Annotated in this window: 48 protein-coding genes (2 of these 48 only partly in view); 35 read left to right on the top strand and 13 right to left on the bottom strand. The window is 70.5% G+C overall.

What is annotated here, in order from left to right; all coding sequences use genetic code 11:
* Positions 1 to 562, top strand: the 3' portion of a protein-coding gene (locus tag ACIA8E_RS13165; RefSeq protein WP_399297449.1) for a hypothetical protein. It extends 98 nt beyond the left edge of the window; the window shows 562 of its 660 coding nt (coding positions 99-660); its start codon lies beyond the left edge, outside the window; it ends in the stop codon at positions 560 to 562.
* 393 nt (positions 563 to 955) lie between these two features.
* Here the strand turns inward: ACIA8E_RS13165 and ACIA8E_RS13170 are convergent, their stop codons facing one another.
* The gene (locus ACIA8E_RS13170) at positions 956 to 1,462 is read right to left on the bottom strand and encodes a Dps family protein (RefSeq protein ID WP_399297451.1); all 507 of its coding nucleotides are present in this window, start codon (positions 1,460 to 1,462) and stop codon (positions 956 to 958) included.
* A 641-nt stretch (positions 1,463 to 2,103) separates the two neighbouring features.
* Here ACIA8E_RS13170 and ACIA8E_RS13175 point away from each other — a divergent pair.
* Entirely contained in the window at positions 2,104 to 2,844 is a 741-nt protein-coding gene (locus ACIA8E_RS13175) for an alpha/beta fold hydrolase (protein ID WP_399297453.1), read from the top strand.
* Between the two features lie 21 nt (positions 2,845 to 2,865).
* Positions 2,866 to 3,192, top strand: coding sequence for a hypothetical protein (locus ACIA8E_RS13180; protein WP_399297455.1), 327 nt, complete (start codon positions 2,866 to 2,868; stop codon positions 3,190 to 3,192).
* Between the two features lie 216 nt (positions 3,193 to 3,408).
* Here ACIA8E_RS13180 and ACIA8E_RS13185 read toward each other — a convergent pair whose 3' ends face one another.
* Positions 3,409 to 3,831, bottom strand: a complete 423-nt coding sequence (locus ACIA8E_RS13185) for a MarR family winged helix-turn-helix transcriptional regulator (RefSeq protein WP_399297457.1) — start codon at positions 3,829 to 3,831, stop codon at positions 3,409 to 3,411.
* A 163-nt stretch (positions 3,832 to 3,994) separates the two neighbouring features.
* Here ACIA8E_RS13185 and eno point away from each other — a divergent pair, with 163 nt between their 5' ends.
* Positions 3,995 to 5,296 carry a phosphopyruvate hydratase gene (gene eno, locus ACIA8E_RS13190; protein ID WP_399297459.1) on the top strand — a complete coding sequence of 434 codons (1,302 nt, stop codon included), beginning with the start codon at positions 3,995 to 3,997 and terminating at the stop codon, positions 5,294 to 5,296.
* Positions 5,297 to 5,371: 75 nt separating this feature from the next.
* On the opposite strand, the gene ACIA8E_RS13195 is transcribed toward eno, so the two are convergent.
* Both ACIA8E_RS13195 and katG read right to left on the bottom strand, forming a co-directional pair.
* Complete coding sequence (locus ACIA8E_RS13195; protein WP_399297461.1) at positions 5,372 to 6,784, bottom strand: MFS transporter; 1,413 nt, start codon at positions 6,782 to 6,784, stop codon at positions 5,372 to 5,374.
* A 224-nt stretch (positions 6,785 to 7,008) separates the two neighbouring features.
* Positions 7,009 to 9,231 (bottom strand): catalase/peroxidase HPI, encoded by a 2,223-nt coding sequence (gene katG / locus ACIA8E_RS13200; RefSeq protein WP_399297463.1) that lies wholly within the window; start codon positions 9,229 to 9,231, stop codon positions 7,009 to 7,011.
* A gap of 582 nt (positions 9,232 to 9,813) precedes the next feature.
* Between katG and ACIA8E_RS13205 the strand changes: the two genes are divergently transcribed.
* The 4 genes from ACIA8E_RS13205 (at position 9,814) to ACIA8E_RS13220 (ending at position 13,840) form a co-directional block, all read left to right on the top strand.
* Positions 9,814 to 10,248: a Fur family transcriptional regulator gene (locus tag ACIA8E_RS13205; RefSeq protein ID WP_399297465.1), complete on the top strand. Its 435-nt coding sequence runs from the start codon at positions 9,814 to 9,816 to the stop codon at positions 10,246 to 10,248.
* 119 nt (positions 10,249 to 10,367) lie between these two features.
* On the top strand, positions 10,368 to 11,012 hold the full coding sequence (locus tag ACIA8E_RS13210) for an HAD family hydrolase (RefSeq protein WP_399297467.1): 645 nt from the start codon (positions 10,368 to 10,370) through the stop codon (positions 11,010 to 11,012).
* Positions 11,013 to 11,360: 348 nt separating this feature from the next.
* Positions 11,361 to 12,719: a polyprenol phosphomannose-dependent alpha 1,6 mannosyltransferase MptB gene (gene mptB, locus ACIA8E_RS13215; protein ID WP_399297469.1), complete on the top strand. Its 1,359-nt coding sequence runs from the start codon at positions 11,361 to 11,363 to the stop codon at positions 12,717 to 12,719.
* On the top strand, positions 12,716 to 13,840 hold the full coding sequence (locus ACIA8E_RS13220; RefSeq protein WP_399297471.1) for a glycosyltransferase 87 family protein: 1,125 nt from the start codon (positions 12,716 to 12,718) through the stop codon (positions 13,838 to 13,840). The genes mptB and ACIA8E_RS13220 overlap by 4 nt, the downstream gene beginning before the upstream one ends.
* A 116-nt stretch (positions 13,841 to 13,956) precedes the next feature.
* On the opposite strand, the gene ACIA8E_RS13225 is transcribed toward ACIA8E_RS13220, so the two are convergent.
* Positions 13,957 to 14,898: a YbhN family protein gene (locus ACIA8E_RS13225; protein ID WP_399297473.1), complete on the bottom strand. Its 942-nt coding sequence runs from the start codon at positions 14,896 to 14,898 to the stop codon at positions 13,957 to 13,959.
* Between the two features lie 372 nt (positions 14,899 to 15,270).
* Positions 15,271 to 15,831, bottom strand: coding sequence for a LamG-like jellyroll fold domain-containing protein (locus tag ACIA8E_RS13230; RefSeq protein WP_399297475.1), 561 nt, complete (start codon positions 15,829 to 15,831; stop codon positions 15,271 to 15,273).
* Positions 15,832 to 16,354: 523 nt separating this feature from the next.
* Here ACIA8E_RS13230 and ACIA8E_RS13235 point away from each other — a divergent pair.
* Together ACIA8E_RS13235 and ACIA8E_RS13240 are read left to right on the top strand one after the other, a co-directional pair.
* Positions 16,355 to 16,783: a PPOX class F420-dependent oxidoreductase gene (locus ACIA8E_RS13235; protein WP_399297477.1), complete on the top strand. Its 429-nt coding sequence runs from the start codon at positions 16,355 to 16,357 to the stop codon at positions 16,781 to 16,783.
* Positions 16,784 to 17,191: 408 nt separating this feature from the next.
* Positions 17,192 to 17,959, top strand: a complete 768-nt coding sequence (locus ACIA8E_RS13240; protein WP_399297479.1) for an NPP1 family protein — start codon at positions 17,192 to 17,194, stop codon at positions 17,957 to 17,959.
* A 118-nt stretch (positions 17,960 to 18,077) separates the two neighbouring features.
* Here ACIA8E_RS13240 and ACIA8E_RS13245 read toward each other — a convergent pair whose 3' ends face one another.
* Entirely contained in the window at positions 18,078 to 22,157 is a 4,080-nt protein-coding gene (locus tag ACIA8E_RS13245) for a discoidin domain-containing protein (protein WP_399297481.1), read from the bottom strand.
* 474 nt (positions 22,158 to 22,631) lie between these two features.
* Between ACIA8E_RS13245 and ACIA8E_RS13250 the strand changes: the two genes are divergently transcribed.
* From ACIA8E_RS13250 to ACIA8E_RS13325, 16 genes are all read left to right on the top strand, one after another.
* On the top strand, positions 22,632 to 24,743 hold the full coding sequence (locus ACIA8E_RS13250) for a glycoside hydrolase family 27 protein (RefSeq protein ID WP_399297483.1): 2,112 nt from the start codon (positions 22,632 to 22,634) through the stop codon (positions 24,741 to 24,743).
* Between the two features lie 220 nt (positions 24,744 to 24,963).
* Positions 24,964 to 26,256, top strand: a complete 1,293-nt coding sequence (locus ACIA8E_RS13255) for an ABC transporter substrate-binding protein (RefSeq protein ID WP_399297485.1) — start codon at positions 24,964 to 24,966, stop codon at positions 26,254 to 26,256.
* 2 nt (positions 26,257 to 26,258) lie between these two features.
* On the top strand, positions 26,259 to 27,155 hold the full coding sequence (locus ACIA8E_RS13260; RefSeq protein WP_399297487.1) for a carbohydrate ABC transporter permease: 897 nt from the start codon (positions 26,259 to 26,261) through the stop codon (positions 27,153 to 27,155).
* Positions 27,155 to 28,066, top strand: a complete 912-nt coding sequence (locus tag ACIA8E_RS13265; RefSeq protein WP_399297489.1) for a carbohydrate ABC transporter permease — start codon at positions 27,155 to 27,157, stop codon at positions 28,064 to 28,066. Before ACIA8E_RS13260 ends, ACIA8E_RS13265 begins: the two co-directional genes overlap by 1 nt.
* Positions 28,063 to 30,174, top strand: coding sequence for an alpha-galactosidase (locus tag ACIA8E_RS13270; protein ID WP_399297491.1), 2,112 nt, complete (start codon positions 28,063 to 28,065; stop codon positions 30,172 to 30,174). The genes ACIA8E_RS13265 and ACIA8E_RS13270 overlap by 4 nt, the downstream gene beginning before the upstream one ends.
* 58 nt (positions 30,175 to 30,232) lie before the next feature.
* Positions 30,233 to 30,991, top strand: a complete 759-nt coding sequence (locus ACIA8E_RS13275; RefSeq protein WP_399297493.1) for an SDR family NAD(P)-dependent oxidoreductase — start codon at positions 30,233 to 30,235, stop codon at positions 30,989 to 30,991.
* 55 nt (positions 30,992 to 31,046) lie between these two features.
* Positions 31,047 to 31,808, top strand: coding sequence for a FadR/GntR family transcriptional regulator (locus tag ACIA8E_RS13280; protein ID WP_399297495.1), 762 nt, complete (start codon positions 31,047 to 31,049; stop codon positions 31,806 to 31,808).
* A complete protein-coding gene (gene dgoD / locus ACIA8E_RS13285; RefSeq protein ID WP_355762090.1) occupies positions 31,805 to 32,950 on the top strand; it encodes a galactonate dehydratase in 1,146 nt (381 codons plus the stop codon). The genes ACIA8E_RS13280 and dgoD overlap by 4 nt, the downstream gene beginning before the upstream one ends.
* Positions 32,944 to 33,741, top strand: a complete 798-nt coding sequence (locus ACIA8E_RS13290; protein ID WP_399297497.1) for a hypothetical protein — start codon at positions 32,944 to 32,946, stop codon at positions 33,739 to 33,741. Before dgoD ends, ACIA8E_RS13290 begins: the two co-directional genes overlap by 7 nt.
* 25 nt (positions 33,742 to 33,766) lie before the next feature.
* Complete coding sequence (locus ACIA8E_RS13295) at positions 33,767 to 34,402, top strand: bifunctional 4-hydroxy-2-oxoglutarate aldolase/2-dehydro-3-deoxy-phosphogluconate aldolase (RefSeq protein WP_399297499.1); 636 nt, start codon at positions 33,767 to 33,769, stop codon at positions 34,400 to 34,402.
* Positions 34,399 to 35,298 (top strand): SMP-30/gluconolactonase/LRE family protein, encoded by a 900-nt coding sequence (locus ACIA8E_RS13300; protein ID WP_399297501.1) that lies wholly within the window; start codon positions 34,399 to 34,401, stop codon positions 35,296 to 35,298. Before ACIA8E_RS13295 ends, ACIA8E_RS13300 begins: the two co-directional genes overlap by 4 nt.
* A gap of 10 nt (positions 35,299 to 35,308) precedes the next feature.
* Positions 35,309 to 36,298, top strand: coding sequence for a sugar kinase (locus tag ACIA8E_RS13305; RefSeq protein WP_399297503.1), 990 nt, complete (start codon positions 35,309 to 35,311; stop codon positions 36,296 to 36,298).
* Positions 36,299 to 36,595: 297 nt separating this feature from the next.
* Positions 36,596 to 37,165: a 2Fe-2S iron-sulfur cluster-binding protein gene (locus ACIA8E_RS13310; protein WP_399297505.1), complete on the top strand. Its 570-nt coding sequence runs from the start codon at positions 36,596 to 36,598 to the stop codon at positions 37,163 to 37,165.
* The gene (locus ACIA8E_RS13315) at positions 37,162 to 38,145 is read left to right on the top strand and encodes an FAD binding domain-containing protein (RefSeq protein ID WP_399297507.1); all 984 of its coding nucleotides are present in this window, start codon (positions 37,162 to 37,164) and stop codon (positions 38,143 to 38,145) included. Before ACIA8E_RS13310 ends, ACIA8E_RS13315 begins: the two co-directional genes overlap by 4 nt.
* Positions 38,146 to 38,154: 9 nt before the next feature.
* Positions 38,155 to 40,383, top strand: coding sequence for a molybdopterin cofactor-binding domain-containing protein (locus tag ACIA8E_RS13320; RefSeq protein WP_399297509.1), 2,229 nt, complete (start codon positions 38,155 to 38,157; stop codon positions 40,381 to 40,383).
* A gap of 143 nt (positions 40,384 to 40,526) precedes the next feature.
* On the top strand, positions 40,527 to 40,754 hold the full coding sequence (locus ACIA8E_RS13325) for a DUF6480 family protein (protein WP_399297511.1): 228 nt from the start codon (positions 40,527 to 40,529) through the stop codon (positions 40,752 to 40,754).
* 267 nt (positions 40,755 to 41,021) lie between these two features.
* On the opposite strand, the gene ACIA8E_RS13330 is transcribed toward ACIA8E_RS13325, so the two are convergent.
* Complete coding sequence (locus ACIA8E_RS13330; protein WP_399297513.1) at positions 41,022 to 41,999, bottom strand: aldo/keto reductase; 978 nt, start codon at positions 41,997 to 41,999, stop codon at positions 41,022 to 41,024.
* Positions 42,000 to 42,286: 287 nt separating this feature from the next.
* On the opposite strand from ACIA8E_RS13330, the gene ACIA8E_RS13335 reads away from it, so the two are divergent.
* The gene (locus tag ACIA8E_RS13335) at positions 42,287 to 42,652 is read left to right on the top strand and encodes a MerR family transcriptional regulator (RefSeq protein WP_399297515.1); all 366 of its coding nucleotides are present in this window, start codon (positions 42,287 to 42,289) and stop codon (positions 42,650 to 42,652) included.
* Positions 42,653 to 42,819: 167 nt separating this feature from the next.
* Here ACIA8E_RS13335 and ACIA8E_RS13340 read toward each other — a convergent pair whose 3' ends face one another.
* The 3 genes from ACIA8E_RS13340 to ACIA8E_RS13350 all read right to left on the bottom strand — a co-directional run bounded on the left by ACIA8E_RS13340 (position 42,820) and on the right by ACIA8E_RS13350 (position 47,148).
* Entirely contained in the window at positions 42,820 to 45,201 is a 2,382-nt protein-coding gene (locus ACIA8E_RS13340) for a phosphoketolase (RefSeq protein WP_399297517.1), read from the bottom strand.
* Between the two features lie 360 nt (positions 45,202 to 45,561).
* A complete protein-coding gene (locus ACIA8E_RS13345; protein ID WP_399297519.1) occupies positions 45,562 to 45,756 on the bottom strand; it encodes a hypothetical protein in 195 nt (64 codons plus the stop codon).
* 144 nt (positions 45,757 to 45,900) lie between these two features.
* On the bottom strand, positions 45,901 to 47,148 hold the full coding sequence (locus ACIA8E_RS13350; RefSeq protein ID WP_399297521.1) for a glycosyltransferase family 4 protein: 1,248 nt from the start codon (positions 47,146 to 47,148) through the stop codon (positions 45,901 to 45,903).
* Between the two features lie 611 nt (positions 47,149 to 47,759).
* Between ACIA8E_RS13350 and ACIA8E_RS13355 the strand changes: the two genes are divergently transcribed.
* From ACIA8E_RS13355 to ACIA8E_RS13370, 4 genes are all read left to right on the top strand, one after another.
* The gene (locus tag ACIA8E_RS13355; RefSeq protein WP_399297523.1) at positions 47,760 to 49,118 is read left to right on the top strand and encodes a glycosyltransferase; all 1,359 of its coding nucleotides are present in this window, start codon (positions 47,760 to 47,762) and stop codon (positions 49,116 to 49,118) included.
* Entirely contained in the window at positions 49,115 to 49,873 is a 759-nt protein-coding gene (locus ACIA8E_RS13360; RefSeq protein ID WP_399297525.1) for a polysaccharide deacetylase family protein, read from the top strand. Before ACIA8E_RS13355 ends, ACIA8E_RS13360 begins: the two co-directional genes overlap by 4 nt.
* A gap of 94 nt (positions 49,874 to 49,967) precedes the next feature.
* Positions 49,968 to 50,351 carry a BlaI/MecI/CopY family transcriptional regulator gene (locus ACIA8E_RS13365; RefSeq protein WP_399297527.1) on the top strand — a complete coding sequence of 128 codons (384 nt, stop codon included), beginning with the start codon at positions 49,968 to 49,970 and terminating at the stop codon, positions 50,349 to 50,351.
* Positions 50,352 to 50,354: 3 nt separating this feature from the next.
* Positions 50,355 to 51,272: a M56 family metallopeptidase gene (locus ACIA8E_RS13370; protein WP_399297529.1), complete on the top strand. Its 918-nt coding sequence runs from the start codon at positions 50,355 to 50,357 to the stop codon at positions 51,270 to 51,272.
* Positions 51,273 to 51,309: 37 nt separating this feature from the next.
* On the opposite strand, the gene ACIA8E_RS13375 is transcribed toward ACIA8E_RS13370, so the two are convergent.
* On the bottom strand, positions 51,310 to 51,750 hold the full coding sequence (locus ACIA8E_RS13375) for a helix-turn-helix transcriptional regulator (RefSeq protein WP_399297531.1): 441 nt from the start codon (positions 51,748 to 51,750) through the stop codon (positions 51,310 to 51,312).
* A 412-nt stretch (positions 51,751 to 52,162) separates the two neighbouring features.
* Between ACIA8E_RS13375 and ACIA8E_RS13380 the strand changes: the two genes are divergently transcribed.
* From ACIA8E_RS13380 to ACIA8E_RS13395, 4 genes are all read left to right on the top strand, one after another.
* Positions 52,163 to 53,152 carry a D-cysteine desulfhydrase family protein gene (locus ACIA8E_RS13380; protein WP_399297533.1) on the top strand — a complete coding sequence of 330 codons (990 nt, stop codon included), beginning with the start codon at positions 52,163 to 52,165 and terminating at the stop codon, positions 53,150 to 53,152.
* A 181-nt stretch (positions 53,153 to 53,333) separates the two neighbouring features.
* Entirely contained in the window at positions 53,334 to 53,957 is a 624-nt protein-coding gene (locus ACIA8E_RS13385) for an RNA polymerase sigma factor (protein ID WP_399297535.1), read from the top strand.
* Between the two features lie 2 nt (positions 53,958 to 53,959).
* On the top strand, positions 53,960 to 55,051 hold the full coding sequence (locus ACIA8E_RS13390) for a CU044_5270 family protein (protein ID WP_399297537.1): 1,092 nt from the start codon (positions 53,960 to 53,962) through the stop codon (positions 55,049 to 55,051).
* Positions 55,052 to 55,288: 237 nt separating this feature from the next.
* A complete protein-coding gene (locus ACIA8E_RS13395; protein ID WP_399297539.1) occupies positions 55,289 to 57,070 on the top strand; it encodes an FUSC family protein in 1,782 nt (593 codons plus the stop codon).
* 35 nt (positions 57,071 to 57,105) lie between these two features.
* Here ACIA8E_RS13395 and ACIA8E_RS13400 read toward each other — a convergent pair whose 3' ends face one another.
* A protein-coding gene (locus ACIA8E_RS13400; RefSeq protein WP_399297541.1) for an FdhF/YdeP family oxidoreductase crosses the window boundary here: on the bottom strand, positions 57,106 to 57,671 show its 3' portion. It continues 1,768 nt past the right edge of the window; the window shows 566 of its 2,334 coding nt (coding positions 1,769-2,334); the start codon falls outside the window, past its right edge; the stop codon is at positions 57,106 to 57,108.

Genomic DNA, 57,671 nt, shown 5'->3' on the forward strand with positions numbered 1-57,671 from the left:
TGGAACGGGCAGCCTTGGAATCGAGGTGGCGGACGAGTCCGTGGCGGGCTCTGATCACCGAGAGAAGGCCGAATTCGGCAACGAGGTCGACTTCTACGGCGATTCGGTGCTGGGCCTGAAGAATGTCGGGTTCCGCGTCTTCCAGACCAGCGAGAACGTCCTCGTCGGCGGCGCGGACAACTTGCCGAACATCAGGTTCGAGATCGATCCGAACCTGACGTCGCTCCCCGCCAACAACTACTCTGCGTTGGTGTGGGTGCCGGCTGCATTCCCGACGACGTACGAGAACCAATGGAGCCCGTACGTCGATGCCACCACGAACGGGCACTGGTTCCTCACGGGCGCCGCGGGCGGCGCGACCGGCTGTGCCACGAGCTGCACCTGGGCGCAGATCAAGACCGCGCTCGACGACAGCGGAAGCGCCGGTAGGCCGACCATCCACTCCGCCGCGGTAAGCAAGGGCCGCGACGACGCGTGGGCCGGCGCCGTCGACGGTCTCCGGATCAATCAGAACATCTATGACTTCGAGGCGGACGGGGTCAACGCTCGTCGAGTCAACTGACGCGGGGTCCAGGCCCTGGACCGGTCAACAGCCGGTCCAGGGCCTGGACATGAAGTCGCGGATGCGCGGCCGTTCTACCCCTCGCACCACGCACGGTGACGCTGCTGTCGCGTCGGTCAGGTGGAGGGTCAGGCCCCTCGGGCGGCGCCATCGACATCCTCACAGTCAGCCGGTCAGGCCGACTCCCGGACCAGGGGGTCGGCTCCGCGCGCTGAGTCACATCTGCCGGCTCGGACAGCTGCGTGGCCTCGTCCATCTGCGGTGCGGGGCGTCGCACACATCCACCTCGCCGCGGGCTCCTGATCAGGGCACTCGAAACCGCGCCCCGACCTGCAACATCACAGCCTTCCGCAACACGCATCGGGCCTTCTCAGGGCCGCTCCAGGGCCGGTGTCAGGCGGATCGATTTTCCGCGCTGACCATCCAGGCGTGCTTCTCCAGCGAGTCGATGATCGCGTGCAGCAGGTCGGCCGTGGAGGGGTCCTCGCTGTCGACCTGGTCATGGAGGGTGCGCAGCGTATCGACGGTGGCGCGCAGGCGTGCAGTGACGAGGTCGACAACGGCGCTCACACTCTGCTCGCCCTCCGGGAACGCGGGGAGAGTGGTGGTCGCTGCCACGGTGTCGGTACGGCCGTCCGGGCAGGCCGCGAGAGCCCGCATGCGTTCGGCGATGGTGTCGGCGGCCTCCCGCGCGTCGTCGACGATCTCATCCAGTTGCAGGTGGAGGTCCCGGAAGTTGTGGCCGACCACGTTCCAGTGGGCCTGCTTCCCCTGGAGGTGCAGTTCCACCAGGTCCACCACGATCTGCTGCAAGGCCTGGGTAAGCTGCGGCGACGCCGTGAAGCCGGCGGAATCGGTCTCTGAACGCCGGGAGCCCCCAGGGGCAGAGGATGCGGTCATGGCGTCGCTCCTTCGCAAGCACAAGGGAACGGGCCCCCGAACGCGAGGCCCGTCGACTGACACCGACAAGCCTACGAAGGTCCCTCTGCGCCGCCACCGGGGTTCGGCCGCCCGGACCGTTCAGTTGCGTCGCTGTTACCCCGCCAGGCAGCGCCGCACCTGGCGTGCTTCCGAACCCAAGCCGCCGCATCATCCGGCACCACCCGCGCGCCGACGCCCCTGAGCGGTCGGTGCGTACCGGCCCGAGCTCCCTGGACCGCGGCCAGGTCGCCCGATCGGACGCACCCTTCCGGACCGTGGCCCGGTGCTGCCCGAGGCCGTGGCTGACCCGTCCCGACGACCCGGACCTTGACGCGAAGGCGGCTGAAGTCTGCGTGCTCCTTCTGGGCTGCCCTCCGCAGTCGGTAGCGCTGAGCGTGGACGGGGAGACCACCATGCCGGCTCGTGCACGCCGACACCCGAACCGGCGTCCACGTCCCGCGACACCGAGCACCGCGAGTTCTAAGAGATCCACGCGGTGCTGCACGGGCCTTTCCGGCGGATCTTGCTGCCCGCGCGCCAGAAACGGCTGGAATCTCCCCCAGGGGGAGGTCCTACCGTCCTGACCGACCGCACAGGCGATGCTTCGAAAGAGGTCTGTCATGACGACGTTTCTGCTGGTCCCGGGGCTTTTCATGGGTGGCTGGGCCTGGGAGGCGGTGGCCGCCGAGCTGACCGCGCAAGGGCACCGGGCGCTTCCGGTCACCTTGCCCGGCATGGCCGAGCGGGCGGGGGAGGACCCCGCCGACGTCGGGCTGGGCGAGCACACCGACGCTGTGGCGGCGCTGCTCGACGCGGAGGGCCCGGGAATTGTGCTGGTGGCGCACAGCTACGGCATCTTCCCCGCCCTCGCGGCGGCCGACCGGCGCCCCGGACAGGTCGCCCGGGTGGTGTTCGTGGACACCGGCTCCCCGGAGCCGGGTGAGTCGGTGGTGGCACAGATGCCGCAGCTCGGCCTGCTGGACCGCGCCCTCGGCGGCGTCATCCCGGTGCCCGAGGAGATCCCGGCGGTGCACGCCGTCCCGCCGGCGGAGCTGGAGCGCTACCACCGCCTGGCCACCCCGCACCCGGTCCGGACCGTCACCGAGCCGATCGAGCTGACCGGCGCCTGGCTCAAGCTCCCGACCACCGGGGTGTTCTGCCTCGCGAACGGCCTCAGCCTGGAGTTCGCCCGCACGCTGCACGGCACCGGCCTGCCGCGGTTCGCCAAGCTCGCCGAGCCCGGAGTCACCTTCTTCGAACTGGCCACCGGCCACTACCCGATGCTCTCCACCCCGGTGGAGCTGGCCGACGTCCTGGTGCGCGCGGCGGCCGGCGAGGGCCTCGGCCTGTACGAGGGCTGATCGTCCGTCGGCCAGGGGCTGATGAGCGTCATGGTCACCCACTTCAGCCGGGGGCCGGTGCTCGACGTGATAACCCGGTTGAGGCGCCGGCTCGGCGCCACGGTCGTGCTTCAGGAGGGTGTCGCCTTGACCCTCGGGGGCGGACGGTTGGGCGACCTGCCGGAGGATCTTCGAATGGCTGCGGAGGTCATCGACTTCTCCGGTGCCGCGATCCAGGCGGCGATCGACGTCATCGCTCGGGCCGCCACGTCAGCCGACTGGCTGAGGACTGCACTCACCGCGGATGCGGAGCCGTTCGGCAGCCACTATCGCTCCTGGCTCGCCGAGGTTCCCCAGGGCGTGTTTTGAACGTCCCGTCCGCCAGGCGACGCCATGCACGCACTCTCGCCGCACCGGCCGAAAGCCCAAGTGGATCCACTACGAGGGCTTCCGGCCGGCACGCCGAGAGCGCCCGGCATCCGAAGGATGAACCAAAGAGCCGAGGCGGAGCCGCGAAGCGGCGCAGTGCAGCTGACGCCGCGTGGCCCGCCCTTCGGGCGGACGACGCTACTTGCGAAACACGTTTCAGCGCGCGGCGAGCCGCTCCATCAGGGCGGCGCTGCGCGCCAGCACCTCCCGCTCCTCGCCGGTGAGCTCGATCTCGACGGCCTGGGCGAGCCAGCCGGCCCTGCGCCCGCGCTCCGCATCGAGAGCGGCCTGTCCCGCAGGGGAGAGCTCGACCAGGGCCTTGCGGCCGTCCGTGGGATGCGCCCGGCGGACGACCAGTCCCTGTTCCATGAGCAGCCCGACCGCACGGGCCATGGACTGGGGCCGTACGCGCTGATCCGCGGCGAGATCGCTGGTGGTCATGGCCCCGTCGCGATCAAGGGTGCCGAGCACGGAGATCTGGCCGTGCGGGATCCGATCCTCGTGCCTCACGCGCCGCGTGAGCTTACCCATCGCGGTACGCAGTTCGGTGGCTAGGGCGGCGGGTTCCGGGGTGGGCATAAGGAACTTTAACCGGTGATCACCAGCGAGACTGCGCCCCCTGTCTGTGCAGCTGAACTGAACAGCTTAACTGAACAGCATTGCTGTAGAGTCGGTGTTGTCGCGGCACGCGCCAGCGTTGTCGCAGCAGGGCCGCGGCGTGCGTCAACGCGAAGGACCTCCCATGGTTTCCAAGGCAGTTGAGTCCACCGTCATTCAGTCCGTCACCGCCCGCAGGGTCCTCGACAGCCGGGGCAACCCCACTGTCGAGGCCGATGTCCTACTCGTCGACGGGTCCCTCGGTCGCGCCGCAGTCCCGTCCGGCGCCTCGACCGGCGCACGGGAAGCCGTGGAGTTGCGTGACGGGGACCCCGGGCGCTGGCACGGCAAGGGCGTCGACCGTGCGGTCGCCCACGTCAACGGCGACATCGCGTCAGCGGTCATGGGGTGCGACGCCGACGATCAAGCGGGCCTCGATGCCGCACTCATCGCACTCGATGGTACGGCGGACAAGTCCCGCCTCGGCGCCAACGCACTTCTCGGCGTCTCCCTCGCCGCCGCCAAGGCCGCCGCGGCGGCCCACCGCCAGCCTCTCTACCGCTACCTCGGCGGTGTCGACGCCCGCCTTCTCCCGCTGCCGATGATGAACATCGTCAACGGCGGCGCCCACGCCGACAACCCGCTGGACTTCCAGGAGTTCATGATCGCTCCGGTGGGTGCGGAGACCTTCGCGGAAGCCGTCCGCATGGGTTCTGAGGTCTTCCACACGCTCCGTCGCGACCTGCTGTCCGCCGGGCACGCCACGGGCGTCGGCGACGAGGGCGGTTTCGCGCCCGCGCTGCGCACCGCGGAGGAGGCGCTCGACTTCGTCATGACAGCCATCGACCGCACCGGATACCGGCCCGGCACGGACATCGGACTGGTCATGGATCCCGCCTCGTCGGAGTTCTTCCAGGACGGTATGTACGTGTACGCGGGCGAGGGCGTGCGCCGCACGCCCTCCGAGCACGCCGAATACCTGACCAAGCTGATCGACGCGTACCCGATCGTCTCCATCGAGGACCCGATGGCCGAGGACGACCTGGACGGCTGGCGGGAGCTGACCGCCCGCGTCGGCGACCGCTGCCAGCTCACCGGCGACGACGTCTTCTGCACCAACGAGGATCTGCTGCGCGAGGGCATCCGCACCGGCGTCGGCAACTCCGTCCTGGTCAAGGTCAACCAGATCGGCACCCTGACCGAAGCCCTCGCCACGGTCGCCACCGCGCAGCGTGCGGGGTGGACCGTCGTCATGTCGCACCGCTCCGGCGAGACGGAGGACACCACGATCGCGGACCTGGCGGTCGCGACGGGCTGCGGCCAGATCAAGACCGGATCGCTGTCCCGGTCCGACCGTACGGCGAAGTACAACCAACTCATCAGGATCGAGGAGGAGTTGGGTGCATCGGCGCGGTACGCGGGCGGAGCGGTACTGCACCGTTCCTGACGAACTGCAATGCCTTTTGCAGGTCGCTCCGGCTTCCGTGGATTCCTGGAGCGTCGGCGACGGGTTGGCAGGCCGTCAGTCAGCGACGTGGCGGGGTGCCTTCTGCGGGATGCAGAAGAGCGCGAGGACGGCGGCCGCCAGGTAAGCGGCCGCGCCGATGGCCATGCTGGTCCTCAGTCCGGTGGTGAAGTCGGCAGCGGCGGCCAGTAGCGAGCCTCCCAGCGCGACGCCTGCAGCGCTGCCCACCTGGCGGGCGGTGTTGAACACGGCGGAGGCGGTGCCGGCGTACCTGTCGGGCGCGGCTGACATCGCGGTGGCGGTTGATCCGGTGAGGGCGAAGGACGTGCCGAAGCCCGCCGCCATCATCGGCGCCACGAGTAGCAGGTAGTCCGGGTTCGGTCCGGCGGCGGCCCAGCCTGCCAGGCCCGCCGACCCCAGGAGCATGCCCGTGACCACGAGCGGTCGGTGTCCGGTGGTGCCTGCCAGTCGTCCGGACAGGACGGAGGCAAACATTGTCATGGCCACCGCCGGAAAGAGGGCGATCCCGGTGCGCAGCGCGGTCAGGCCGCGGTGGTGCTGGAAGTACAGACTGGCGGTGAAGACCATGCCGTAGAAGGCGAAGTTGAACAGCAGGCCGATGGCCGCGCCCCCGCTCATCGCGCGGGAGCGCAGCAGCCACAGGGGCACCACGGGGGTGCGGGCCAGACGCTCGCGCAGGACGAACGCGGCGGCTGCCAGCACGCACAGGCCGGCCCCGGTGAGGATCAGTGGGTCCGCCCAGCCACGCCGTCCGGCCTCGTTCAGGACGGCGGTGAGCAGGGCCACCATCGCGATGAGCGCGCACTGGGCCGGCCAGTCCACGGGACGGTCCGGGCGCCGGGCCGAAGCGGGCACACGGCGCAGCGTCAGCAACAGGCAGGCGCATCCGACGGGCAGGTTGATGAAGAACACCCAGCGCCAGCCCAAGGTGGTGACCAGAAGGCCGCCCAGGAGCGGGCCCGCGCAGGCGGCGATGCCCGCCATCGAGCCCCAGATGCCGAAGGCCCGGGAGCGCTCGGCGGGTGAGGGATACGCCTGTAGGAGGAGGGCGAGGGAGCCGGGCACGATCAGTGCCGCACCGAATCCTTCCAACAGCCGGGCGGCGACCAGGGCCCCGGCACTCCGGGCCAGTCCGCAGCCGGCCGAGGCGGCGGTGAACACCACCACCCCGGTACAGAAGATCCGGCGGTTTCCCAGCCGGTCGCCCAGCGCCCCGCCGATGAGCAACAGGCCGGCGAAGACCAAGGTGTAGCCGTCCGTGATCCACTGGATCCCGGTGAGCGAGGCCGACAGTTCCCGTCCCACCACCGGAACGGCGACGTTGATGACCGTCACATCCAGGATGACCATGAAGTAGCCCGCGCACACCGCGAGAAGCGGGGCCAGGGACCGGCCCGAAGCCGCAGGCCCCTCCGGTCGATCGGCTCGGGGACTGCCGGCGCGCACCATGGCGACAGGGTATTCCTGGGACAAAAGCCTCCCGCGGCTTGAGCGGCCCAGCGGCGCGCCGAGCTCTCGGGCTGCAGTGCGTCTCAACGGCGCGCTTCAGGACCCCGAATGAGCTCCTTGAGACGGTCGAAGATCGTGACGTTCCCGGCATCGTCCCCGGTCGCGATGTCACCCGTGTGGAGCGCGTCCAGGTCGGCCGGTGGGGGCCGACCTGGACGTCATGATCAGACGAGGTCGAACCGGTCGAGGTTCATCACCTTGTCCCACGCCGCGACGAAGTCCTTCACGAACTTCTCCTTCGCGTCATCGCTCGCGTAGACCTCCGCGAGCGCGCGCAGCTCGGAGTTCGACCCGAAGACGAGGTCGGCGCGCGTGCCGGTCCACTTGATCTCGCCGGTGGCGTCGTCGCGGCCCTCGAAGGTGGTCGCGTCCTCGGACGTCGCCTTCCACGTCGTGCCCAGGTCGAGCAGGTTGGCGAAGAAGTCGTTGGTCAGCTTCCCGGGGGTCCCGGTGAGGACACCGTGCGAGGACTGCTGGTGGTTCGCGCCCAGGACGCGCAGACCGCCGACGAGGACCGTCAGCTCCGGAGCGCTCAGGGTCAGCAGGTTCGCCCGGTCGAGCAGCAGGTACTCGGCCGGCAGCCGGTTGCCCTTCCCGAGGTAATTGCGGAAGCCGTCCGCGTTCGGCTCCAGCGCGGCGAAGGACTCCGCGTCGGTGTGCTCGTCCGTCGCGTCGACGCGGCCCGGGGTGAAGGGAACCTGGACGTCGTGACCGGCGTCCTTGGCGGCCTTCTCGACGGCGGCGACCCCGCCGAGCACGATCAGGTCGGCCAGGGAGACGTTCTTGTCACCCGAGTTGAAGGCACGCTGGATGCCCTCCAGCGTGCGCAGGACCTCCGCCAGCTGGTCGGGGTCGTTGGCCTCCCAGCCGCGCTGCGACTCCAGTCGGATGCGCGCGCCGTTGGCGCCGCCGCGCTTGTCGCTGCCGCGGAACGTCGAGGCCGACGCCCACGCGGTGGAGACCAGCTGCGAGACGGTCAGGTCCGAGCCGAGGATCTTCGCCTTGAGGGCGGTGATGTCCTCGGCGCCGATGACCTCGCCCTCCGCCTCCGGCAGCGGGTCCTGCCACAGGAGGGTCTCTTCCGGGACCTCGGGGCCGAGGTAGAGCGACTTCGGGCCCATGTCACGGTGGGTCAGCTTGTACCAGGCCCGCGCGAAGGCGTCCGCGAACTCCGCGGGGTTCTCGTGGAAGCGGCGGGAGATCGGCTCGTAGATCGGGTCGAGGCGCAGCGACAGGTCCGTCGTGAGCATCGAGGGTGCGATCTTCTTCGAGGGGTCGTGGGCGGCGGGGACGGTGCCCTCGCCCGCGCCGTCCTTCGGCTTCCACTGGTTGGCGCCCGCGGGGCTCTGGGTCAGCTCCCACTCGTAACCGAAGAGGTTGTCGAAGAAGCCGTTGCTCCACCGGGTGGGCGTGGTGGTCCAGGTGACCTCCAGGCCGGAGGTGATGGCGTCGGCGCCCTTGCCCGTGCCGTACGTGCTCTTCCAGCCCAGGCCCTGCGCCTCGATCGGGGCGGCCTCGGGGTCGGCGCCGACGCTCTCCGCCGGGCCCGCGCCGTGGGTCTTGCCGAAGGTGTGACCGCCCGCGATCAGGGCGACCGTCTCCTCGTCGTTCATCGCCATCCGGCGGAAGGTCTCACGGATGTCGCGGGCCGCGGCGATCGGGTCCGGGTTGCCGTTCGGGCCTTCCGGGTTGACGTAGATGAGGCCCATCTGCACGGCGCCGAGCGGGTTCTCCAGCTCACGGTCGCCGGTGTAGCGCTCATCGTCGAGCCAGGTGGTCTCGGGCCCCCAGTACACGTCCTCCTCGGACTCCCAGACGTCCTCGCGGCCACCGGCGAAGCCGAACGTGTCGAAGCCCATCTGCTCCAGCGCGACATTGCCGGTGAGGATCATGAGGTCGGCCCAGGAGAGGCTCTGGCCGTACTTCTTCTTCACGGGCCACAGCAGGCGGCGGGCCTTGTCGAGGTTGCCGTTGTCCGGCCAGCTGTTGAGGGGGGCGAAGCGCTGCTGCCCGGCACCGGCGCCGCCGCGGCCGTCGCTGATGCGGTAGGTGCCCGCACTGTGCCATGCCATGCGGATCATGAAGGGGCCGTAGTTGCCGAAGTCTGCGGGCCACCAGTCCTGCGAGGTGGTGAGCACCTCGGCGATGTCCTGCTTCACGGCCGCGAGGTCGAGGGACTCGAAGGCTTCGGCGTAGTCGAAGTCCTCGCCGAGGGGGTTGGCCACGGCGGGGTTCTTGGCGAGGATCTTCAGGTTGAGCCGCTCCGGCCACCACTGGCGGTTTCCGCCGCCCTGGGTCGGGTGCGGGGCGCGCCCGTGCGCGACCGGGCAGCCACCTCCGGCCTCCGATTTTGCGTCGGTGACGATCGCATCATGGTTCTCAGACATGGGAATCCTTCCGGGCGGGGCGGATCTCGGTGCTCAGAGACTGCGGGTGGTGGAACAGTTGGGCACGGGCGTAGTCGACGTCGGCCTTGTCGATCGAGAAGATTTGGCCATCGCATGTGACAGGAGCAGGGGGCCTCGCCGACCGCGCAGTCGGCCTCGACGACGAGACGGTGCGCCCCTCGAACCGGGCCGGGTTTCCGGCCGGTTCGACGCGGCGTACGAGTCGCGCCGAAGTGAGCGCGTGGAGGGTCTTACGGACGTGAAGGGAGATACGGCCCACGCGATCGCGCACCCCGGCGGTGATCGTCTCGACGCCGAGGTGGTCACCGTCCTGGACGGCCTCAGGCAGCGCGACGCGGGCGGTTGTGACCCACAGGCTGGCACTGCGCAGCTCCTCGGGGGTGATCCGTCACGGCTCTTTCTCCTGCGGTACTGGAGTCTTCCTGTCCCTTGGCTATCAACGAAACCGATCCTACAATGGACAGAATCCAAGTCAAGAAGCGCGCCAAACCCATATCCAGCAGGAACCCGGACATGCGCCGGCAACTTCGGGTATCCACGAACCTGAACAGGTGAACCGATATGAGTGACCTGCTGGAGCGACTGCGACTGCGAGGGCGTGACTGGCGGATGACCTCCCAGCGGCGTGTCGTTGCGGAGGTCCTCGATGGTGAACACGTGCATCTCACGGCCGACGAGGTGCACGCCCGTGCGGTACAGCGGCTGCCCGAGATATCCCGGGCGACCGTCTACAACGCCCTGGGCGAACTGGTCGCTCTCGGCGAGGTCGTGGAGTTCTCCACTGACGGCCGCGCAAAGCGTTACGACCCCAATGCGCAGCACCCGCACCAGCACCTGGTGTGCTCCAGCTGCGGCATCATCCGCGATGTCCACCCGACCGGCGATCCGCTGACCGACCTTCCGGCGGAGGAGCGGTTCGGCTTCACGGTGTCCAAGGTCGAGGTCACCTACCGCGGGTTGTGTCCGTCGTGCGCCCCGGCCGTGTCTGATCATTGATCTTGTGGCGGGTCGTGGTACGTCGACGGACGGACGTGGCATGGAGCCGGACTGCGCCGTTGTTGCCGGTGGCTTGGCCGGGGGACGGCTGTGGACCATGCACTACGCGTAAGGTCGGCATGGTGATTGAGACCATCGTCTTCGACGTCGGCGAAACCCTCATCAGAGACGACCGGTACTGGCAGTCCTGGGCGGAGTGGCTCGACGTCCCACGGCACACCGTCAGCGCTCTCGTCGGGGCCGTCGTCACCCAAGGCCGCGACAACACCGACGCGTTGCGGATCCTCCGCCCCGACATCGACGTAGGCGCCGAGTACCGTGCGCGCGAAGCTGCCGGCCGGGGTGAGCACCTCGACGAGACGGACCTCTACCCGGATGTTCGGCCGGCCCTCGCGGGACTTCGCAAGCTCCGCGTCCGCGTCCTCGTCGCCGGGAACCAGAGCGAGAGGGCCGGCATCTTGCTGCGTGCCCTGGACCTGCCCGCGGACCTCGTCGTCACCTCGGCGGAATGGGGGGTCGCGAAGCCTGATCCGGCATTCTTCCAGCGGGTTCTGCAGGAGTCCGGTGCTGCTGCTCACAAGACGGTGTACGTCGGTGACCACCCTGTGAACGACGTCTTCCCCGCCAAGGCGGCCGGGCTGCGGGTTGCCCACATTCGCCGCGGCCCGTGGGGCAACTGGTGGGGTGACGACCCGGACGTCATTGCGGCTGCGGACTGGTGCATCAACTCGCTCACGGACCTGACCGCCATCGTCAGCGAGTGACGCAACCGGACGCCCCCACCTGAGAACTTGCGTTCAGATGGGGGCGTCCGTGTATCCGCGGCGCAGCCGCACAGCAGGTGCGGTAGGCAAACGCATCGCCCACCGGCGCAGCGTCGGCCGCCCCCGTACGGCTCGACAGCGTCTGCCCGGGGCGGCCGGTACGCGGGCGCCGATCCTGCGCGAGCCGCCTCGTGCGCCCGGCGCGGCTGAACCTCCGGACGTGGTGGAGGCGCCCGGTGGTGCCGATGCAGGTCGAGGGCCTTGGAGACCGGGGTTTTCACCGGCCGTCCGGATTTTGTCTCCCTGGCGGTCGGCTGCCGGTGGCCCGGTCAGGGCTACCGTGCGCGCATGCTGGTACCGGACGTGATCACCGACCCGCGCCGCTGCCGGTGGCTCGGGTTCGTGGGCTCGGTCGCGGTCGCGGTGGGCGGGCTGACTGCAGGGGCGTTGCCGGTGCGGGACGCGGTAGGGCCGTACGGCGGGCGACTGGGGCTCGCCGGTGCGTACTTCGGGCTGGTGCTGCTGGTCGCCGCGTGGTGGTGGCTGGGGCGAGCGGTGCGCGGGCCCGAACCACCGGGGGAGCGGTTCCTGTTGGTGACGCTGGGGATCTGGGCGGTGCCGCTGGTGCTGGGGCCGCCGCTGTTCAGCAGGGACGTCTACAGCTATCTGGTGCAGGGCACGATGGCCGCTGCGCACATGGACGTGTACGCACACGGCGCCGACCGGCTCGGCGGGCCGCTGGCCGCCGAGGTACCGCCGATCTGGCAGCACACGCCGACGCCGTACGGCCCGGTATTCCTGCTCGTGGCCAGGGCGGCGGTACCGCTCGGGATAGTCGGCATGCGGCTGGTGGCGCTGTCAGGCGTCGCCCTGATGATCGCCTTCCTGCTGGTGCTCGCTGGGCGCTGTGGCACCGACCGGTCGGCCGCGCTCTGGTTGGGCGCGCTCAACCCGCTGCTCCTGCTGCACCTCGTCGCGGGCGCGCACAACGACGCAGTGATGGTGGGGCTGCTCTGCGCAGGGCTGGCGGCGGCGTCCGGGCGGTGGCCGGTGACGGCCGCGGTGCTGGTCACACTTGCAGCGCTGGTGAAGGTGCCTGCGGCGCTGGGGCTGTTCGCGGTCGCGTCGATCTGGTCGTACCGGTTGCAGGGGCGCGCCAGGCTGGTCAGGACCGGACTTGCCACCCTTGCCGTCGCGGTGGCGACCACGGTGGCCGCCACCGCTGCCACCGGCACCGGCTACGGCTGGATCGGCGCCCTCGGCACCCCCGTCTCCGCCCACAACTGGTCCCTCACCGGTACTCTCGGGCGCCTCACCGGTGACGTGCTCGCCTGGCGCTTCCTCGGTGTCGCCGCGATCGCTGTCGTACTGCTCCTGGTCTGGCGCCACCGCCACGTGCTCGGCCCGGTGTACGCCCTCGGACTCGGCCTGGCCGCTGTCGCCCTGCTCGGCCCCGCGATCCGCCCCTGGTACGTGCTCTGGGCGCTGTTCCCTATCGCGGCCGCCGCACCGCGCGGCCGGGTGCGCCGCTGGGCCGCCGTCGGCAGTTGTGTGCTCGCCCTCGTCGTCCTCCCGGACGGTTTCGCCCCGGACGTAAGGCAGTTGGTGCTCGCGGTGAGTGGCGGCGGACTGGCGGTGCTGGCCCTGTTGACCTGGCGGGCAGCGGCCCGGCCGCAGGCCGCCGACGCCCCGGGAACGTTGCTGTGACCCGGTCGCAGCAACTCCTCCGCACGGTGGTCCCGGTCGTCGGCGCCGCGCTCTTCATGGTGACGGTGCCGTACTACCGGGGCTGGTTCGACCTGAACGTCTACTACGGGACCGTCGACGACTGGATCCGGCACGACGGCCGGATCTACGACTACCTGCTGCCCGGAACCGGATACGGCTTCACCTACCCGCCCTTCGCCGCCGTCTGCATGCTGCCCATGCTCCTGGTCGGGCACACCGGCGCGGTGGTGGGCGGCGTGCTGCTCAGCGCGGCCGCGTCCGTGCTGCTGTTGCATGGTCCGCTGCGCGAACTTCCCTTGGGGCGAGGCGGGTTGGTGGCGACCGCGTGCCTCTTCGTGATGCTGGAACCGGTGCGGGACACCTTCAGTCTGGGCCAGGTCAATCTGCTGCTGATGGCGCTGGTGTACGCGGACGGCGGGCGCGGCCGTTTCGCAGGCGTCGGCATCGGCCTGGCGACGGCGTTCAAGCTCACGCCTGGGATCTTCATCGGGTACTTGCTCCTCACCGGCCGCCGCCGGGCCGCTGCCGTCGCCATGGGTACGGCGGCGGCAGCGACCGTGATCGGTGTGCTGGCGGCGCCACGCGCGTCGTGGGTGTTCTGGACCCGGGCGCTGTGGGACACACACCGGGTCGGCGCCTTGGACTACGTGTCCAACCAGTCGCTCCAGGGCGCGCTGGCCCGGCTGGGCGCGGGCCGCCCGGTGTGGGTGCTGGCCGTGCTCGCGGTGCTCGTCCTGTGGGCGTCCCGAGTGCGCCGGGCGACCGCGGCCGGTGACGACGAGGCCGGGATGGCGCTCACCGGCCTGGCGGCATGCCTGGTCAGCCCGGTGACCTGGGTGCACCACCTGGTGTGGGCGGTGCCCGCCCTTGCGCTGCTCGTCAGATACGGCCATCGCGCTGTTGCCGCAGCCCTGTACGTGGTGCTGTGCAGCAGTGTTGTGTGGCTGTGGCGTGATGACGCGTCCGGCGTGGACGGTTTCCTCGGCGGGAGCGCGTACGTATGGATCTGCCTGGGTCTGCTGGCGCTGTGGCCGCAAGCGACGTCCCGGCTTCCGTCGTGCAGCCGAGCGGATGAACCGGGCCTGGAAGCAGCGCCCTGAGCCGGCCGGCTCGCCCTCGGGGCCACGTGCTCCTCGGTGGCCCCGGTCCGGCTGACGGGGACTTCGCGGCCGCTCCGCCTGCCGTGGGCCGGAACTCACGGTCGCACGACCCGCTTTCAGACCACCTTCGAGCGCACCAGGGCGCCGAGCACCAGCGCCCCGGGGATCAGCGGTAGCCATACCGTGATGATGCGGTAGCCCAGGACCACGGAGCCGGCGGCGGTGACCGAAGCCCCGGCGGCGACGAGAGCGACGACCAGCGCCGTGTCGACGGAGCCGATGCCACCGGGCGTCGGCACGGCGGCGGCCGCGATGCTGGCGGCGAGATATGCGATCGCGACATGGATCATGGGTACCGGTACGTCGACGGCCAGCGCGACCGCGACCAGTCCGGCGGCCTGCAGGACGGGGAAGGCCAATGAGCCGCCCCACAGGGCGAGCGCCCGGGCGGGCCTGGCATGCAGCGCACGCGCGTCGGTCAGAGCGGTGCCGAGAAAGGCGCCGATGACCCTGCGGAGCGGGCGTATGACGACCAGCGCGAGCACTGCCGTGCAGACCAGCCCGCCCGCCGCCCACACGAGCGGGAGGGCAGCCGCTTTCGGGACGAGGTCGTCCAGCCGGAGCGCGTCGGGGAAGGCGGTCAGAAGGGTGAGCAGGAGCACGACCCGGACCGCCGCCTCCGCCAGCAGGTACAACGCCAGTGCGGCCGAGGACCGGGGCTGCGGGATCCCGCAGCCCCTGAGGAAACGCAGATTGACCGCGCCCGCGCCCAATCCGGCCGGCAGGAGGTGGTTGGCGGCACCCGAGGCGAACTGGGTGGCGAACAGCCGTCCGGCGGGGAGCGGTTCGAGCACCGCGCCCTGACGCGCGAAGGACACCGCGACCCAGCCCAGCGCGGTGACTGCCAGCGCGGCCAGCAGCCAGTAGAGGTTGGCGCTGAGAAGGCCGCGGCCGCCGGAGGTGATGAGCGGCCAGTTCAGTGCCACCAGGACGCCGATGACAGTGATCGGGATCAGACAGGCGATCCGGCGCAGGAACGGCATGCGGGGTAGGGCCATCGGTCTCGGTCGTCCCTGCTCGTCGTGCACCCGTCGGGAGCGGGCTCGCCGATAGTGTCCACGGCGTGCACGACGTTCCGGCGTCGTGCGGCCGACGCCCGGTGGACGGGGCGGTGGCCGGGAGGGAGGCCGGAACCGCGTAGGCGGCGGTGGCTCCGGTCGTCGCCGGCCTGCCCCGGTGCCCGCCGGAATGCGGGTGGGGCCGCGACCACGTGCCCTGTCGGCGGTCGGATACCCCGGCCGACGGTTCCCTCGCACCACCCCACGGCCCACCGGCCGGAGGACGCACAACACGGCCCGGGAGCGACAACCGCGTGGCTCCCGGGCCGGGCACCGGACTCAGGCGGCCGTCCGGCCGCCCCCTGCGGTCGGTTACGCGAACGGGGCCATGAAGTCCTTCGGCGTCAGCGCCCGGTCCACGATGCGGGTGTCGCCGATCCAGCCGTAGAAGCTCTGGCCGAACTGCTCGGCGAACTGGGTGCCGCCGATGACGAACGGCTTCCCGAGCGTCGCGATGCCGGTGGCGGGCTGGGACGGGTTCCGGGCGATCTTCGACCCGTCGACGTACATCACCGTGCGGTGACCGTTGTTGACGACCGCGATGTGGGCCCAGCGGCCCACGGGCAGCGCATGGCTCCATGAAGTCGGGTCGGCGTCCTGGACGTGCGGGTAGAGCACGAACTGCAGGAAGCGCTCAGGCGTGACATTGAGGCTGCAGGTGGGCTCTTCCGTCGACCAGCCGGTGGTTTTTCCGGCGTCGCCGTTACGGCCCTCCCAGCTGGTGCCGGCACTGCCGGTTCCGCGGTGGCCGCGGGCACCGCGGCGTGCGGACTGCGTGCCCAGCACCGTGCCGGCCGCTCCGACCGCCGGTACGGCCAGCGCCGCCTGCAGCAGGCTGCGGCGACCCGGTCCGGGATGACTGGTTCTGCTCATGCGATCTCCCTGAACTACCCCCGTATGACAGCAGGGATGATGCTGATCGCTGATAGCCGGACGGTGAAGGTGGTCTAAACCAAAAGGGCCGGATGGCGGACGCCTTCGGGCGGGGAATGGCGGGCGGACAGCCACCGTGGGTGGGCGAACGGTGCGTACCGGGCATCCGAACGGTGCGTACCCGGCATCCGGCGGACGGCCGGGTGCCATCAGCCCTGCCGGGCGCAGGTGCCGGCCGGCCTACGGCGGAACGGCAGAGTGCGGGCAGGCCGCTGAGTCGGGCCGTCATGACTGCGAAGCCGAGAAGCTCCACCAGCCGACGTCGGCAAAGGGCCCGAGCACGGGGCCCTGACGAAGACGGCGGCCATACGCGCGGTGCCGGTGACCCTGCGCGTCGTCGCGGTGTTCGGTGATCTCCGGAGCGTGTATCGAAAGTGGATCAGTAGCTGGGCCGCATGGAGGGAAAGGGCCGGGCCGCGCGTCAGTTCCCGTCAGCCGGCCTTCCATCAGGCAGCATGCGGCCATGGCACAGAAGATGAGCGACGCCGAGTGGCGCGCATTCGTCATGTCCGGCACCCGAACCGGCAAGCTCTCCACCGTCCGTGCGGACGGCAGCCCGCACATCGCCCCCGTCTGGTTCCTGCTCGACAGCGACGAGCTGGTGTTCAACACCGGTCAGAACACGGTCAAGGGCCGCAACCTCGCCCGGGACGGCCGGGTCGCGCTGTGCGTGGACGATGAGCGGCCGCCGTTCGGGTACGCGGTGCTGCAAGGTCATGCGGAGTTCAGCGACGCCCTCCCGCAGGTCCGGGAGTGGGCGACCCGGATCGCGGCCCGATATGTGGGCGCCGACCGGGCAGAGGAATACGGCGCCCGCAACGGCGTCCCCGGCCAACTCCTCGTCCGGGTACGGATCGACAAGGTGCTCGCGATGTCGGGCATCATCGACTGAAGGACCGCTCTCGGGGTGGGCATCGCGGCGGCGTGTCGTGGTCAGTGGACGCCGTCGCCGGTGAGGATGCCCTTGTCCGGGACCGCGTCGGATTCCACGACGTTGTCCGGCCGGCCTTCTCGCCGATGGTCACCTCCCACACCACCTTCAGCCCCTCGTAGGTGGTTGCCCAGCGCCCACGTACCGATCTCCGACACGGGCCCGGTGGTCGATGTGGCCGCCCCGCCTGCCCGGGCACCGTGCCCGCCAGGCACCTCTTGGCCGGCTCACTCCCCGTGTATTGGCCGACCCTTCATCGCTTCGTCACCTGACGGCGTTCGGCCCGGTCGCCTCGCGATTCAACCTGATTGTGATGGGCATGCCAATCACAGTCGCGTGCCCCCGCCACGCGTCGACCAGGAGGACGCAGTGAAATACAGAGCACGGGCCCGCAAGATCTCGCTCGTCGTCGGCAGCGCCATCGCGCTGGTGATCGCTGTTCCCGGTAGCGCTCTCGCTGCCCCGCCCACCGCTCTGCCCGCGAACGCGGACGGACTGGAGCAGACGTTCCAACCAGCCTTCGACTACGACACGGACGGCTGCTACCCCACTCCCGCCATCGGCCCCGACGGGACCATAGCCCCCGGCCTCAACACCACCGGGGCCGTCAACGGTCAGTGTCGTGACTCCTGGGACCTCGACAACACCAACGGATACGCCCGCTACAAGTGCAACAACGGCTGGTGCGCCATCATGTACGGACTCTATTTCGAGAAGGACCAGGCCGTGGCCGGCAGCGGGCTCGGCGGGCACAGGCACGACTGGGAGCACGTCGTGGTGTGGGTGCAGGACAACGAGGTCCGCTACGTATCCACCTCCGCCCACGGCAACTTCAACGTCTACGGCCGTGACCAGATCCAGTGGGACGGAACGCATCCCAAGGTCGTCTACCACAAGGACGGCGTGAGCACGCACTGCTTCCGGCCCGCGAATTCGGGTGACGAGCCGCCGGAGAATCACTACCACGCGTGGCAGTTCCCCAGCCTGGTCGGCTGGAACGGCTTCCCCGCGGGCCTGCGGGACAAGCTGAGTCAGGCCGACTTCGGTAGCGCCGTCTTCGGCCTCAAGGACGGCAATTTCAACTACCACCTCGAAAAGGCCAAGCCGGCCAACATCTCATTCGACCCCAACGCCTGACGGGCGGGCGGGGGCAGATCCTGACCGACGCGCTCCAGAACCCCAACGGTGAGTAGGGACGGGCGGGCGTCGGCGGCGGTGGGGCCGGCCGCGGAAGTGGCGGGCCCCACCGCAGACGCTACGCGTGTGTCACGGTTCGCGCGCTGTTGTATCCCTCGGTCAGCAGCGCGGGCCGCCCCGACCGCAGCGCCTCCGCGGGCCAGGAGAGCGTCACCGTGCGCGACTCCCCGGGCAGCAACCACACGTAGTTGTCGCTGTAGAGCGTCGGCAGCACGCGCCCGCCGTCGTCGGCGTCCAGCAAGGACAGCCGCACCATCGATGCGACCGCCGAGCCCCGGTTGCGTATGGTCGCGGTCATCGTGCGGCGCGTCCCCGACCGGGAGACGTGGCCGAGGTCGGCGGTGACCTTGACGGTCCTGGCCTTGTTGAGCGCCTTCATGTCGGCTGTCTCGCGGTAGCGCCAGTACGTGTTCTCCGACAGGGTTCTGCCACGGCTGTCCTCCAGGGTCAGCCGCAGTAGGTGCAGGCCGGGCAGATCCTTCCCGAAGGCGGCCGTGAACGCCGGTGCCGTGCCCGAGGAGGCGACATCCACCTTCGTACGGTGGGTGGACCCGAGCTGCCGCCCGTTCAGGTCGAAGAGCCGGGCCGTGACGGTCACAGCCTTCAGGCCGCGCGCCGTGTGGTTGACCGCGACGACCTCCCACTTCTGCGGGTCGGCCTGCACATGGACGGCCTCGCAGGCCTTGCGCGCCCCGTAGTAGGTGCCGTTGACATCGAAGTCGTAGTCGTAGGTCTGCCATACGGTGCTGTGCCAGGCCGGGTGGGACATCCAGAGCATCAGGCCGCTGGCGTCCTTCCACAGATTGGCGTTCCAGGCCTCGAACATCGCCCGGGTGTTCTCGTAGTTGACGAACTGTGCCTTACGCGCGAAGTCGTCCAGGCCGTCGGCCGTGTCGAGTCGGGCCTCGATTGCGGCACGGTAGTTCTGCGGAGCCTGGTTCCCCCTGGTGCTCCAGTCGTGGTAGTACCACGCGTCACCGATCGGCCACTCGGGCTCGTCGCCGACGAGGCTGCGCATGCTCTCCGCAGTGGACACCACGGGCATGCCGATCTCGGTGTGGAAGCCGAAGTGGCCGCCTCCGTAGGTGGACCGGGAGAAGTAGCGTTCCGGCTCCACCCAGCCGTAGGGGCCGCCGCCGGAGATGATGCCGCCGGCCGAGTTGTTCTGGTAGAAGACACCGGGGGCGTCCGACCGGACTGCCTCGCGCATGCCGGTGTCGATCGCCGCGGGCGGGTTGCCCTCGTTGGCACCGCACCAGACGACGACGCAGGGGTGGATACGGTAGCGCCGTACGGTGTCCCGTGCCAGGCTGTTGAAGGCGTCGTGGTCCGGTGGGTCCATGGCCCACGCGTTCGGGAAGTCGTTCCACACGAGCATTCCGTACGCGTCACAACTGGCGAAGAACTCCTCCCTGTTGCTGCTGCCGAGCCAGTTGCGGATCATGGTGAAGTTCATGTCCCGGTGCATCCGCACCGCCGTGTCCATCCGCTCGGCGGGCATCCGGCGCAGCAACTCGTCCCAGCCCCAGTTGCCGCCCCGGCAGAAGATCCGCACGCCATTCACGCTGATCTTCAGCGGTTCCGGGGTGTTGTCGACGGACTTCACGTCCGTCCAGGTGTCCCCGTCGTCGGAGATCTGGACGGCGTACGTCTTGGGGTAGGCCGACTCCCACACGACGACGACGCGGTCGAAGGAGACGGACGCGCCGAGGTCCACCTGGATCCACTGGTTGTCCTCGTACGCTGAGGACCAGCGAGTGTCGGGCTTGCCGTCGGTGGCGTTCTGCGCCGTGTTGGAGCCGTCTTCCGTCGAGGCGGTGGCGGTCCTGTGCAGGGCCAGGTCGGTGCCGGGCGTCCCGCTGTCGACCACCGACAGGCTCCACAGCGACGTCCCCCAACTTGTCGCCCGCTCACCGCCGTTGAGCCGCACATACCGTGCCGTGCGGTGGCCGAGATCCACGCTCTGCAGGCTCGCGTTGGCGTTCTGGAACGGCAGCGGCACCGCTGAGTTGTCGACGGACTCCGCATCTGTCCAGGTGTCGCCGTCGGCGGAGATCTGCACCACGTACGTCTTGGCGTACGCCTGCTCCCAGGCGAGCTCCACCCGGTCGAAGGAGACCGACTCGCCGAGGTCCACCTGGATCCACTGGTCGTCCTCGAACGCCGACGACCATCGCGTCTTCGCGTCCCCGTCCGTGACATTGGCGGCTTCGTGGCCCGGCTCGTCCACGGTCGAGGCGGTGGCGGTCCTGTGCAGGGCCAGGTCGGTACCGGGCGCGGCGCTGTCGATCACCGAGAGGCCCCACAGCGACGAACCCCAGTCCGTGGTGCGGGTCAGGCACCTGATCCGCACGTACCGCGCCTTTCTGGGACCCAGTTCCACCGACTGCGTGTAGGAGTTGGTCCCGCCGTCGAAGGGCAGCGGCACCGCGTACTCGTAACCGAACTGGCGGATGCCGAAGCGTGTGGTGCGCCGGTCACTCTCCTCGCCGTCGACCGATGCGACGAGCGTGAGGTCGTGCAGGGCCGGCTCGCCGTAGCCGTTGGGCCACCACAGCTCGGGGTTGCGCAGCCGCAGCTGCGCGTGGTCGGAGGGCGCGAAGATCACGTCGGTGCTCTCACCACCCGGCACGGTGACGGTCCGCGAGACCCGCACGTCGTCGAACGACGCGGTGACCGTCACGCGCCGCTCGGCGGAATCGGCGTTGCGCACCGGCACCACGATCGTCACCTCGGCAGTGCCGGTGTCGGGCAGGTGGGGGAGCGTGGTGTCGACCCGCGGGTCGCCGATGACCGCGTGCCCCGTCGAGCGCAGCCGCACATGGTTCCAGATGCCGGAGACGCGGTCGCGTACGGCCGGCATCCAGTCCCAGCCGGAGGCGGCCAGGTACGTGGGCGAGTTGCGGTTCATCATGGTGGCACCGGCGTCCACGAAGGCCAGGCCCGCCTCGCTCTTGTCCCCGGGGCTGCCGGGGAAGGGCATCGGTGTGATCCGTACGGCCAGCGCCTGCTCGCCGCCGGACGCCAGCAGGCGCGTCACATCGTGGGCGGAGCGGGCGAAGGGGTACGTCAGGCCGCCCACCTGCTTCCCGTTGAGCCAGATGTCGGCCTTGTGGTTGACGCCGTCGAACTCCAGCCAGACATGGCGCCCCGAGCCGGTGCGCAGGCCGCGCGGCAGACGGAAGCCGCGCCGGTACCACCACGCGTGGCGCGACAGGGCCTCCGGGATGTGGAGGTTGTTCATCCCCGAGACCGGGTCGGGCAGGTGGCCCTGGTCCACGAGGGAGCCGAGCACCGTACCCGGCACGGTCGCGGGCAGCCAGCGGCTGGTGTCCACCGAGGGCAGGGACAGTTCGGCGCCCTCGGCGCCGGCCCAGTCGTCCATCGTCAGGGTCCAGCCCGACTCCAGCGCGACCGTACCGTCGCCGGCGACCTTCAGCGCGGGTGCCTCGTGGTTGTGCGTGCCCCAGTCGGTCCACCCGGTGGCGGCGGGCCGGTGGCCCTTGGCCGTGCCGTACACCTCGAAGCCGTTGAGACCCAGCGGGTTGGAGTTCGACCTCTTCGTCACGGTCATCCGCACCCAGCGTGCTGTGGAGGGACTTTCCAGCTCGATCTCCACCACCCCGCCGACGCCGGAGGCGGTCCGGTACACCGTGGTCCACACACGGCGGTCCCGCGACGTCTCGATGGTGAACGCCACCGCGCAGCTGGACAGGATCTCCCGGCCGGTCGTGCTGTCACGCGGATTGCCGCTGGTGGACGGCGTGAAGACGGGGTCGTCCTTGGTGGCTTCGAACGTCAGCCGCAGCGAGTCGACCTCGCACTCGGACTGGAGGTCGACGGAGATCCACTGCGGGTCGCCGCCGGCGGCGCGCCACCCGCTGCCCTTCACGCCGGTGGAGTTGAGCCTGTCCACCACGAACTCACCCGGTGTGGGGGCGTAGTCGACCGACGACACCTCGACCGGGCGGTACACGGCGAGTTCGCCCCGGGAACGGGTTGCGCCGCCGGTGGAGATCGCGGACCCGGCCGCGTGGCTCGTACCGGGGAGCGCGACCCCGAGCCCGAGGCTTGCGAGCAGTGTGGAGCCGGTCGCGACAACCGTTCTGCGGGAAGGGAGAGATGACTGGTCAGGCATGAGTGACGTAATCCGTTTCAGGTGAATCCCTCAAGAGCAGGCGGCCTGCACGGCCCGCCTGACAACGTTGCCATAGGCTGTAATCCGGTGAGGATTCTGTCAAGAGTCGGCAGGATGTCCGGTTCATGGAATCTGGGAGACCGGCCCGATCTGCTCGGCGGTGCGGGCGGTGCGGGCGGTGCGGGATATGGGATTTGCCAGAACCTCGGCCGCGGTGGCGACGTCCCGGGCGGTCGGCAAAGAGGTGCGTCCGGTTGCCGTGCGGGTCGTCAGGTCGGCCCATGGGGCGTGGCCGGTGGGCAAAACGCTCCCCGGGAGTCCGTTTTTAAGTTAATTAGCAATTAATGTTGACAGGTTTCGGGGGCCCGACCACAGTTTCCGCCGTGGCACCCGACGCCCTGCGCGATCGCCGGGCGGGGTTGCCTCATGGACCCCAACTCTCGGGAGATTTCAGTGACTTCGCATCGTGCAGGGATGGCGCGAGTGCGGCGTACCGTGGTCGTGCTCGGCGCCGTGGTGCTGATCGGGACAGCAGTTCCCGCGGCGCAGGCCGCGGACGACCAGGGTGCGCCGCAGTACTACGACAGCGGCCTCGCCCCCACGCCGTACATGGGATGGAACACGTACTACGGGCTCGGCGCCCCGACGGAGGACCAGGTCAGAAAGGTCGCCGACCACCTGGTCGGCAGCGGGCTGCGCGACAGCGGCTACAACATCGTCTGGCTGGACGGCGGCTGGCAGGCGGACGCCCCGCGCGACGCGGCGACCGGCCGGCTCGTGGCCAACCCCACGCGTTTCCCCTCGGGGATTCCGGCGCTGGTGGCCTACCTTCACCAGCGGGGCCTGAAGGCCGGGATCTACACCGACGCAGGCACCTACGACGGCGGCAAGAGCTGTGGGCTGGGCAGCCGCGGTCACTACGAGCAGGACGCCCGTCAGTTCGCCGGGTGGAAGGTCGACGCGATCAAGGTGGACTTCCTGTGCGGGATCGGCGAAAGGCTCGATCCCGGACCGGCTTTCAAGGAGTTCAGCGACGCCGTGGCCAAGTCCGGGCGGCGGATGCTGCTCAACCTGTGCAACCCGCTCACCGACGACTGGGGTCTGCCGCACACCCCCGAGCAGGACGCGCACAACGCCTTCGTCTACGGGCCGACGACCGCCGATTCCTGGCGCACCGGCACCGACATCGCCTGGGGCGCCCCGACGGCGGGGGAGTGGCCCAACATTCTGCGCAACATGGACGCCAACGCCTGGCACCCCGAGGCTCAGGGGCCGGGCCACTACAACGACCCCGATTACCTCATCCCCATGCGCAAGCTCGCCGAGGGGGGCTATGAGCTGTCGGAGGAGGAGTCCACCACGCAGTTCGTGATGTGGGCCGAGATGGCCTCACCGCTGGTGCTGGGCAGCGACCCGCGCGCCCTGCCGCAGTCCATGATCGACACCCTGCGCAACCCCGAGATCATCGCCGTGGACCAGGATCCGCTCGGCATCCAAGGCGTGCGCGTGGCGACCGACTCCGTCGGCGACGTGTACAGCAAGGTGCTGAAGGGCGCCGGGAAGCGCGCGGTCGTCCTGCTCAACCGCTCCGACCAGGCGCAGGAGCGTACCGTGCGGTTCTCCGACGCCGGTCTGAACGGCCCGGTCGCGGTGCGCGACCTGCGGGCCCGTGCGGCCCGGGGTACGCACACCGGCTCGTACACGGTGTCGGTGCCCGCGCACGGCACCGCCTTCCTCAAGCTGACGGGTACGGACGACGCCCCCGGCACACAACTGCCCGGGCGGTCGTCGGCGAGCCCGGCGCTGGTGCGCGACGGCGACCGGCTGATGGTCTTCACCCGCGGCACGGACGGCGCCCTGCGCGCGCAGACCGCGCGCGGCGGCGACCGGTCGAGGGCCGCGACCACCGATCTGGGCGGGCCGACGCACGGCCGCATCCTCGGCCAGCCTGCCGCCTACGCCTCGTCCGGTGGCCGGATCGACGTCTTCGTCCGCGGCACGGACGACACCGCCTACCGGCGGGTGTACGCCGACGGACGCTGGGGGCGCTGGCAGAGCCTGGGCGGGACGCTGACGGACGCGCCGACCGCGGCCTTCGCCGCCCCGGACGACTGGACGCTGTTCGCGCGCGGCGCGGACGGCAGCATGCGGTCGCGCGGCCCCGCTTCCGGCTGGACATCGCTGGGGGCGCCGCAGGACCGTCCGTTCTCCGGGCGGCCGTCGGCCGTCATCGATGACGCCGGGCGGCTCCACGTGGCCGTACGTACCGCTGACGACGCGGTGTGGTGGCGGACCCGCGACACTTCGGGGACCTGGTCGTCGTGGACCGTGCTGGGCGGCACGACCAGCGGCAGTCCGACACTGGTCGCCTCCGGCGGCACGGTGCACCTGTACGCGCGGGCCGGTGACTACACGCTGTGGCAGCGCAGTTGGACCGCGGCGGACGGCTGGGCCGGCTGGACCCCGCAGAACGACTTCGTGAGCGGTGTCTTCGACGGCGCGCTCGGTGCCGCCGCCGGGCCGGACGGCGGCGTACTGGCCGCATTCCGCGGGGTGGACGGCCGCGTCCACCAGAGCGAGCTCTGAGCTCCGCCTCACCTGCTCCGTCCCGTTCCATCAGCTCCACCCTGCTCCACCTGGTGTGCCTCCGGGCCGTACATGGTCCGGAGGCACACCCTCCGAAGAATAAATTAGTAATTAATCTTGACGGCGCTCTGACCTCTGCGACAGGCTGTGTCTGCCGCACCCAGAGCCGGGCCGTCAGGGGGCCTCAACTCCGTTCCGTGGGCACATAGGGAGTGCACAGATGACCGCCTTCAACGCCACCCGCCGCAAATTCATCGTAGGGGCAGGCGCCGTCGGCGCCGGCACGCTCCTCAGCGGCTGCGTCACCCAGAGTCCGTCCGCCACCGGAGGAAAGTCCGGCGGCCCGGTGACTCTGCAGTCCAACCTCTCCTCCCCGCAGGCCAAGACGGCCATGAAGGCGATCACCGCCGCATTCGACAAGCGCGGGGACGCCAAGGCGCAGCTCAACACCGTCGCCTCGGAGACCTTCCGCACCCAGCTGCCGACCTACCTCACCTCGGCCACCCCGCCGGACGTCTACACCTGGTACCCCGGGTCGGTCGCCGAGTCGTATGCCAAGAAGGATCTGCTCCTCGACATCAGCGACATCTGGGAGAAGCCGGAGCTCGCCGGCTACTCCGACGCGCTGAAGAAGCTGTCCACCTCCGCCTCCAGCGGCAAGAAGGTCTTCGTACCCACCAGCTACTACTGGTGGGGCATGTTCTACCGGAAGTCCAACTTCGCCAAGTGGGGCGTGCAGGAGCCGAAGACCTGGGACGAGTTCCTCGACCTGTGCGACAAGCTCAAGAGCAAGGGCGTCGCCCCGATCGGCCTCGGCGCCGGCGGCGACACCCCGTGGGTGGCCTCCGCCTGGTTCGACTACCTCAACATCCGCGTCAACGGCGCGACGTACCACCGCGAACTTCTCGCGGGCAAGCACCGCTTCGACGACCCCGAGGTCCGTAAGGTCTTCGACCGCTGGGACGAGGCCCGCCCCTTCTTCGACCCCAACGGCACGGCGATCCCCTTCCAGGACGCCACCACCGCGCTGCTCCAGGGCCGTACGGGCATGATGCTGATCGGCACCTTCTTCGCCGACGCCGCACCCAAGGACGCCCTCGGCGACCTGGACTTCTTCCAGTTCCCCATCATCGACCCGAAGATCCCGGTGGCCGAGGAGGCTCCCACCGACGGCTACTTCGCCAGTGCCCGCACCAAGCGCACCGACGGCGTCAAGGAACTCCTGCGCTACCTGGCCACCGCCGAGTCCCAGGAGATGTACCTCAAGAGTTCCTCGGGCACCACGCTGCCGACCCACCCCGACGCCAAGGACAGCGGCACGCCCCTGGTGCTCAAGGGCCGCAAGCTCATCGAGGGCGCCGCCGACCTCACCCAGTTCTTCAACCGCGACTCCAGCGACGCCCTCCAGCCGACCGCCGACACGGCGCTGGTCCACTACCTGGCCAAGCCCAAGCAGATCGGCTCGATCCTCACCACCTGGCAGCGCGGCGCCCAGAAGATCTGGAGCCAGTGACCATGGCGCTGATCGGCTCCGCACGACGGTCCAGGGCCACGCGGGTGCCCCCGGTGGTCCTGGCCTTCGTCCTCCTGCCGCTGCTCGCCGAGGCCTTCTGGGTCTTCTGGCCCGCCATGCAGGGTTTCTACCTCTCGCTGACCTCGTGGGACGGCTTGTCGGCGCCGACCTTCGTCGGACTCGGCAACTTCAGTGAGATGGTGCACGATTCGGTCTTCCGCACGGCCGCCTGGAACACGGTGCTGTGGTTGGTTCTCTTCGGCGGGCTGTCCGCCGCCCTCGGACTCGGTGCCGCGCTGCTGCTCCAGCAGGAGCGGCGCGGCGTCGGGTTCTACCGGGCGGCGCTGTTCCTGCCGGTGGTCTTCTCACTGGTCGCCACCGCGTTGGTGTGGCAGGCCATGTACCAGCCGGACGGCCTGATCAACAATGTGCTGTCGGCCGTCGGCCTCGGGAACTGGCGGCACGCCTGGCTCGCCGACCAGGACACCGCCTTCTACGCGGTGATCGTGCCCGCGCTGTGGCGCCAGGTCGGTTACGTCATGGTGCTCTACCTCGCCGGCCTCAAGGGCATCGACCCCGCACTGTACGAGGCGGCCAAGGTCGACGGCGCGAACCGCCTCCAGCAGTTCCGGCACATCACGCTGCCGCAGCTCAAGAGCGTCAACGCGGTCGTCCTGTCGGCCATCGTCATCGACTCGCTGCGCTCGTTCGACGTCGTGTGGGCGCTCACCCGTGGCGGCCCGTACCACTCCTCCGAACTGCTGAGCACCTACATGTACTCCACCGCGTTCCAGTCCCTGCGGCTGGGCTACGGCTCCGCGCTCGCCGTCGTCATCTTCGTGCTGGCCTTCGGTGTCATCGCCAGCTACCTCGTGCGCGCCTTCCGGGAGGCCGACTGATGACCGCGACCCACGTCTCCGAAACCGTCAAGGACCGATCGGAGCCGTCCCCCGTGCCGACGCCGGCGACCCGCCGGCCCGTCGTCCGCGGCCGCGCCTGGCGCACCACCGGTTTCCACGTGTCCGCGGGCCTGCTGTCCGCTCTGTGGCTGCTGCCGATCGTCCTCGTCCTGGTCACCAGCACCCGCACCTTCGACGACATCGCCGCGCACGGGGTGGGCAGTTGGCCGCACTCCTTCACCTTCGACGGCTTCCGTCAGGCGTGGGTGGACGGAGGTCAGCAGCAGGCCCTCATCAACAGCATGCTGGTCTCCATCCCCACCGTGCTGCTCTCCCTGGGTCTCGCCTCCACGGCGGCGTTCGCACTCAGCCGCTACGACCTGCCGCTGCGCCGCGTCCTGCTGCTCCTGATGCTCGGCGGCAACCTGCTGCCCCCGCAGATCCTGCTGATCCCCGTCTCCAAACTCAGCGAGGTGCTCGGCATCTACGACCAGCTGTACGCGCTGATCGGGGTGCAGGTCGGCTTCGGCGTCGGCTTCTACGTCTTCGTCCTGCACGGCTTCATGCGGTCGATCCCGGGAGAGATCCAGCAGGCCGCGGTGATCGACGGCGCGAGCCCCTGGCAGATCTACTGGCGGATCATCCTGCCGCTGGCCCGCCCGGCGCTCGCCGCGCTGAGCGCCCTGTCGTTCACCTGGATCTTCAACGACCTGCTGTGGGCCATCACCGTGCTCCGTACGGACACCCAGATGCCCATCACCGCGTCCCTCATCGGGCTGCAGGGCCAGTACGTGTCCATGTGGAACGTCATCGCCGCCGGATCGGTGATCGCCGCCGCCCCGACCGTGGCCGTCTTCCTCCGCTTCCAGCGCCACTTCGTGGCCGGACTCAACCTGGGGGCCGTCAAGTGACCGGGCACGAGCAGTGGTTGCTGCGCACCGACACGACCACCTATGCCGTCACTCTCGGCGGGGACGGCCGCTGGGCCGAACTCGCCGCCTGGGGGCCGCACGGCGCGGAACAGGGTCCGTCGCCGATGGACCGGTCGCAGCGGACCCACTTCATCACCCCCGCCGACGCGGCACCCGCCGAGTACATCCCGTACGGGCTGCGGCCGTTCACCGGAGCGGACCTGATCGCCGGGCAATCGGGCGGCGACCGCGGCAGCTGGTGGCAGTTCACCGGCGCCACTGCGGACGGCGACCGCGCGCTGCGTCTGGGCTTCACCGACGAGGTCCTCGGTCTGCACACGACGCTGTGCTACGAGACCGTCCCGGGCACCGACGTCATCCTGCGCTGGACGGAGCTGACCTGCACCGGCGAGCGGGAGCTGCGGCTCGAGCGCTTCGACTCCGCCGCCGTCAACGTGCCCGCCGAAGGCGGTGCCAGGCTGACCTACCTGGCCGGTCAGTGGTCGCAGGAGTTCCAGCTGAAGCAGCTGGAACTGGAGCGCGGCCGCTTCGAGATGGAGAGCACCCAGGGCTCCGCCGGCCACGCGTACGCCCCCTGGCTCGCGGTCCAGGACGCGGCCGCCCCGGCCGAGGGCACCACCCCCACCTACGGCATCGCCCTGGAGTGGTCCGGGAACTGGCGGATCAGCGCCGACGCCGAACCCGGCGGTTCGGTACGGGTCCGCGCCGGCCGGGTGCCGCACGAGGGCGCCGTCCGCCTCGCTCCTGGCGCCACACTCACCGCGCCCCGGCTGGCCTGCGCCTTCAGCGCGGACGGCCTCGACGGGCTGGCCCGTGTGTGGCACCGCTACGAGCGGCGGCTCACCGGCGACCGCATGAGCCGGCCCCGCAAGGTGCTCTACAACTCCTGGGAGGCGACCGGCTTCGACGTCGACGCCGCAGCGCAGCTGGAACTCGCCAAGGCTGCCGCGGGCCTCGGCGCCGAGCTGTTCGTCGTCGACGACGGCTGGTTCACCGGACGCCACGACGACACGGGTGGCCTCGGCGACTGGGAGCCGGACCCGGCCGGGTTCCCCGGCGGCTTCGACCGGTTCGTCGACGAGGTCCGCGCGCTCGGCATGGACTTCGGGCTGTGGGTCGAACCCGAGGGCATCAGCCCCCGATCCAAGCTGTACGCCGAGCACCCCGAGTGGGTCTACCGTCTCGACGGCCGCCCCGTCACGCTCGTACGCAACCAGCTGCTGCTCGATCTCGGTCGCGCGGACGTCCAGGACTTCGTCATCGGCACCTTCGACCGGCTGCTGGGTGCCCACGCCATCAGTTACCTGAAGTGGGACATGAACAGGCCGCCCACCGAGCGCGGCCGCCCCGGCGGTCCGGCGGGCACCGAGCCGGAGCACCTGGATCTGGATGCCGCCCATGTCGCCGGCTACCTGCGAGTCCTGGATCACCTGCGCACCGCGCACCCCCACGTCACCGTGGAAGGCTGCGCGGGCGGCGGCGCCCGAGTCGAGCATGCCACCATCGCCCGCACCGACGTCGTGTGGCCCAGCGACAACACCGCGCCGCTGGACCGGCTCCGTATCCAGTACGGCTACCTCCACGCCCACGCCCCGCACACCATGAGCTCCTGGGTCACCGACGCCCGCGGCGTCTTCGACCCCCGGCCCCGCACGCTCGCCTTCCGGTTCGTCAACTCCATGGCCGGCGTGCTGGGTATCGGTGCCGACATCCGCGAGTGGACTCCGGAGCAGTGTGCCGAGGCGGCCGAGTGGATCGCCCGCTACAAGGACGTCCGCGATGTCGTCCACCACGGCGAGGTCCACCTGCTGGGCAGCCCGGCCGACCCCACCTGCGGCATCCAGTACGAGGAACCCGGCGGCGGACGCCTGGTGGTGACGGCCTGGAGCACCGGGGTCCTGGACGGCGCGCCCCTGGTGCCCGGCAGGGCCGCCCGGCTGCGGCTGCGCGGCCTTTCGCCGGACGCGCTCTACACGGACCAGGACTCCGGCACCCGCTACAGCGGTGCCCATCTGCTCCACTCGGGACTGCCGTTCGCCTGGACCGCCGGGCACGACGCGGAGCTGGTCGTCCTGGCCCGGCAGTGACGACAGCGACAGAATCTGCACTCCCACCACCACCCTCGGACAGGAGACGAACCGCCCCATGAACCCAGCGGCCCGCTTCACCAACCGTGTTGCCGTAGTCACCGGCGCCGCCTCGGGCATCGGGGCGGCCACCGCGGCACGCCTCGCCGCCGAGGGCGCGGCCGTCGTCCTCGCCGACATCGACGCCGAACGCGGAGAGGACACGACGGCGCGGCTCCGCAAGGACGGCGCGCAGGCCGTCTTCGTCGCCACCGATGTCGCGCGGGAGGCCGACTGGCAGCGGGTGATGGACGCCGCCCACACCTTCGGCCCCGTCAACGTCCTGGTCAGCAACGCCTATACGGTGCAGGTGCTGCCCGCGCACGAGACCACACTCGCCTCCTGGGAACGGCAGTTGTCGGTCAACCTCACCGGGGCCTTCCTCGGCTTCAAGGCGGCGCTGCCCGATCTGCTCGACCACCGGGGGGCTGTGGTGCTCACCTCCTCCGTGCACGCCCACCGCGGCATCCCCGGCCACCCGGCGTACGCGGCGAGCAAGGGCGCACTGCTCTCGCTGTGCGGACAGCTCGCGGTCGAGTACGGCCCGCAGGTACGGGTCAACGCCGTGCTGCCGGGGCCCATCCTCACCGCCGCGTGGGACAGGGTGCCGCAGCACGAGCGTGAGCTGAGCGTCGAGGAGACCGCGGCCCGCCGCTTCGGCACCCCCGAGGAGGTCGCCGCAGCCGTGGCTTTCCTCGTCGCCGACGAAGCCTCGTACATCACCGGATCGAGCCTGCTCGTGGACGGGGGCTGGAGCGTCGTCAAAGCGTCCGCCTGACGGGCCCGGCCGCCCGCCACCCCAGCCCCGACCGACCAGCAAGAAAGGCAAACACATGACGCCATACGCGCGCCGCGGAGTGCACGGCCAGACCGTGGAGACCCTCGCCCGCCGGGTGCTCAGCGGCGAGATCCCCGAGGGAGCGACGCTCGACATGGCGGCCCTGCAGAGCGAACTGGACGTCAGCCTGACCGCCCTGCGCGAGTCGCTGAAGGTCCTCGCGGCCAAGGGCATGGTCGACGCCCGCCAGAAGCGCGGCACCTTCGTGCGGCCGCGCGCCAACTGGAACCTGCTCGACGCCGATGTCCTGCGGTGGCAGTTCTCCGAGAGCAACGGCACCGGCGCCGACCTCGCGCTGCTGCGCAACCTCGGAGAGGTTCGCGGCATCATCGAACCGGCCGCCGTCCGGCTGGCCGCGACCCGCCGTACCGACGCCGACCTCGAAGCGCTGGAGGCGGCGCTGACCGCCATGGGCGAGGAGGGCAGCGCGAGCCACGCCGTCGAGTCCGACCTCGCCTTCCACCGGGCGCTGCTGGCGGCCACCCACAACGAACTGCTGGAACGCATGGAGATGGTCATCGAGTCGGGCCTGGCCCAGCGCGACCAGATCGTGCACAGCGCCCCGCACAGCGAGGACCCCGTGCCCAGTCACCGGGCCGTCCTCGACGCCGTACGGGACCGGGATCCGGACGCCGCCGAGCACGCCATGCGCGCCCTGCTCGACCAGGCGATGCGGGACCTGGACAAGGTCAGCGGCCCGCACGGGGCCGAGAGCGCGGACGGCTCCGCCGAAGCGAAGGACGGCCAGGCAAAGTGAAGATAGTGCGTGTCGAGACCTTCCTCATCCCGCCCCGCTGGCTGTTCTGCCGGATCGAGACCGACGAGGGTGTGGTCGGCTGGGGCGAACCGGTGGTCGAGGGCCGGGCCGAGGTGGTGCGAGCCGCTGTCGAGGTCCTGGCCGAACACCTCGTCGGCCAGGATCCGCTGCGCATCCAGGACCACTGGCAGGTGCTGAGCAAGGGCGGTTTCTACCGGGGCGGGCCCGTGCTCTCCAGCGCCGTGGCCGGCCTCGACCAGGCCCTGTGGGACATCGCCGGCCGCACCCTGGGCGTGCCGGTGCACACCCTGCTCGGCGGGCCCGTCCGCGACACGGTCCGGGTGTACGCCTGGGTGGGCGGCGACGAACCCGCTCGGCTCAAGGAGGAGATCACCGCCCAGGTCGAGGCAGGCTTCACCGCTGTCAAGATGAACGCCGCCGGGCGTACCCCGCCACTCACCAGCCCCGCCGAGACGGCCGCCGTCGTCGAGCGGGTGGCGGCGGCCCGCGAGGCACTCGGCCCGCACCGGGACGTCGCCGTCGACTTCCACGGCCGGTTCAGCGCCGCCAACGCGCGCCGTGTCCTGCACGAGATCGAGCCGCTGCACCCGCTGTTCGTCGAGGAACCCGTGCTGCCCGACCAGGCACACCTGCTCGCAGGGCTGGTCGCCGCGTCGTCCGTCCCGCTCGCCACCGGTGAAAGACTCTACGGACGCGCCGAATTCCTCCCGGCACTGACCGCGGGCATCGCCGTGGCCCAGCCGGACCTGTCGCACGCCGGCGGGATATCCGAGGTCACCCGGATCGCCTCGCTCGCCGAGACCTTCGGGGCCCACCTGGCACCGCACTGCCCGCTCGGGCCCATCGCGCTGGCCGCCAGCCTCCAGGTCGCCTTCGCCACGCCCAACTTCCTGATCCAGGAGCAGAGCCGCGGCATCCACTACAACAAGGACGCGGACCTGCTGTCGTACGTGGTCGACACCGAGCCCTTCCGCTTCGTCGACGGCCAGGCGCACCGCACGGAACTGCCCGGCCTCGGCATCACCGTCGACGAGGACGCCGTCCGCGCGGCCGACCGCGCGGGCCATGCCTGGCGCAACCCCGTGTGGCGACACGCCGACGGCTCCTTCGCCGAATGGTGAACAGCACCCGGCTCCCGGTGTCCGTCGCCACCGACCCCGGGCACGGCGGACGCTGGACCTCGCTGACGGCCGGCGGCCGCGAATGGCTCTGGCACCGCGACGAGCCGCGCCGCTCCCGGGTCGTGCCCGGTGATGTGTTCGCCGACGCCGGAGGGCTGGAGGAGTGCGTGCCCACGGTGCGCGGGCTCCCCGACCACGGGGACGCCTGGTCGCGGCCGTGGCGGCGGGACGGGCACCGCGACGTCGTCGAGTGCCCGGAGTTCCGACTGACCCGCCGCCTCGGTACGGACGCGGGGGCGGCCGTCGCCGACTACACGCTCACCGCCGAACCGGGCTACCGCTTCGTCTGGGCCGCGCACGCCCTGCTGGACCTGTCCCGGGCCGCCCGGATCGGCGTCGAGGGCCCCGCGGTGACCCGGTTGTATCCGGACAAGGGCGCGCGCTGGGTCACCGGCACCTGGCCACGCGTCAGCGGCATCCCGCTGGACCGGCTCGGACCGGACGACGGGACCGCCGTCGGCGCCGTCGTCCTTGCCCCGCACGTATCCGTACACGACGGCCAGGACACACTCCACCTGTCCGTCGAGGCCCCCGGTCAGCCGGTCTCCATCGCCCTGTGGCGCAACCTCGGTGGCTTCCCCCAAGGTGCGCCGTACCGCTCGGTCGGCGTCGAGCCGCTGCTCGGCCGCGTCTTCGACCGCACGGCGGCGCACGACGGCGACACGGCCGTCGTGCCCGCTTCCGGCGAGGTCACCTGGCGGCTCACGATCACCGCGAACCGCCGCTCCTGAACCCCAGCACAGAAAGGAACGTCCGATGGACCTGCTCACCGCGCTGCGCGCGCACCGGCTGCTCGCCATCGTCCGCGGCAGCGACCCGGACGCCGCACTCAAGACCGTCCTCACTCTCGTGGAGGAGGGCGTCACGCTCGTCGAGGTGTCCCTCAGCGGGCGCGACGCCCTCGACGTCATCGCCCGGGCCCGCGCCGCGCTCGGCCCGGACGCCACCCTCGGCGCGGGCACCGTCCTCACCGCCGACGACGCGCGGGCCGCCCACCGGGCCGGAGCCGCGTTCCTCGTCACCCCGGCGGTCAGCGACGGCATCGCCACCGGCAAGGAGCTCGGACTGCCCGTCCTCGCGGGTGTGATGACACCGACCGACATCCTCCAGGCGCTGCGCCTCGGTGCCGACGCACTCAAGCTCTTCCCTGCCGGAAGCGCCGGAGGCCCCGGATATCTGCGGGACCTGCGCGGCCCCTTCCCCGACCTGCCCTTCGTGCCCGTCGGAGGCGTGGACGCCCCGGCCGCCGCCGACTATCTGCGCAGCGGAGCCACGGCCGTCGGCGTCGGCTCGCCCCTGATCGCGGACGCGGCCGACGGAGGCAGCCTCGCCGGCCTTCGCGAGCGCGCACGGGAGTTCCTGGACGTCGTCAGCCCGGAGTCCCGCCCGTGACCACGCCCACGGTCCACGGGATCGACCGCCTCGAACTCGGTGAGGGCATCCGGTGGACGGACGGCCGCGCGGTCCTGACCGACATCCTCTCCGGGCGGTTGCTGTCCGCCTCCGACGACCCCGCCGCACCGCTTGGACTGATCGCCCGACTGCCCTGTCCGCTGGGCGCGGTGGCCCCGGTCGAAGGACGCCCCGGCCGGTGGATCGCGGCGGCGGGTACCGGCATCTGCCGTATCGACGACGCCGGACGCGTCGACTGGATCGCACGCCCCGAGGAAGATGCCCCGGTGCCGATGCGGATGAACGACGGCGTAGCCGACCCGCACGGCCGCTTCTGGGCCGGCAGCATGGCCTACGGGGCGACCGAGGACGCGGGCTCGCTCTACCGCGTGGACCGCGACGGCCGCGTCACCCGCGTGCTGCGGGACATCACGGTCCCGAACGGCCCGGCGTTCACCGCCGACGGCACCGTCATGTATCTCGCCGACAGCGCCCGCGGCATCATCCGGCGCTACCCCGTCGACCCCGACACCGGCGACCTGGGCCAGCCCGGCCTCTTCGTCACTCTCGGTTCGGGCAGCCCCGACGGTATGACGGCCGACGCCGAGGGCGGGCTGTGGACCGCCGTCTGGGGCACCGGACAGGTCCATCGCTACCACCCCGACGGCACCCTCGACCGGATCGTGGAACTGGCCGCCGTCCAGCCCGCCGGACTCTGCCTCGGCGGCCCCGACGGCCGCACCCTCTTCGTCACCAGCGCCCGCATCGGCCTGCCCGATCCGGGTCCACTCGACGGCGCCGTCTTCGCTTCGCGTGTGGACATACCCGGGGCGCCTGCCTCGCCGTACCGCCCGGTGGGCACCGCGGACACCGCGATCTTCGCCGACACACGCTAGGAGACCTACCATGAGCACCCCCTGGCCGCTGCGTGCCGGCCCCGTGGTCTGCGTCGGCGAGACCATGGCCGCCCTTGCTCCCGAACCCCTCGGCCCGCTCGATGCCGCGGACCTTCTCCGGGTCGACATCGCGGGCGCCGAGTCGAACGTCGCTCTGTACCTCGCCGACCACGGCATCCCCGTCCGATGGGTGTCCGCGCTCGGCGACGACCCCTTCGGCAGGCGTGTCCGCGAGCGGGTCGCCGCGGGCGGCGTCGACATCAGCGGCGTCCGCACCGACCCGGACCGGCCCACCGGACTGCTCCTGAAGGACCCCGGCAGGAACAGCACGCGCGTCCACTACCACCGCCGCGGATCCGCCGCCTCGGCCCTCACCCCCGAACTCCTCGACGACCCCACCATGGCGGACACCGCGCTCCTCCACCTCAGCGGAATCACCCCCGCCCTGTCCTCCGGCTGCCACGCCCTCGTCGAGCGGGCACTGCGCCCCGACCGCTCCTACAGCGTCAGCTTCGACGTCAACCACCGGCCCGCCCTCTGGACCGGCCGGTCCGCCGCCGACATCCTGCGGCCCCTCGCGGACCGGGCCGACATCGTGCTCGTCGGCCTCGACGAGGCCCAGGACCTGTGGGGAGAAGCGCTCACCGACCCCCGCGCGGTCCGTGACCTCCTTCCCGGCCCCCGCGTCCTCGTCGTCAAGGACGGGGCCCGCGCGGCCACGGCCTTCGTCGGCCCGGACTCCCACAGCGTGTCCGCCCTGACCGTCCGCGTGGTCGAGCCGGTCGGCGCCGGCGACGCATTCGCCGCCGGATTCCTCAGCGGCCTGCTGCGACAGCTGCCCGTGGAGCGCTCCCTGCGCCTGGGCCATCTGACCGCGGCCTCCGCCCTCCGGGTCTCCGCCGATCACGGCCCCCTGCCGGACCCCGCCGTCATCGCCACGCTGCTCGACGCCGACGAGGAGACGTGGCGCGCCGCCACCATCGACCCTCCGCTCCACTGAGAAGCAGATCCCGGATCCGGAAGCCCCATCTCATCGAGCGTGGTCGGTCTCCACGGCGCGTTGCCACCCGGCTGGTTCGAGAGCATCTTCGCCACCCGGCGCCGGCCCGCCGGGTTCCTGCGCTGGATGTGCGCCGGGCCGCCGGGTAAAAGCGCCCGGCCGAGTGAGGCGGGCGCGGCTGTCCGTCTCCTGACGAGCGGTGTGACGGTTTTTGCGAGACCTTGAGGGGGAGCGCGCCCCACAGAGGCGACGCATATCCAGGGTGACACCCGCACCCAGCGAGGAAGGCGAGCTGTGGTGAGCGATTCGGATACGGGCGCCGCGGGGCGGAGCCAGGGCGAAGTGGCGCAACTCTCGGCGATCGAGTTGAACGTCAACGATCAGCCGCGGCGGCTCGAGGTGGATCCACGGACCTCGCTGCTCGACGCGCTGCGCGAGCATCTGCGGCTGAGCGGGACCAAGAAGGGGTGCGATCACGGGCAGTGCGGCGCGTGCACGGTGCTGATCAACGGTCGGCGCGTCAACTCCTGTTTGACGCTCGCAGTGATGCATGAGGACGACCAGATCGTGACGATCGAAGGTCTGGGCGATCCCGATGGCCTGCACCCCATGCAACGCGCCTTCGTCGAGCGTGACGGCTTCCAATGTGGCTACTGCACCCCCGGCCAGATCTGTTCGGCTGTGGGCATGCTCGCCGAGGTGGAGGCGGGCTGGCCCAGCCACGCCACCGCTGACGTGGCCTCGCCGCGGATCGCGTTGAGCGATGAGGAGATCCGCGAGCGGATGAGCGGCAACATCTGTCGGTGCGCCGCCTATCCGAACATCGTCGCAGCCATCCGCGACATCGCGGGGGGAGGCCCGGAATGAGGTCGTTCACGTACGAGCGGGCGACGGACGCACAGGCCGCCGTCGCTGCGGTGTCCAGAACCGGCGCGAAGTTCATCAGCGGCGGCACCAATCTGCTCGACCTGATGAAGCTCGACATCGAGAAGCCCAGCCATCTGGTGGACATCAGCCGGCTTCCGTTGCGGGACATCGAGGAGCTCCCGGACGGCGGACTGCGCATCGGGGCCCAGGCGGCGAATTCCGATGTGGCCGCCGATGCCCGAGTGCGTACCCGCTACCCGGTGCTGTCGGAGGCACTGGTGGCCGGCGCCTCCGGCCAGCTGCGCAACAAGGCGTCCACCGGGGGAAATCTGTTGCAGCGCACTCGCTGCCCCTACTTCTACGACACGGCTGCGGGCTGCAACAAGCGGGATCCCGGTTCCGGATGCTCGGCGATCGGCGGGTTCAACCGGATTCACGCGATCCTCGGCGTCAGCGACTCCTGCATCGCCACCCACCCCTCGGACATGGCCGTCGCGATGACCGCGCTGGAGGCGGAGATCGAGCTGCTCGACGCCGACAGGTCGGTACGCCGCGTCGCCCTCGCAGACTTCTACCGGCTGCCGGGCGACACGCCGCACATCGAAACCGTGCTGCGTCCTCGCGAGATGATCACGGGCGTGCTCCTTCCCCCGCCCCCGTCGGGCCGGCAGGTCTACCGCAAGGTGCGAGACCGGGCGTCGTACGAGTTCGCGCTGATCTCCGTGGCGGCTGTCGTCTCGACCGATCGGGGAACGATCAGTGAGGCACGGGTGGCTTTCGGCGGTGTGGCGCACAAGCCCTGGCGGTCCATCGAGGCGGAGGCGGCCTTGACCGGCCGTCCCGCCACGATGGCCACCTATCGCGCCGCTGCCGAGGCCGCGATGCGCGACGCCGTGGGGCAGGGGCACAACGACTTCAAGATCGAGCTGGCCAAGCGCACGCTGTGCCGCACGCTGGCGCAAGCGGCTCAGGCGAGCTGAGGAGACGAGATGATCGGGCAAGCTCTGAACCGCGTCGACGGCCCGTTGAAGGTCACCGGCCGGGCCACCTACGCCTACGAGCAGTGGGGGGCCGGCCAACCTCTCTACGGGTTCATCGTCGGCGCGACGATCGGCAAAGGCCGCATCACCCGGATCGACACCGAGAGTGCCGAACGCGCACCCGGCGTAAAGATGGTGATGACCCATCACAATGCCCCCGCGCAGGGTGTCCGTGACGAGTCCATTCCGTTCGAATACTGGCGCGCCCAGCCGGTGCTGACGGGCCCCGACATCCACTATTACGGCGAGCCGGTGGCACTCGTCGTCGCCACGACCCTCGAGCAGGCCCGAGCGGCGGCCGATCTGCTCGAAGTCGAGTACACCGGCGGGCGGGGACGTTTCAACTTCGCCGAGCAGGAAGACGAGGTGTACATCCCGAAGGTGGTCAACGCCGGTCTCCCCACCGACACTGCGGTCGGCGATTTCGATGCCGGGTTCGACAGCGCGGCGGTCAAGGTCGACCAGCAGTACACGACGCCGTACGAGCTCTCGATGCCGATGGAACCGCACGCGTGTCTCGTGGAACCGCGCGACGAGGACCTGACCGTCTACGTCAGTTGCCAGATCGTCGACGCGGCGCGGGCCTCGGTCGCCGCCACGCTTCGGATCGACCCGGAGCGGGTCCACGTCGTCACCCCCTTCGTCGGCGGGGGATTCGGCTCCAAGCTGGGCATCCATTCCGAGACGATCCTGGCCGCGCTCGCCGCTCGCGAGTTGCGCCAACCGGTCAAGGTCGCGATGACCAGGCAGCAGATCTTCCAGCTCGTCGGCAACCGCCCCACATCCAGACAGCGGGTTCGACTGGGCGCGGAGCAGGACGGACAGCTGACCGCGATCGCCCATGACGTCACCATGCACACCAACCCCGACGTGGAGTACGCCGAGCAGACCGCCGCCACGACCCGCAGCCTCTACGCCGCGCCCCACCGGTTGACCAGCCACCGGCTGGCGCCGCTCGATCTGCCGCCCGGGACGGACGTCCGCGCGCCGGGCGAAGCGCCGGGCATGCTGGCGGTCGAGTCGGCGATGGACGAGCTGGCCCACGCGCTCGGGATGGACCCCGTCGAGCTACGGATCCGCAACGAGCCCAGCGTCGATCCCGAGCGAGACGTGCCGTACAGCGACCGGCACCTGGTCGACTGCCTGCGTGAAGGCGCGCGCCGGTTCGGCTGGGAACACCGCCCCGCAACCCCGGCGAGTGTGCGCGACGGGCGGTGGTTGGTCGGCTACGGCATGTCGGCCGCCATCCGCGGGCACTTCCAAGGGCCGACAGCGGTGCGGGTGCGGTTGGAGGCTGACGGCACCGCCGTCGTCCAGACGGACATGACCGACCTCGGCACGGGCACGTACACCGTCCTGACCCAGGTCGCGGCCGAGGGGCTCGGACTGCCACCCGATCGGGTGCGGATCGAGCTCGGGCGTTCCGATTTTCCCACCAGCTGGGGGTCCGGCGGCTCGTGGGGCGCCGCCAGCTCGAGCAATGCGGTGCATGGCGCGTGTATGGACCTGCGCAAGCAGCTCCTGGCCGCGCTGCGCGGCGACACGCGTTCCCCGCTGCACGGCCTGGACCCGGCAGACGCCGTGTTCTCCGATGGCAACGTGGCTATCGGCGGCGCGTCCGAGGCGCTGAGCGAGATCGTCGCACGCAACCGTCCGGAAGGTGTCGAGGCGGAGGGCGGTACCCGCTTCATGGGCGATGATCCGCACTACACGGACTACTCGATCAACACCTACGGGGCCCATTTCGCTGAAGTGGGGGTCGACGCGGACACCGCCGAGATCCGTCTGCGGCGGATGCTCGGCGTGTTCTCGGTGGGCCGCGTGCTCAATGCGAAGACGGCTCGTTCGCAGCTGATCGGCGGCATGATCTGGGGAGCCGGCGCGGCCCTCGAAGAAGAGGCCGTGGTCGACCTGCGATCCGGCGCCTTCGTCAACCGGGACTTCGCGCAATACCTGGTGCCGGTCCACGCCGACGTCCCCGGCGTCGACGCGGTCATCCTTGACGGGTACGACGACAAGGCCAACGTCCTGGGCGCGAAGGGCGTCGGTGAGCTGGGCATCTGCGGGGCCGGTGCGTCGCTCGCGAACGCGGTGTTCAACGCCACCGGCCTGCGCGTGCGCGACTTCCCCATCACCATCGAGAAGGTGCTGCCGGGTCTACCACTGATGGATGCCTGAATCCGTGACGACGGTGCCGGTTCGCCGGCCAGTGGGCGTGAGCCGGCGAAACCGGGACGGTCGCCGGCCCGACCGGATCAAGGCTCGTCCACGATCGGGTGTCCCGGCGCGCCGGCCTGTCCGGCAGGGGGCACTCTGAAGGAATGAGTGATCCGAATCCTGATCCGCACGACGGCCGCCGCGCCCAGCACGAGCGGACGGTTCCGCCGGGGGAGACTCCACCTGCCGAGAGCAGTACAGGGCCGGAAACGGGACCACGAGGTGACGTGACCCGGGGCTGGACCAAAGGACCCCTGTTTGCCATCGGGATCGTTGTCGTGCTGTGCGCCGCGTTCTTCTTGGTGTACGCCATCATCATCTTGGCGCGCTGACCGTACTGCACGAGCGGATACCGGCGGGACACCAGGCCGGCGCCAACTCGTCCGAGCCGTTGGGTTACTTGGGTCCCGTCCATCGGCTGCGTCCCGAGCCGTACTCGCGGGCGCGGTGAGCCCGGTGCCGTGTCGGGGCTCGACGTCGCCCGGGCCACATCCCGATGTGGTCCTGTCCCAGCTCCGGCATCGCTCCGGTGCTCGATGCCCGGTGCGGTTGTCCGGTCGACTCGGCCATACATGCCCCGGCCGCGCACCCCGCGCCTGTCAGTGGTTCGTGAGCGCGAGCCCCTCGACGGTGTCCCGCGCGCCGGTGACGGCCCCGGTCGGCACAGCGCCGTCCAGGGCGCTCAGCTCCGCTGTGGTCAGGGTGATGTCGGCCGCTCCGACGTTCTCCTCCAGATAGGCCCGCCGCTTGGTCCCGGGGATGGAGACGGCGCCCTGCGCCGCAACCCAGGCCAGGGCGATCTGTCCCGGAGTCGCCCCCTGCGCCGCGGCGATGGCACCGACCCGGTCCACGAGCGCGAGATTGGCGGCGATGCTCTCGGGTGAGAAGCGGGGCAGGCCCCGGCGCGCGTCGTCGGGGTCGAGGTCGTCGATGCTGCGGATGGCTCCGGACAGGAAGCCGCGGCCGAGGGGAGAGAAGGCGACCAGGCCGATTCCCAGCTCGTCCAGCACCGTCTTGATCCCGTTCTCCAGGAGATCCCGGCTGAAGAGGGACAGCTCCGACTGCACGGCGGTGATCGGGTGGACGGCGTGCGCGCGCCGGATCGTTGCGGCGGCGGCCTCGGAGAGCCCGAGGTGACGCACCTTGCCGGCCGTGACCAGCTCGGCCATGGCGCCAACGGTCTCCTCGATCGGGACGGCGGGATCGACACGGTGGAGATAGTAGAGATCGATGGTGTCCGTCTCCAGATGGCGAAGCGACCGTTCCACCGCTCGGCGGACGTGCTCGGCCCGCCCGTCCAGCGGTGTGCCGTCGGCGTCGAAGTCCATGGCGAACTTTGTCGCGATGGTGACCTCGGAGCGGCGGTGGCCAAGGGCTCGGGCGATGAGCTTCTCGTTCTCGAACGGCCCGTACGCCTCGGCCGTGTCGATGTGCGTCACTCCCAGATCCACCGCCCGGTTGAGAGTGGCCACCGCCTCGGTCTCGTCCCGTGCTCCGTAGAACGCACTCATGCCCATGGCGCCGAAGCCCTGCATCGGTACCCGCAGGCCGTTACTGCCCAGATCAATCGTCTTCACGGTTCGTCTCACTTCTCGTGCTTGCAACGGTTTCCGGTGGCACGCACCGTTACGGGACCTGGGATCCCGGTTCTCGCCCGGAGCAGGTGGTGCGGCGCGGCCACGTGCCAACCGTGCCTCCTGGAGTGCGCTCCAGGTCAAACGGAAGACGTGCCGCCCTGTGATGCTGCGCGGTCGGCGCCACCGGTTACGACGTCGCTTGACCTGGAGTGCACTCCAGGTTGCATAGTGGTGGGGTGGACGAGGTGATATTGCCCGATATATCTGTCAAGGTGCCGCCCCAGGGGTTGCCCATCGGGGAGGCGGCAGCTCTCTGCGGTCTGAGCATCGACACCTTGCGCTACTACGAGCGCGAAGGCCTGACGCTCCACCCCGCGCCGCGCTCGGCGTCCGGGCGCCGCCGGTACGGTGTCAACGACCTGGCGTGGCTGGCCGGGCTCGTCATGCTGCGGGAGACGGGCATGCCGATCGCGGACATCCGGCGGTACGCTGCGCTGGCCCGTCGGCAGGGAACCGACGCCGAACGGCTGCAGGTCCTCGAACAGCACCGCCGCGAGGTGATCGCGCGCATGGAGCAGACGCGGAAACACCTGGCCGCGATCGACCGGAAGATCGCTGCGTACCGGAACGTCATCGGAGTACAGGAACCGTGACACCCGGCCGCCTCCCTTGCGGCCGACGCAGCTCTCGGCTCTGATACCCGACGGCGCGCGTCAGGTGAGGCGATCACCGAGGGTGCGAGCGAGGAACTCGAGTCCTTCCCGGATTTCGATGCCGGGTTCGGCCGTGAATACGGTCAGAATCTGCGACGGTCGGAGTGTCACGACGACCAGGTCCAGTGCGCGACCTCGGGCAGGTCGTCGCCGTGTTCGCGGATCCAGTCGTGGTGGCGATTGCGGGCGTCCGCCATGGCCTCCCGGGTGGCGGCGGCCCGGGCACCGAGGTGAGGAACCCGGTCGATGACGTCCATGACCAGCCGGTAGCGGTCCAGGTCGTTGCGCACCACCATGTCGAACGGCGTCGTGGTGGTGCCGGACTCCTTGTAGCCCCGCACATGCAGGTGCGGGTGGGCGGCCCGGCGGTAGGCGAGCCGGTGGATCAGCCACGGGTAGCCGTGGTACGCGAAGATCACCGGCCGGGACGTGGTGAAGACCGCGTTGAACTCGACGTCGGGCATACCGTGCGGGTGTTCCGTCGCGGGCATCAGCCGGGTCAGATCCACGACGTTGACCACCCGGAACATCAGGTCCGGCAGGTGACGCCGGAGGAGGTCGGCCGCGGCCAGTACCTCCTGGGTGGGGACATCACCGGCACAGGCCAGGACGACGTCGGGTTCACGGTCGCCGTTCTCGGTTCCGGCCCACTCCCAGATGCCGACGCCGCGTGCACAGTGGGCACGCGCCTGATCCATGTTGAGCCAGTCGAAGCACGGTTGCTTGCCGGCGACCACGACGTTGACATAGTCCCGGCTGCGCAGCACGTGGTCGGCGATGGACAGCAGGGTGTTCGCGTCCGGGGGCAGATAGACGCGCACCACTTCGGGGCTCTTGTTGAGGATGTGGTCGACGAAGCCGGGGTCCTGGTGTGAGAAGCCGTTGTGGTCCTGGCGCCACACGTGCGAGGTGAGCAGGTAGTTCAACGAGGCGATCGGCGCGCGCCAGGGAAGCTGACGAGAGGTGTGCAGCCACTTGACGTGCTGGTTGACCATGGAGTCGACGATGTGGACGAACGCCTCGTAGCACGAGAAGAGACCGTGACGGCCGGTGAGGAGGTAGCCCTCCAGCCAGCCCTGGCAGGTGTGTTCGGACAGGATCTCCATCACCCGGCCGTCCCGGGCCAGGTGTTCGTCGGTGGGCAGCATCTGCTCCTGCCAGGCCTTGCCGCTGGCTCCGTAGACGGCCTGGAGCCGGTTTGACGCGGTCTCGTCGGGCCCGAACAGACGGAAGTCCCGGCGCTGCGCGGTATCCGCCATGATGCGCTCCAGCATCCCGCCCAGGACGCGGGTCGGCTCGTGCCGGGTCGTCCCCGGCTTGTCGACGGGCACCGCATAGTGCTCGAGCGGCGGCACAGGCAGGGTGCGCAGCATCCGGCCACCATTCGCGTACGGGGTGGCCCCGAGGCGGCGTTCACCCTCCGGCACGCACGCCAACACCTGCTCGGTGGGACGCCCGGTGGGGTCGAAGAGGTCTTCGGGACGGTAGGAACGCAGCCATTCCTCCAGCTGCGCGAGGTGAGCGGGGTTCTCCCGGACGGCGGGAAGCGGGACCTGATGGGCGCGCCATGTGCCCTCCACCGGCAGCCCGTCGACCTCGACGGGCCCGGTCCAGCCCTTCGGCGTACGCAGCACGATCACCGGCCAGCGTGCCCGACGGCGCTCTCCGCCGTGGCGTGCGGCGTGTTGGATGGCGCAGATCCTGTCCACGGCGGTGTCCATCGCGGCGGCCATGGCGCGGTGCACGGCTGCGGGGTCGTCGCCGCTGACGTGGAGCGGCTCGTGCCCCAGTCCGTGCATCAGCTGCTCGAGTTCGTCCTCGGGGATACGGGCCAGCACGGTGGGGTTGGCGATCTTGTAGCCGTTCAGATGCAGAATGGGCAGCACCGCGCCGTCGTGGACGGGGTCGAGGAACTTGTTGCCGTGCCAGGAGGCGGCCAGCGGGCCGGTCTCCGCCTCGCCGTCGCCGATCACACAGGCGACCAGCAGTGCCGGGTTGTCCAGCGCGGCTCCGTAGGCGTGGGCGAGCGAGTAGCCCAGTTCGCCGCCCTCGTGGATGGAGCCGGGGGTCTCCGGCGCGACATGGCTGGGCACGCCGCCGGGGAAGGAGAACTGCCGGAACAGCCGCTCCATCCCCTCCGTGTCCCGGGTGACGTCCGGGTACGTCTCCGTGTAGGTGCCCTCCAGCCAGGAGTTGGCCAGCACCGCGGGGCCGCCGTGCCCGGGGCCCCAGATGCACAGCACGTTCTGGGCGCGGTTCTTGATGATCCGGTTGAGGTGCGTGTAGACGAGATTGAGCCCGGGAGAGGTGCCCCAATGGCCGAGCAGCCGTGGCTTGATGTGCTCGGTGCGCAGCGGCTCTGCCGGCAACGGATTCGCCATGAGGTAGATCTGCCCGGCCGAGAGGTAGTTGGCGGCGCGCCAGTGGGCGTCGAGAGCGGCTGCCTCCTGGTCGGTGATCGTGCCGACCGAGTCCGGAGCGGTGGTCATTCGTGCCTCCGTCTGCGCGGTGAAGGGGGTGTTCTCTCGTCGGTACCCGATTCATCGGCTCACAGGCGTGAGCCCGCGGACCGTGAACGCCGAGCCCTTGCCGGACTCCCGGAGGAGCAGGAGCCCGATGGCGGGGAGGAGTGCCCCGGCATCGTTGGGCAGCTCCCTCTCGCACGGTACGAGCGCCTTGGGCGGCGCCCCCTGGAGCGCCGACACCCCGGGAACCCGCGGACCTGCGGCCGTCGGAGGCGGAGGCCGCCCGCGGGCATCCGGTTGAACGTTCCGAAGGGGCGGGAACATCAGCGCCGGTACCTGCCGAGTGGCCCGGTGCGGTCAGCGCTGCCCGGTTCACCTCCGGTGTCACCTGTGCCGACGAAGCTTCCGGGACGTGTCCAGCGTGCGCATTCCACGGCCCGGCGGCACCCCTGGCGGGACCGAACGGGCGACGACGTCCGTCGCGGCGGGAAGGTCCGATCGGTGGCCACCCGACGCGCCGATGCCGAGCGTGCCGATCCGCTGCGGGTCGAGCTGGTCGAGAGCGGCGAGGAAGGTCACCGCACTCCTGATGTCTTCTGCACGGGCGAACGGGTTCTCAGGCCGCCGCCTCCTCCTCGCATCCTGGACGGGTTCCGAGGTTGTCTCTCCTCAAGGAAACCGATCCAAGCGGCTGACCAGCATTCGGGGAGTGCGACTCCGGGATCAGCGCACGGTTGTGCGAGGGGAGTCGGCCCATCGGCGCCATCTGCGCACCAGGAGGCGCAAACGGCTGCACCAAAGGGCCCGTTGACGCTGCCAGGCACGGGAGCGGCGGCTGGAGGCGAGTTCGGCGAAGAGCTCGTCGTAGGTACGGGCGATAGGGCCGGGGTCGTAGCGGCGGGCGGTCGCGAGGGCGGCCTGGCCCATGCGGTGGCGTGCGCCTTCGTCGGCTACGAGGTCGAGCAGAGCGTCGGCGAGCGCCTTGCGGTCACCGACCGGCACCAGCCGGCCGTCCACGCCGTCGTGGATGATCTCGCCGGGGCCGAGCGGGCAGTCGGTGCTGACGACGGGGACGCCGCAACGCATCGCCTCGACGATGGTCATGCCGAAGGATTCCGCGTCGGAGGCGACTGCGACGATCGATGCCTGGGCGAACTCGTGTTCGATCGGCGAGCGGGAGCCCATCAACGTCGCCTGCTTTCCCAGGTTGTGGTCGTCGATCAGTTGCTGCAGTGGGTCCTTGTCGGTGCCCGTGCCGTAGATGCGCAACGACCAGTCGGGGTGCTGGGCGGCGACATCGGCGAACGCATCGATCAACAGGTCGAAGCGTTTGGCCCGGGTCAGACGGCCGGCTGCGGCGATGACCTGGGCGGTGCCGTCGGCGGGCGGGATATCCGTTTCGGGCACGCTGTTCGGCACGGCGAGGACGGGTACGCCCGGCAGCCGCATCTTTGCCCGGTACGCGTCGGCGTCTGCCTCGGTGGTGGTGACCACGGCGTCCAGGGTGCGGTAGTGGCGGGCGAGGTGGGCGCGCAGTTTCTTGCTGTGGGTGTCGTGGGTGAGGTGTTCCTGGGCGATGCGCAGCGCGCGGGGCGGGCCGCACCGCGCGAGGTAGACGTTGACGCCGGGCCGGGTGCCGATGATCACATCCGCGTCGCAGGTGCGCAGGTACTCCTCGGCCCGTAGGTCGGTGAGTCGGCTGTACTGGCGGTAGCGCTTCTCGGCCGCTGGGAAGATCTCGGCCGGCTGGTGCAGTCGTGGGTCGGCGGAGTCCTCGGAGTCCGGGCGGATGTCGACGAGGGGCACCACCGTCACGCGCGGGTCGACGGAGAAGCGGGGGTTCTCGCGATGGCGGAGCATGGAGGCGATTTCCACCTCGTGACGGTCCGCCAGCGCGGCGGCCAGATTGAGGGTGGTGCGGATGGTCCCGCCTATGCCGTAGACGTTGTGGATCAGGAAGGCGATCTTCACAGGGGCGATTCCATTCCTTGTCTGCCGACCGATTCCGGTGCGGCGAAGTCGAGCGGCGCGGCGGTCGCCGGGGCGGCTGTGCAGCGGTCCGGTTGCGGGGGCAGGCCCGCAGTAGTTCCAGGCCCAGCGGCAGCAGGGAGTGACCGACCCCGTGGGGGCGGCGTCGGCGAGAGGGGCACGCCGACGCGGAGCCGGTGGACGAGAGGCGGCTACTCGGCAAAGGTACTACACGTTGTAGAACTTCATTTCGGGGCGCCCGGGCGTGTGGCGCCGTGCGGCTGCGCCGAGAGCCCGGCGACGTGAGCGCGATCACTGACCGGCTCGCCGGGCCGTCCGGTCCGGCCGCCGGTGCTCGCGCTGCGGTGCGGCCCGAGCTGCGAGGGTGGCGCCTGCCTTGGGTGTGTATTCCTCTGCCTGCGTGGGTGGCGGCTCCCGCCCGAGCGACTATTCCCCAACTTCTACATCATGTAGTAGCTTCGGCCGCACCCGGGACCTGGTCCGAGCACCGGACCGTGCCGGGCGACAGCGTCCTCGCGCGCCTGGACTCCAGTCCGCTGACGAGGCCGAAGCAACTCCCGTCCTGCCCTCGCCAGCAAGGAGACTGATCGGCTGTGTCCTATCGCGACAACGTGGCGGGGGTGCGGACACTCCCGCCGTACCAGCACCCCGGACCGCAGGAGCCGGACGCCCGGCGGATCGTCATCATCTCGGCAGGTGTGGGCGCGGGACACAACGGCGCGGCCGACGAACTCGCCCAGCGCCTCCGGCGCGACGGATTCCTGGTCGACCGGCACGACTTTCTCGACCTGCTCCCGGCCCGGCTGGGCACACTCCTGTCCGGCACCTATCACCGTCTGCTGACCTGGGCGCCCACCGGCTATCAACGGATCTACGCGGCCACCGAGCACACGGGGCGCCCCGGACCCGCCGTGCGTGTCCTGTTCCGCAGCGCCGAGCGCCGCACTCTGCGGGTGATCCCCCGGGACACCTGTGCCGTCGTCTCCACCTATCCGGGAGCAAGTCAGGTGCTCGGGAGCTTGCGCCTGCGAGGACGCCTGGCCGTTCCCACGATCACCTATCTCACCGACTTCTCGGTCCACTCCTTGTGGGTTGCACCCGGCATCGACTCGCACCTGGCCACCCATCGGATACCCGCGCGGCAGGCCGGCGCGCAGGGTGCCGCCAGGGTCACGGTGACCGGCCCGGTGGCCGACCCGCGCTTCGCTCCCGCTACCGCAGCGGTACGAGGCGCGGCACGTGCTCGGTTCGGGCTTCCCGCACATTCCGCGCTGGCCTTGCTGGTCGCGGGCTCGTGGGGCGTGGGTCCCGTCGAGCAGGTGGCCGCCGAGATCCAAGACGGCGGGGTCGCCGTGCCGGTCGTGGTGTGCGGACGCAACCAGGCGCTGGCCGAACGGCTGCGCAGGACCGGCGTCAAGCATGTGTACGGGTGGGTCGAGGACATGCCCGCGCTCATGTCCGCGGCCGACGTGCTGGTGCAGAACGCGGGCGGCCTTACCTCGCTGGAGGCATTCTCCAGCGGTCTACCCGTCGTCAGCTACCGCTGCATACCCGGCCATGGACAGACCAACGCCGCAGCCTTGCAGGACGCCGGACTTGCCGCCTGGATACGCGAGCCCGCCCACCTCACCCCGGTGCTCACCGAGCTGCTCCACGGTCCGCGCGGCCGCCAACAGCGCATCCGGGGGCTGGAGTTGTTCCGGCAGGAAGGCGGTCCTGCTGAGGTCATCGCCGCAGCAGCGGGCCAGATCGCCACTTCCCGGACCGCGACGGTTCGGCGGAAGGCAGGCACCACAGCTCGCCGTCCGGTCAGGCTCGGCGTCCCGTTGATGGCCGCGGCCGCGGCCGCCACCGTCGTATTGGGCATAGGGACCCCGCTTGCCGAGGCATACGGCGACTCCCCGGCCCGATTCGGTGCCCTCTCCCACTTCCTGGACGGAGACCGGCGATGACGCCCGGCCGACCGGCCGGCACCATCCTGCGTGCCGGGGCGGTGGCGCTGCCCGTGCTCGCTGTTACCCATGCCGCGCCGGCCGTCTCCGCCTTCGGGTCGCTGCGCAACCGGCTCATGCCGCGCCTGGCCGGACAGGGACGGCTTGACCACGTCGCCCTCACCTTCGACGACGGCCCCGACCACCTGTCCACCCCGCACTTCCTGCGCCTCCTGGAGGCTTGGGAGCTGCGGGCGACGTTCTTCCTGCTCGGCTCGATGGCGGTGCGTTCACCCGGACTCGTGAGGGAGATGTCCGCGGCGGGGCACGAGATCGCTCTGCACGGCTGGGCCCACCGCCCGCTGCTATGGCGCGGCCCCCGGGCCACGTACGACGACCTGGCCCGCGCCCGCGACATGGTCGTCGGCCTCACCTGCACACCGCCCCGCTTCTTCCGGCCCCCGTACGGTGTCATGACCACCGGCGCGCACGTGGCCTGCCGCCGCCTCGGCCTGACCCCCGTCCTGTGGACCGCCTGGGGCGAGGACTGGCGGAAGCGTGCGACCCCCCGCAGCGTTCACGACACCGTCGTGGCCGACCTCCGCGGCGGCGGCACGATCTTGCTGCACGATTCCGACTGCACCTCCACCACCGGCTCCTGGCGCAACACCCTCGGCGCACTTCCCCGACTGCTGGACACCTGCCGGGAAAGCGGCTGGGATGTCGGCCCACTGCGCGACCACGGCAGGCACGTCCCGGAGGGCTGCGGCCGGTGACCGCTCCCATGCTCTCTACATGGCGTAGTAGCTTGGGTGTCCGGAAACGTGGTCGTGTCGTACAGATGACGGACCGGTGTGAAAGGCGGGGAGCGTGAGCGAGCAGGATGGCCCGGCGGCGGGTCGGCGTGCGCCCGGCGAGCTGGAGAGCGAAGTCCTGGCAGCCCTGTGGGCGGCCGGGGAGCCCGTCGGTGCGGGCGTCGTACGCGAGCAGGTGGCGGGTGATCCCGCCTACACCACCGTCCTGACGATCCTGTCCCGGCTGCACGACAAGGGACTGGTCACCCGAAAGCGCGCCGGGCGCGGCTACCTCTATTCCCCGGTACGCGATGAGGCCGGGCACGCGGCAGCCGGGATGCGCGACCTGCTGGAGCACGGCGGGAACCGTGCCGCGGTCCTGGCCCGGTTCGTCTCCGAGCTGCCCGCCGAGGACGAGAAGCTGCTGGAGCAGCTGCTGCGCGGACACGCGGAGGACTAGAAGGTGTGGATCGGCCTGTGTATGCCGCCGCTGGTCAGCACGGTCCTCGCGCTGACCGCGCCAGGGGCGGGCCGCCGTCTGCCGCCCCGCACCGCCGCCTGGATGCTCACCTCGGCCGCCGTCATCGCCGCGGGTTCCTGGGTGACGGGCCTGGCGATGATCGCTTTCACCCTGATCGGTCAGATTCCCGAGGTGGCCGAGGAGGGACGGTGGTCTCCGCACCTGCTGGCGGCCGACACCCCCATCGACTGGCCTGTGGCGGCCGCCTGCGCACTGGCCGTACTGGCATGTGCGGTGGCCTTGACGGTGGCGTCCTGGCGCCGGGTACGAGGGCTGGTCGATGCCTGGCGCGAATGCCGGCAGCTGTCCACGGCCGGTGACCTGGCCGTCCTCGACGATCCCGTCCCCGCCGCCTTCGCCCTGCCAGGAATCCCGGGCCGGGTCGTGGTCTCCTCAGGCATGCTGCAGGCCCTCACGGCCGACGAGCGGCCCGCCCTGCTGGCCCACGAACGTGCCCACCTGGCGTGCCGCCACCACCTGTTCCTCCTCGTGCTGCAGCTCGCGGCAGCGGTCAACCCGCTGCTGCGTCCCCTTACTCAGGCAGGCGCCTTCGCCCTGGAACGCTGGGCCGACGAGGAGGCCGGCGCCGCCCTCGGCGACCGTCCGCTGGTGGCCCGCGCCGTCGCCCGAGCAGCCCTCGCCACCAAACGCACCCGGCAACCGGCCATGGCTGCCACCGGTGGTCCGGTGCCCCAGCGCGTCCAGGCCCTGCTCGCCCCGCCCGCACCGCTGCGCCGGGGCCTGGTCATGGCGTTCGCCACGCTGATCGTGGTCTGCTCCGCCAGCCCGGCCCTGGCCGCCCACGACATGGATCGGCTGTTCGATGCCGCCATCCCCTCCCACACGCAGCTCACCCGGTAACCCAGGCCGAGTCAGGCCGGTCACGCGACGCTTCAGTTCACGACGGGCGGGCAGCGTGCTTCGCCTCTCCGTTCATGATCGGTTCCGCGTTCCTGATCGGTCGTGTCAAGATCTTGGCGATGCACGCCGGGATGGCCGCGTCCTGCTCGTGCGGGCGCGCCCGGTACGCGCTCGGGCTCTCGCCCACCAGCTCGGTGAACCGCGAGCTGAACGACCCCAGCGACGTGCACCCGACCGCGAAGCAGACATCCGTCACCGACAGGTCGCCGCGGCGCAGCAGGGCCTTGGCCCGCTCGATCCTGCGGGTCATCAGGTAGCTGTACGGCGTCTCCCCGAACGCGGCGCGGAAGCTGCGGGAGAAGTGGCCGGGCGACATGTGGGCCGCGCGTGCCAGCGCGGGGACATCGAGCGGCTCCGCGTAGTCGCGGTCCATCATGTCGCGGGTCCGGCGGAGCCGAACCAGGTCCGGTAGCGTCACCGGACCAGCATCGCACGGCCGCCTTGCGGTGCGGCACCGTCGCGGTGGGACAGGACTTACGCCACCCGGTGCGGGGGCAGGCCCGTGTGGCGGATCGCCCATCGCGCACACCGCTGCACCGGACGCCGCGGGCCGATCCTCGAAGGTCCGCCGGATCGTCGGCTCCCTCGCCCTGGGTCCTGAACATACGACGGAGGCTCGTTCGCCCTGCGGCCTGCTCACCTTCGGCTTCGGCGACTCGGCGCGAGGTGCGGTCGTCTCACCTATGGCCCGGTGGCCGCGCTGCCGGCACCACTGCGTGAGCTGTAGCCACGATCCGCGATGTCGAACACCGCCGACGTCGGGGCGGTTGCCACCGTGGGAGCATGATCCGCAGACACACGCACGGCAGCGCAGACGGAAAGCGGTGGCGATGACCTCGGACAGCCCTACCTCGCAGCGAGCAGTGTTCGGGACCTGGCCGACCCCGCTCGAGCCCATGCCACGCCTCGCCCGGGTAATCGGCCTCGGTGCGGGCGACCTGTGGGTCAAACGTGACGACCTCACCGGCCTGGGCGGGGGCGGGAACAAGGTACGCAAACTCGAGTGGACCTGCGGTGCAGCGCTCGCCGACGGCGCCACGGCTCTCGTAACCACCGGTGCGCCACAGAGCAACCACGCGCGTCTGACCGCCGCTGCCGGCGCCAGGCTGGGGCTCGACGTCGTCCTCGTGCTCGCCGGTGCACCGGGATCGTCGACGTCCGGCAACCTCGCACTCGACGGTCTCTTCGGCGCCACGGTCGTGTGGGCCGGTGATGTCGACGACGAGGCGCTCGACTCCACTGCCGAGCATGTGGCAGAGCAACTGCGGCGGCAGGGAGCCGTCCCGGCGCTGATCCCCTTCGGTGGTTCCAGCGTGCTGGGCGCTCGCGGTTACGCCGAGTGCGGGCGTGAACTCCTCGTCCAGGCCCCCGACCTGGCGACCGTCGTCGTCGCGGTCGGCTCCGGTGGAACCATGGCAGGACTCCTCGATCCGCTCGGGTCCGCGCGCGTGCTCGGCGTCCATTGCGGTGCCGTGACCGACCCTGCCCGGACCGTGTCCGAACTGGCCTCAGGCCTGTCCGGCACACACTGCGCGCCGGAGACGTTGAGCCTGCGGTCGGATCAGGTCGGCGACGGCTACGGCGCATTGACCGAAGCGGCCATGGCCGCCCTGACCCTGACCGCCCGCACCGAAGGCATCGTGCTCGACCCGATCTACACGGGACGCGCGATGGCCGGCCTGATCGCCGCGATCGAGGAAGGAGACGTGGTGCCCGGCCGACGCACGATCTTCCTGCACTCGGGCGGTATGCCCGGACTCTTCGGTCACGCCGCGACGCTCGCGAAACTGGAGGAGGCACTGACCTTCTCAAGTCCATAGACGACAGGTCACTCCTCGCCGTCCGGGGTGACCCGGACCGACTCGTTCCTGAATCGACGCTGTCCCGGGTTCAGGACATTGGCCAGGACATCGGCCCGCCGGCCACCTGGCCGTGCGACTGTGACGCACGTCTCGGGAACCCTGTGTTCGGAATCGACAGCTGACTGATGTGACGACAACTATGCGAGCCCGTATTCGCGCAGGGGATCCGCAGGCCTTCGCGGAACTCTTCGACGAGTACGCGCGAATCCTCTACAACCACGCCTTTCGGCTGACCGCGGACTGGGCAGCGGCCGAGGACGTGGTGTCCGCGACGTTCATGGAGGCATGGCGGGGCCATCAGCGGGTCGACGCCGATGGCGGCAGCCTGCGCCCCTGGCTCCTGGGCATCGCCACCAACCTGGTCCGCGCCCAGTCGCGCAGCAACCGCCGCTTCAAGGCGGCGGCTCTCGCCGCCGCCCGAGCAGAGACCCCGGTGGTCGATCACGCCGACGAGGTCGCCGGCCGGATCGACGACCGCCGGCGCCTGGCTGCCACCGCCGGCGCTCTGGCCGCGCTGCGGCGCACCGAGCGCGAAGTGCTCAGCCTGTGCCTGTGGCAGGGCCTCGACTACGCCACCACCGCCCAGGTCCTGGGCGTCCCCGTGGGAACGGTCCGCTCCCGTCTCTCACGGGCCCGGGCCAAGCTGCGCAAACTCGCGGATACGGAAATGCAGGCAGATTTCCGGGAACCCCGGCCTGCGGATCGACAGGTAAGAGGAGACCGCAACATCGCGGCCCGGCCCGTCCAGGAAGGAACCCGGTGAACATGAACCAGTCCCGTCTTACGCCTGATGAATGGCAGGAGACCGTGCGTCTGGTCTCCCTCGATGAAGCCGACTTTCCCGCGGGCCGCCACGCCTTCCACAGGGAAGAACTGATGAACTTCATCGACCAGGACACCCGGTCGGCCGCCTCGGCCACCACACCCGCCCCCACGGCGCCCGCGCGACGACGCGGGTTCATGCGGCCCCTGATCGTCATCCCGGCCGCCGCCTGCTCGCTGGCCCTGATCGCCGCCGGCGTACTCACCCTCACCGGCTCCACCAGCGGCCACAACTCCCTCGTCGCAGGGCCACCGCTCACTGCACAGATCGTTGCGGGAACCACCCAGGGTGTCCCACAGCTGCTCAACCAGATCTCGCTGGCCGCGGCGAAGCAGCCGACACCCACCGTGCGTGCGGGGCAGTACATCTACATCGAGAGCCAGGTCGGCACCACCTACGAGAAGACGGTCGACGACAAGACCACCGTGGTCAGCGACGGCATCCACCGCCGGCAGACCTGGCACTCGACCGACGGCGCCAAGGGCTGGCTCATCGACCCGGCCGTCTTCCCGCCCGGCGGCGGGACCCTCGACCACATCAACGAGAAGGGCGAGATCGAACCTGCACGGCTGGGCGGCCCGTCCTACGACTATCTCGCCACCCTGACCACCGACCCCGACACGCTCCTGGCGAAGATCTACAAGGAGACCGAGGGACAGGGCAACAGTCCCGACCAGGAGGCCTTCACGACTATCGGGGACCTCCTCAACGAATCCATGCCCCCCGCCGACCTCAACGTGGCCCTGTTCAAGACCGCGACCAAGATCCCCGGCGTGGTCCTGGTCAAGGACGCGGTGGACGCAGCCGGCCGCCACGGCGTGGCCGTCGCACGGCTCGACGAAACCTCCGGCGCCCGCACCGAATGGATCTTCGACGCCAAGACCTTCACCTACCTGGGCGAGCGCACCATCCAGGTCCGCCCCCACGGCGGCGAATCCGGCCGGATCAAGCCCGGCACCATCCTCTACACCTCGGCCATCACCGTGCGACAGGCCGTCGACGAGATGAAGCAGACTCCCTCCTCCGCCGCGTAGCACCGCGCCCGACGCGGGGTGTGCGTGCCTCGCCGCACGAGGCAGGCACACCCCGCGGCGCCGACCGATCGCGGAACGGCCCCGCCTGCGACCGCGCCAGATCTTCTCGGACGGTGACGAGGAATGGGTCGGCGCGTGCTGAGCGCCGAGGTGCCACCGGTGCAGAACTCTCGGCGCACCAGTGGATTCAGCGATCGATGACCCGCTCGGGGCAGAAGCGGGTGATATATAGCGCATATGCCCCGTTTCCGTCTTCCGCTCCCTGCTGTGATCGGGAGCGGTCGGCGGCCTTCGGCAGCCCGTGTGGCGCGCGCTCTCTCCCCGCGTGGCGCGCTCGCCCTGCAGAGCGTGGACGGTGCCCTGTCCTTCGCTGTACGTGCCGCGCTGGCCATGGCGTTGCCGGCGCTGCCGATGGCACTGGCCGGGCGGGCCGATCAGGCCGTCTACGCCATGCTGGGCTCCTTCACCACCACGTTCGGCCGCAACCTGCCCTACGCGCGTCGTGCCCGTGTCCTCGCGCTGGTCGCGGCAGCGATGACAGCGTGTGTGGGCTGCGGTTCGGCTCTAGCCGCGTGGGCCCATCCCGTGGACGGGGGAGCAGGCGCCGCGGTGGTGGTGGCGGCCATGGCCGTGGTGGCCGGTGCGGCGAAGCTCGCCTGTGACGCGGCACGTCTCAGCGGGCTGGGCGCGGTGTTGCTGCTCTTCTCCTTCGCCGTAGCGGCCAACGGTTCGCCGGCCCCCGCCGACATCCTTCCCCGGACCGCCCTGGCCGCATTGGGTGCGGCCGTGGCCTGGGTACTGGCTGTGTCGGGGTGGTTCGTGCACCCGGATCGTCCGCAGCGTCTCGCCGTGGCCGCGGCGTTGCGCGAGCTCGCAGAGCTGTTGGAGGCAACCGGCGCAGGGGACGGAAGTGGGCTCGTCCGGCACCGGGCGACAGCTGCTGTTCTGCAGGCGTACCGGACTCTTGGTCTCATGCCTCCGACAGCCGCCGAGTGGGGCGGCCGGGGCGGAACGTGCGTGCGTCTGACCGACCTCTCCTGGTCGTTGCTGATCGGTTCCGCCCGCCGGCCACCCGATGACCCAACGGGTCTGGCGCAGCACCTGCGCGGCCAGGTTCGCCTGCTCGTCAGCCGTCGCCACCGGGTTCCGCAATTGCTGCCGGAACTGTCGCGCCCGTCCGTGGTCGCCCAGGCCGGCATGGTCTCCGTGACCGGCCCCGAGCCGGTTCCGGCCGACCTCACCACCCGGCGCGCCGCCGAACTGCGCGCTGCGGAACTGGTGTCGGGGCAGCGTCACGGCGGCCCCGGCCACGCGTCGGTCCTGCTCATTCCCGCCCTGCGGATGGTCCTCGGCACCGGGCTGGCGGGAGGAATGGCCCTTCTCCTGGGCCTCGGCCACGGCTACTGGGCGGCGATCTCCGCCGCCGCGGTGCTGCACTCGATCAACGTCCGTACTGCGGCACAGCGCGCCGTCCAGCGCACCTTGGGCACAGTTGCCGGACTGATGCTCGCTCTCGGCGTGCTGGCGGCGCGCCCCGATCCCGTGGTGCTCGTCCTCGTGATCGTTGTTCTGGAGTTCATGCTGGAGTACGTCGTGGCCCGCAACTACGGTCTCGGCGTCGTCTTCCTCACGCCGCTGGCGCTACTGCTGAGCGATCTGGCCTCGCCCTCACCTGCCGGAGCCCTTGTCCAGGACCGGGCACTGAGCAGCGTCCTCGGGATCGTCATCGGTCTGGGCTGTGCGCTCCTGGTGGTCCATGACCATGCCGCGGTCCGAGCGGAACGCGCGTTGGCCGCATGCAGGGAGGCGTCCGAGCATGCGGAGCATACGTTGGACGACCGCTTGGAGCCGTCGTTCCCGATCGTCCAGACGCACCTCGCAGCAGCCGTGGTGGAGTTGCGTGAGGCCGACGACGCCGCGGCGGGCGAGCTCTGGCCGGCGGAAATCGATCCCACCGAATTCGCCGCCGCGGAGCAGCGTGCCTACCTTCTCCTGGAGCGGCTCGTCCGGTGGCGGTGACGCCACGCGGAGTTCCGCCCGTGCGTGACCCGCGCTCAGGCGGCGGGGCCGATGGTGACCTTGACGTGCTTCATGATCGGCTGATCGCTCTGGGTGCTGTAGTCGCCGAGCGCGCAGAGCACGTTCATCTCGGGCATGTAGCCGGCCGCGCAGCCGCGGGGGATGTTGTAGGGGATGGCGAGGTAGCCGCTGAGGGATCGCTGACTGCCGTCCTTCGCGGTGCTCGTGATGTCGACCGGGCCGAGGTCGGCGATACCGCGCTCGCGCATGTCGCCTCGGTTCATGAAGACGAGCGTGCGCAGGTTCTTGATGCCGCGGTAGCGGTCGTTGTCGGAGTAGATGGTGGTGTTCCACTGGTCGTGGGACCGCATGGTGCCCAGCGCCAGGGTGCCGGGGGCGGGGACGACGTCGGGCAGGACGGCGGTGGAGAACTCGGCGCGTCCGGACGGGGTGAGGAACACCAGCTCACGGGCGGGCTGCTTGATGCGGAAGCCGAGGGGCAGGCGCACGCGGCGGTTGAAGTCCTCGAAGCCGTCGAGGACCTGGGACATGGTGTCCCGGATACGGTCGTAGTCCTCGATGTACCAGTCCCAAGGCGTGG

This window comes from Streptomyces sp. NPDC051664, assembly GCF_044453545.1.
GTDB lineage: Bacteria > Actinomycetota > Actinomycetes > Streptomycetales > Streptomycetaceae > Streptomyces.

What these genes read in the sequence shown, in the direction of transcription:
- ACIA8E_RS13170 (WP_399297451.1), bottom strand. Translation starts at nt 1,462, where the DNA reads ATGACCGCATCCTCTGCCCCTGGGGGCTCCCGGCGTTCAGAGACCGAT.
- ACIA8E_RS13175 (WP_399297453.1), top strand. Translation starts at nt 2,104, where the DNA reads ATGACGACGTTTCTGCTGGTCCCGGGGCTTTTCATGGGTGGCTGGGCC.
- ACIA8E_RS13180 (WP_399297455.1), top strand. Translation starts at nt 2,866, where the DNA reads ATGAGCGTCATGGTCACCCACTTCAGCCGGGGGCCGGTGCTCGACGTG.
- ACIA8E_RS13185 (WP_399297457.1), bottom strand. Translation starts at nt 3,831, where the DNA reads ATGCCCACCCCGGAACCCGCCGCCCTAGCCACCGAACTGCGTACCGCG.
- eno (WP_399297459.1), top strand. Translation starts at nt 3,995, where the DNA reads ATGGTTTCCAAGGCAGTTGAGTCCACCGTCATTCAGTCCGTCACCGCC.
- ACIA8E_RS13195 (WP_399297461.1), bottom strand. Translation starts at nt 6,784, where the DNA reads ATGGTGCGCGCCGGCAGTCCCCGAGCCGATCGACCGGAGGGGCCTGCG.
- katG (WP_399297463.1), bottom strand. Translation starts at nt 9,231, where the DNA reads ATGTCTGAGAACCATGATGCGATCGTCACCGACGCAAAATCGGAGGCC.
- ACIA8E_RS13205 (WP_399297465.1), top strand. Translation starts at nt 9,814, where the DNA reads ATGAGTGACCTGCTGGAGCGACTGCGACTGCGAGGGCGTGACTGGCGG.
- ACIA8E_RS13210 (WP_399297467.1), top strand. Translation starts at nt 10,368, where the DNA reads ATGGTGATTGAGACCATCGTCTTCGACGTCGGCGAAACCCTCATCAGA.
- mptB (WP_399297469.1), top strand. Translation starts at nt 11,361, where the DNA reads ATGCTGGTACCGGACGTGATCACCGACCCGCGCCGCTGCCGGTGGCTC.
- ACIA8E_RS13225 (WP_399297473.1), bottom strand. Translation starts at nt 14,898, where the DNA reads ATGGCCCTACCCCGCATGCCGTTCCTGCGCCGGATCGCCTGTCTGATC.
- ACIA8E_RS13230 (WP_399297475.1), bottom strand. Translation starts at nt 15,831, where the DNA reads ATGAGCAGAACCAGTCATCCCGGACCGGGTCGCCGCAGCCTGCTGCAG.
- ACIA8E_RS13235 (WP_399297477.1), top strand. Translation starts at nt 16,355, where the DNA reads ATGGCACAGAAGATGAGCGACGCCGAGTGGCGCGCATTCGTCATGTCC.
- ACIA8E_RS13245 (WP_399297481.1), bottom strand. Translation starts at nt 22,157, where the DNA reads ATGCCTGACCAGTCATCTCTCCCTTCCCGCAGAACGGTTGTCGCGACC.
- ACIA8E_RS13250 (WP_399297483.1), top strand. Translation starts at nt 22,632, where the DNA reads ATGGCGCGAGTGCGGCGTACCGTGGTCGTGCTCGGCGCCGTGGTGCTG.
- ACIA8E_RS13255 (WP_399297485.1), top strand. Translation starts at nt 24,964, where the DNA reads ATGACCGCCTTCAACGCCACCCGCCGCAAATTCATCGTAGGGGCAGGC.
- ACIA8E_RS13260 (WP_399297487.1), top strand. Translation starts at nt 26,259, where the DNA reads ATGGCGCTGATCGGCTCCGCACGACGGTCCAGGGCCACGCGGGTGCCC.
- ACIA8E_RS13265 (WP_399297489.1), top strand. Translation starts at nt 27,155, where the DNA reads ATGACCGCGACCCACGTCTCCGAAACCGTCAAGGACCGATCGGAGCCG.
- ACIA8E_RS13275 (WP_399297493.1), top strand. Translation starts at nt 30,233, where the DNA reads ATGAACCCAGCGGCCCGCTTCACCAACCGTGTTGCCGTAGTCACCGGC.
- ACIA8E_RS13280 (WP_399297495.1), top strand. Translation starts at nt 31,047, where the DNA reads ATGACGCCATACGCGCGCCGCGGAGTGCACGGCCAGACCGTGGAGACC.
- ACIA8E_RS13290 (WP_399297497.1), top strand. Translation starts at nt 32,944, where the DNA reads ATGGTGAACAGCACCCGGCTCCCGGTGTCCGTCGCCACCGACCCCGGG.
- ACIA8E_RS13295 (WP_399297499.1), top strand. Translation starts at nt 33,767, where the DNA reads ATGGACCTGCTCACCGCGCTGCGCGCGCACCGGCTGCTCGCCATCGTC.
- ACIA8E_RS13305 (WP_399297503.1), top strand. Translation starts at nt 35,309, where the DNA reads ATGAGCACCCCCTGGCCGCTGCGTGCCGGCCCCGTGGTCTGCGTCGGC.
- ACIA8E_RS13315 (WP_399297507.1), top strand. Translation starts at nt 37,162, where the DNA reads ATGAGGTCGTTCACGTACGAGCGGGCGACGGACGCACAGGCCGCCGTC.
- ACIA8E_RS13320 (WP_399297509.1), top strand. Translation starts at nt 38,155, where the DNA reads ATGATCGGGCAAGCTCTGAACCGCGTCGACGGCCCGTTGAAGGTCACC.
- ACIA8E_RS13325 (WP_399297511.1), top strand. Translation starts at nt 40,527, where the DNA reads ATGAGTGATCCGAATCCTGATCCGCACGACGGCCGCCGCGCCCAGCAC.
- ACIA8E_RS13340 (WP_399297517.1), bottom strand. Translation starts at nt 45,201, where the DNA reads ATGACCACCGCTCCGGACTCGGTCGGCACGATCACCGACCAGGAGGCA.
- ACIA8E_RS13360 (WP_399297525.1), top strand. Translation starts at nt 49,115, where the DNA reads ATGACGCCCGGCCGACCGGCCGGCACCATCCTGCGTGCCGGGGCGGTG.
- ACIA8E_RS13380 (WP_399297533.1), top strand. Translation starts at nt 52,163, where the DNA reads ATGACCTCGGACAGCCCTACCTCGCAGCGAGCAGTGTTCGGGACCTGG.
- ACIA8E_RS13385 (WP_399297535.1), top strand. Translation starts at nt 53,334, where the DNA reads ATGCGAGCCCGTATTCGCGCAGGGGATCCGCAGGCCTTCGCGGAACTC.
- ACIA8E_RS13390 (WP_399297537.1), top strand. Translation starts at nt 53,960, where the DNA reads ATGAACCAGTCCCGTCTTACGCCTGATGAATGGCAGGAGACCGTGCGT.
- ACIA8E_RS13395 (WP_399297539.1), top strand. Translation starts at nt 55,289, where the DNA reads ATGCCCCGTTTCCGTCTTCCGCTCCCTGCTGTGATCGGGAGCGGTCGG.